Origin of the sequence: Streptomyces macrosporus, assembly GCF_039533145.1 — a bacterium.
Lineage (GTDB): Bacteria > Actinomycetota > Actinomycetes > Streptomycetales > Streptomycetaceae > Streptomyces > Streptomyces macrosporus.
Genome location: NZ_BAAASZ010000051.1, coordinates 1 through 57,671, shown reverse-complemented (window position 1 = coordinate 57,671; position 57,671 = coordinate 1). Strand labels below are relative to the sequence as shown.

Sequence of the window (57,671 nt, the reverse complement as noted above, 5' to 3'; positions counted from 1 at the left end):
CGTGACGATCCAGGCGCAGATCCTGGAGCTGCTCAAGGAACTGGTCGACGAGGAGGGCACCGCCCTGCTGATGATCACCCACGACCTGGGGGTGGTCGCCGGCCTGTGCGATCAGGTCAACGTGCTGTACGCGGGCAAGGTGGTGGAGTCCGCCGCGCGCCGCGAGCTGTTCGAGGCCCCCACCCACCCGTACGCCCACGGGCTGCTGGGCTCCATCCCCCGGCTCGACGCGCCGCGCGGCGAGCCCCTGAAGCCGATCCGGGGCTCCATCAACGACACGATCGCCTGGGCGGACGGCTGCGCCTTCGCGCCCCGCTGCGACCACTACACCCTGGAGTGCCTGCAGGGCGCTCCCGAGCTGAGCGAACCGCGCACGCCGGGCCACCGGGTGCGGTGCGTGAACCCGGTGTTCTCCGGGGGAGTGGACGAGCTGCGCAAGGCGGCGCTGGAGAGCGACGCGGCCGAGACGGCCGACGTGGCCGAGACGGTCGAGACGGCCGGTGCGACCGGTGCGGCCGACAAGGAGGCTGGAGCATGAGCCTGCTCGAACTGAACGGTGTGAAGGTCCACTTCCCGGTCAAGAAGGGCGTCCTCTTCGACCGTACGGTCGGCCACGTCTACGCCGTCGACGGGGTCTCGCTCTCCGTCGAGGCCGGCCAGACCTACGGCCTGGTGGGCGAGTCCGGCTGCGGCAAGACCACGCTCGGCCGGGCGATCCTGCGGCTGGTGGACATCACCGACGGCGAGGTCGTCTTCGACGGCACCGACCTGGCGAAGCTGCCGGGCGAGGAGATGCGCCGCTTCCGCCGCCGGCTCCAGATGGTCTTCCAGGACCCGCTGGGCAGCCTCAACCCCCGGCAGAACATCGAGTCGATCCTCTCCGAGGGGATGGCGGCGCACGGCATCGGCGCGAACCAGGAGGAACGCCGCGAGCGCATCCGCGAGATCCTGGCGAAGGTCGGACTCCCCGCCAACGCGCTCTCCCGCTACCCGCACGAGTTCTCCGGCGGACAGCGGCAGCGCATCGGGATCGCCCGCGCGCTGGTGCTCGAACCGGACGTGATCATCTGCGACGAGCCGGTCTCCGCCCTCGACGTCTCCATCCAGGCGCAGGTGATCAACCTGCTGGAGGAGCTCCAGGAGGCCCTGGGCCTGACGTACGTGGTCATCGCCCACGACCTGGCCGTGGTGCGGCACATCTCCGACGTGGTCGGGGTGATGTACCTGGGGTCGCTGGTGGAGGAGGCACCCAGCGACACGCTGTACGCCGAGCCCCGGCACCCCTACACCAGGGCGCTGATGTCGGCCGTGCCGGTGCCCGACCCGGAGGTGGAGGACAACCGGGAGCGCATCCTGCTCACCGGCGACCTGCCCTCCCCGGCGAACCCGCCGGCCGGCTGCCGCTTCCACACCCGCTGCCCGTGGAAGCAGGACACGCTCTGCGCCACCGACCGCCCCGAGCTGCGGGACCTGGGCGGCGGACACCGGGTGGCCTGCCACTGGGCCGAGGAGATCGCCGAGGGCACGATCAAGCCCTCGGCGAACGCGGCCACGGTCGTCCCGGCCCCCGCCGCCGAGCGGGCGGACGAGCGGGAGGAGAAGGAGACCGCCGCGGCCACGTGAGCCGCGCCGCCGCACCGCCCGGCCCTCCGCGTCCGCGCCGCCCGCCCCGACCCCTGCCGTCGGGACGGGCGGTGCGGCCGTCGGCGGCTCCCACCGGACCTGTTACAACCGGGGGGTGGATCTGTTCACTCCCTCCGTCCAACACTGGCTCGACCTGGCCGGGATCTTCGTCTTCGCCATCTCGGGCGCGCTGCTCGCCGTCCGCAAGAACTTCGACATCGTCGGCATGGCGTCGCTCGCCGTGGTGACCGGGCTGGGCGGTGGGGTGATCCGGGACGTGCTGATCGGGGCCGTGCCCCCGGCGGCCCTCACCGACCTCGGCTACCTGCTGACCCCGCTGGCCGCCACGGCGCTGGTCTTCTTCCTCCACCCCCAGGTGGAGCGGATCAACCGGGCGGTGATGGTCTTCGACGCGGCGGGCCTGGGCCTGTTCTGCGTCACCGGCACCGTCAAGGCGCACGCGTACGGGCTCGGCCTGATCCCCTCGATCGTCATGGGCCTGGCCACGGCCGCGGGCGGCGGCGTCCTGCGCGACGTGCTGGCCAACGAGGTGCCCTCCATGCTGCGCTGGGACCGCGAGATCTACGCCGTCCCGGCCATCGTCGGGTCGACGGCGGTGGTGGTGCTGATCCACACCGACCGGCTCAGCGCGGTGACCAGTGCCCTGGCGGCCACCCTCGCCTTCGTGCTGAGGCTGCTGGCCCTGCGGTACAACCTGCGCGCGCCGCGGGCCTGGCGCCGCCACAGCGGGAGCGCCGACCAGGACGCCGCGGAGGCGTGACGGCCGAACCTCGGCTACCCGTCGGTAACAAAATCCCTGTAGGGTGCACTTCCATGACCGAGGCAACCATCGGTGCCGGCGCGTTCGACCGCGACACGGCCATCACCCCGCGGGGCGAGGGCGTCTACGACGCCGACCTCTCCGCCGACTGGACCATCGGGCACGCCGTCAACGGCGGCTACCTCCTCGCTCTGATCGGCCGGGCCCTCGGCGACGCGCTGCCGCACCCCGACCCCTTCACCATCACCGCGCACTACCTCACCGCCTCGCGCCCCGGCCCCGCGACCGTGCGCACCTCCACCGTCCGCACCGGCCGCACCCTGTCCACCGGCACCGCCTCCCTCGTCCAGATCGACGAGGAGGGCCGGGAGGTCGAGCGCATCCGCGTCCTGGCGAGCTACGGCGACCTGACCGCGCTGCCCGACGACGTCCGCACCAGCGCCGAGCCGCCGCGGATCCCGCCGTACGAGCGCTGCCTCGGGGCTCGGGACGGCATGGACCCCTCGGCGATCCCGCCCATGACCCACCAGATCGACCTGCGCATGGACCCGGCCACCGTCGGCTGGGCGGTGGGCGCGCCCAGCGGGCGCGGCGAGATGCGCGCCTGGTTCGGTCTGGCCGACGGCCGCGACCCCGACCCGATCTCCCTGCTGATGACCGTGGACGCCCTGCCGCCCACCGCCTTCGACCTGGGCCTGTCGGGCTGGGTGCCGACCGTGGAGCTCACCGTCCACGTCCGCCGGCGTCCGGCCCCCGGCCCGCTGCGGGTCTCGATCACCACCCGCAACCTGGCCGGCGGCTTCCTGGAGGAGGACGCCGAGGTCTGGGACAGCGAGGACCGGCTGGTCGCCCAGTCCCGCCAGCTCGCCCGCGCCCTGTCGGCCTGATCCCGCGCCCCGGCCGGGCCGAAGCACCGGCACCGCCGAAGCGCTGCCGAAGCACCGTCGAAGGCCGTCCCCGGAGTCCGTCCGGGGGCGGCCTTCGACGTGCCGCGGGCCACCGCGACGTTCCGCCGACGCGGGCGCTGTGTGAGGCGTACGGATGAGAGTGACGGAGCTTGTCGTGGGTAGCCGGAGGAAGGACGAAAACTAATCAAATAAGACAGGCGTCGTGAGAGAAGCGAAGGTGGTCAAGGGATGTACGCCGTGAAGAGCACGCTGCCCGATCAGGACCTCAAGGTCGTCGGCGAGGCGCTCCAGGGCGCGCTGGTCGATCTGATCGACCTCTCCCTGGTGGCCAAGCAGGTCCACTGGACCGTGATCGGCCCCCGCTTCCGCTCCATCCACCTCCAGCTCGACGAGGTCGTGGAGACCGCGCGCAGCTACTCCGACACCGTCGCCGAGCGCGCCGCGGCCCTGGGCCTGGCCCCCGACGGCCGTGCCGCCAGCGTCGCCGCCGGCACGGGCATCACCGGTGTGGACAGCGGCTGGCACAAGGACGACAAGGCCGTGGAGGTCATGGTCGGCGCCCTGGCCGCCGTCGTGAACCGGATGCGCGAGCGCATGGCCGCCACCGAGCAGCCGGACCCGGTGACCCAGGACATCTTCATCGAGCTCATCGCCGAGCTGGAGAAGCACCACTGGATGTTCCAGGCCGAGCACAAGATCGCCTGAGAACGCCCGAGCACACCGACCACCGCCCCGCCGCGTGATGGCGAGACACGCGGCGAGGCGGTCCCCCGGGAGCGAGGACCGGCCGGTTCCGGCCGGTCCTCGCTCCCGCATCCTCCCGGGCGGCTCGTAGAATCGGGGAACCATGGCCTACCTCGACCACGCCGCCACCACCCCCATGCTCCCGGAGGCGGTGCAGGCGATGACCGCCCAGCTCGGCCTCACCGGCAACGCCTCCTCCCTCCACGCGGCGGGGCGGCGGGCCCGGCGCACCGTGGAGGAGGCCCGCGAGACGCTCGCCGCGGCCCTGGGAGCGCGGCCGAGCGAGGTCGTCTTCACCTCCGGCGGCACCGAGGCCGACAACCTCGCCGTCAAGGGCCTGTACTGGGCGCGGCGCGCCGCCGACCCCGCCCGCGAGCGCGTCCTGGCCAGCCCCGTCGAACACCACGCGGTGCTCGACGCCGTCCACTGGCTCGCCGACCAGGAGGGCGCCCGCGTCGAGTGGCTGCCGGTCGACTCCCTGGGACGGGTGCACCCCGACGCGCTCCGCGAGGCGATCGAACGGAACCCCGACGACGTGGCGCTGGCCACCGTGATGTGGGCGAACAACGAGATCGGCACCGTCCAGCCCGTCTCCGAACTCGCCGCCGTGGCGCGGGAGTTCGGTGTCCCGATGCACGCGGACGCGGTCCAGGCCGTCGGCCAGGTCCCGGTGGACTTCGCGGCCTCGGGACTGGCCGCGATGACCGTCAGCGGCCACAAGATCGGCGGCCCGTACGGCATCGGGGCGCTGCTGCTGGGCCGCGAGTGGGCCCCCACCCCGCTGCTGCACGGCGGCGGCCAGGAGCGCGACGTGCGCTCCGGCACCCTCGACGTCCCCGCCGTCGCCGCCTTCGCGGTCGCCGCGCGGATCGCCGTCGAACGCCGGGAGGAGTTCGCCCGGGAGATCGGCGCACTGCGCGACGCGCTGATCGAGGCCGTGCGCGAGGCGGTGCCCGACGCGGTCCTCGGCGGCGACCCCGACCCGGAGGGGCGGCTGCCGGCCAACGCGCACTTCGCCTTCCCCGGCTGCGAGGGCGACTCCCTGCTCCTCCTCCTCGACGCCCAGGGCATCGAGTGCTCCACGGGCTCGGCCTGCACCGCCGGGGTCGCCCAGCCCAGCCACGTGGTCCTGGCCACGGGCACCGACCCGGACCTGGCCCGCGGCACCCTGCGCTTCTCCTTCGGCCACACCTCCACCAAGGCCGACGTGGACGCGGTGGCCGCCGCCATCGGCCCGGCCGTGGAGCGGGCCCGCGGCGCCGGACTGAGCTGAGCCGGCGGCCGCCGGCCGCGTCACGGCGTGCGCGTCGTCCGCCGTCGCGCCCGGCGCGGGGAACGGAACCTCACGCCCCGCGCACCGGGACGTCCCGGACCATCCGCAGATAGCGGTCCCAGTCCCAGTGCGGGCCGGGATCGGTGTGGTCGGTGCCGGGGACCTCGACGTGGCCGACGATGTGCTCGCGGTCCCGGGGCAGCCCGTACCGGTCGCATATCCCGGCGACCAGCTCGGCCGACGCGCGGTAGGTGGCGTCGGTGATGGTCTCGGCGCGGTCCACGAAGCCCTCGTGCTCGATGCCGATGCTGCGCTCGTTGTACGCGCGGTCGCCCGCGTGGTAGGCCACGTCCAACTCCCGCACCATCTGCGCCACGTGCCCGTCGGAGGTCCGCACCACGTAGTGGGTGGCGGCACCGTGGGAGGGGTCCTGGAAGACCTTCACGGCCACGTCGTAGCCGCCCTGGATGACGTGGATCACCACCCGGTCGACGGTGTAGTCGTACGGCCGGTCGGCCCGCCGCCAGTTCGCGTCGGACGCCGGTATCCACTCCGCGCCCGGATGGTCCACCTCGCCCTCGGCGCGCGGCCGGTCCACCCCCGGCACCCGCCACCACAGGCGGGACGCGTCGTCGCGGGCCGCGTAGCCGATGGCGCCCAGGCCCACCGCGGCACCTCCGATCAACAGGGCACGGCGGCCGACCGACCGCCCCTTCCGGGCCTTCCGCGCCGCCGCTCGCGGGCCGAGGGCTTCTCTCTCGCTCACGGCCCGCACAACGCTCGGGATCACCCGTTCGGTTCCACGGCTCCGCGCGTGGCCCCGTACCCTGGGGAGCGCTATGACTGACACGCCGCACGCGCCGAACCCCGCGCCCCGCCTCCGCGTCCTCGCCGCCATGTCCGGCGGCGTCGACTCCGCCGTCGCCGCCGCCCGCGCGGTGGAAGCGGGCCACGACGTCACCGGCGTCCACCTCGCCCTGTCGGCGAACCCGCAGTCCTTCCGCACCGGCGCCCGCGGCTGCTGCACCATCGAGGACTCCCGCGACGCCCGCCGCGCCGCCGACGTCATCGGCATCCCCTTCTACGTGTGGGACCTCGCCGAGCGCTTCCGCCAAGACGTGGTGGAGGACTTCATCGCCGAGTACGAGGCCGGCCGCACCCCCAACCCCTGCCTGCGCTGCAACGAGAAGATCAAGTTCGCGGCGCTGCTGGACAAGGCCCTGGCGCTGGGCTTCGACGCGGTGTGCACCGGCCACTACGCCACCATCGTGGTCCGCGAGGACGGCACCCGCGAGCTGCACCGCGCCGCCGACGCCGCCAAGGACCAGAGCTACGTCCTCGGCGTGCTCGACGAGCGGCAGCTCGCCCACGCCATGTTCCCCCTCGGCGACACCCCCACCACCAAGGAGGAGATCCGCGCCGAGGCCGAGCGCCGCGGCCTGGCCGTCGCCCGCAAGCCCGACAGCCACGACATCTGCTTCATCGCCGACGGCGACACCCAGGGCTTCCTCGCCAAGCACCTGGGCACCGCCGAGGGCGACATCGTCGACGAGGACGGGAACAAGCTCGGCACCCACTCCGGCGCGTACGGCTTCACCGTCGGCCAGCGCAAGGGGCTGCGCATCGGCCACCCCGCCCCCGACGGCAAGCCGCGCTACGTCCTGGACATCTCCCCGGTGGACAACACGGTCACCGTCGGTCCGGCCTCCGCCCTGGACGTGGTCGCCCTGACCGCCGTCCGCCCCCGCTGGTGCGGCACCCCGCCCACCGGCCCCGGCACCTACACCGCCCAGCTCCGCGCGCACGGCGGCGAGACCGAGGTGACGGCGGAGATGGTGGACGGCGAGCTGCGGGTGACCTTCACCGAGCCGGTCCGCGGCGTCGCCCCGGGCCAGGCGATCGTCCTCTACGACGGCACCCGCGTCGTCGGCTCGGCCACCATCGCCGCCACCGAGCGCCGGGGAGCGGCGGCCACGAGGAGCTGACGCTCCGCACCCGCGCCGGGCCGGACGGGCGGCCCCGACGACGTGAACGGCCTCGCCGGTCGCGGCGGGACAATCCCGTTGCCGGGCGGGCGGCGCCCGGATAGCGTCCGCGCGTGACCACGCTGCCCCCGCCCCTGCGCACCGAACGCCTGCTCCTGGAGCCGTACGTCCCGGCGGACGAGGAGGACTTCGTCGCCCTGTTCCGGGACGCGAGGGTCGCCCGCTGGATGGGCGACGGGCCCCTGTCCGAGGCCGAGGCCCGGGCCCTGTTCGGGCGGGTCTTCACCACGGTCCACGCCCAGGGGCTGTTCGACGTCTGGGCGGTGCGCGAGGACGGCCGCCACGTCGGGCACGCCGAGATCAAGCGCACCGACGAGACCGGCGGCCACGAGATCGTCTACGCCCTGGCCCCCGCCGCGTGGGGACGCGGGCTGGGCACCGAGGTCGCCGAGGCGCTCGTCGCCCACGGCTTCGACACCCTCGGCCTGGCCGAGGTCCACGCCACCGTGGCCGCGCCCAACGCCGCCTCGCTCCGCCTGTTGGGCAGGATCGGTTTCACGCACGTCCGCGACATCACCGAGGACGACGGCACCGTCACCCGCGTCCTGACCCGTCGGGCCGGCTGAGGTCGGACCCGCTCCAGGGGCCGGTGCGGTCCGTCCGGCAGTTCGACCTCGATCGCGTCGCCGGGGCGCACCACGCCGCCGGTCCTGACGACGCTCATCACCCCGGCCTTGCGGACGACGTGGCCGTCCTCGTCGCGGCCGACGACCTGCTTCGGCAGGCCCGGCCGGAAGTTCTCGATCCGGAGGCAGGGGTTGCGCAGTCCGGTGAGCTCCACGACCGCCTCGCCGCCGAGGCGCAGCAGCGTGCCCGTGGGCGGGCCGAGCAGGTCGACGCCGCGGGTGGTGATGTTCTCGCCGAGCTGCCCCGGCCGCACGTCGAACCCCGCCCCGCCGACCTCGTCGAACAACTCCTCGTGGATCAGGTGCACTTGGCGCAGGTTCGGCTGGGTGGGGTCCTGGGCGACGCGCGAGCGGTGCTTGACCGTCACCCCCGCGTGGACGTCCCCCTCCACCCCGAGCCCGGCGAGCAGCGTGATGCCGTCCCGGTTCGGCTTGGTGAACGAGTACGTGCCGTTGCCGCCGACCGCCGTGACCGTCCCGCCCATCGAGCGGCCCCCCTTCGTCCGTGGCACCGATGCCGTCCGGTGCCGCCGGCGCCGTCCTGCCGGGAGCCCAGCCCCGCCTCCCGCCGCCGCGAAGGGGGCTGGACGGCGGGGCGGGCGGGGGCGCGGGGCTCGGTACGGGCTCAGTACAGGGGGAACGCCCAGCCGCCGGGGTAGAAGGACTCCCGGTCGCCGCGGAAGGCGCGCGTGGCGCGGGCCAGCGCGCCCGGCCGCAGCTCCCGGACCAGACCCGCGGCCGCCAGCGACGCCAGCGTCGTACCGCCCAGGAAGGCCGCGCCCAGCTCGGCCGGGGTCAGCCGCAGATCGGCGGGTGCCGTGGTGCGTTCGCAGGTCACCGCGTCGCCGTCGGCCTGGAGGCGGTGGCGCCCGGTGTTCCACGGGCAGAAGTCGTCCTCGACGTCCAGGACCAGGTCCAGCGGAGCCGAGTAGCGGCGTCCCGCCAGGGCCCGGCCGACGTCGACCGGCCGCACCCACAGCCGGTCGACCACGGTCGAGCGCACCGCCCGCGCCTCCACCAGCAGGTGCGGCAGCGGCTCGTCCACCGCCCCCTCGTACTCGATCCACGGCATCAGGTCGATCCCCGCCAGGAAGCGCCACAGCGCGGCGTACGCCGGGAGCGAGAGCGCCGCCAGCTCCTCGACCCGCACGACGCCGGCGCTGCCGCTCGCGGCGTCCCATGCCGTCTTGTGCCGGTAGAGGGCGTATCCGGTGACCCGGCCGTCCGGCTCCCGGTGCACGGCGAAACGCAGCGAGGTCGCGCCGTCGCGCGCGTACGGCTCGTCGAACAGGCGGACGGTCCAGTGGCTGTCGTCCCGGTCGGGCCAGCCGACCGAGCCGCCGCGGACCCGGTCGTAGACCTCCTCGATCAGGGGACGGGCCCGGGCGCGGTCCACCAAGTGGACGGTCCCGTCGCCGAAGTCCGTTCCGGGACGGAAGCGCAGGGAGCGCCTCTCGCAGCGGAGCAGGCTCCCCCGCGTGGCGGGACCGTAGCCGAAGCGGCCGTAGATCGCGGCCTCGGTGGGACGCAGCGCGGCGATCGGCTCGTCGCCGCGCTCGTACACGTCGGTCAGCAGCCGGCGCATCATCGAGGTGAGGATGCCGCGGCGCCGGTGGGTGGGGGCCACCCCGACCGAGGCGACGCCCGCGACCGGCATGACGGCTCCCGGGACCGTCAGCAGGCGGGCGTAGACGGACGCGCCGCCCACGGGCGTGTCCCCGTCGAAGGCGGCGACGGTGCGGTCCAGCGCGGTGGCGGCACGTTGGTTCGCGAGTTCTTCATCGGTCCGGTCGGCGCCGTAGGTGTCGGCGATCATGCGGGCCCAGGCGTCGAACTCGGCGTCGGTGACGGTGCGGAGCGGATGGGGATCGGTCATCGCGCCCGTTCTAGCCGACGCGCGGCGACCGCGCGAGCGGTTTTCGGGGCACCACGGGAACCACCGTGCGCGGGGCCGGGGATCGGGAGGACGGTCGGCGAGGAACCGAGGAGAGACCGGCCATGGCCCCCGCGACCGTCGGGCGGCGGCCGCGGGGACGGGGAGGCCCGGAAGCCGCCGTCCGCCGCGATCCGCGACCGCGTGCGGCCCCCTGCCGGGGAGCGGTTCACATCCGGCGGCGCAGGAGGAAGTCCAGCGGCGTCCGCAGGTCGTCGAGCGGTCGCGGCGCCGGCGGCACCGACTCCGGACAGGCGTGCACCGCGGCGATGTGGCGGCGCGCCTCGGCCGGCGCGGCCGAGCGGCCACCCGCCTCCTCGATCAGCGAGGCCGCCCGGCGGGCGCCGTCGCGGTCGAGGGCGTCCGCGGCCTCCAGGAGGTCGACGAGCCGTCGGGCGGCCGGGCCGTCCGCGCTCAGGGCGGCCGGCACCGGCAGGGTCGTCGTGGACGAGCGAGAAGGTGTGCGCCGGCTCCACCGCGACCGCGCCCGCCGCGCCCGGGGCGCCGACGGCCTCGGCGCCCCNNNACGGCCTCGGCGCCCCGGGCGCGGCGGGCGTCTGGCGCAGTCCCTTGCCCGTCGCGCCGGAGGCGGGCGCGCCGCCCACCTCGCACCAGCCCAGGGAGTACGCGGCCATCTCGGCGGGCCAGGTCGGCGGCCGTCCCGGCGCGGTCGCGGCCCAGCCGGGCCAGGTCGGCGGCCGTCCCGGCGCGGTCGCGGCCCAGCCGGGCCAGGGACTTGACCGACCCCAGCCGCGCGAGGGCCTCGCCCCGCGGCTCGCCCGTGTCCCGGAACTCCGCGAGGGCCTGTGCGTACATCCCGCGGGCCTCGGCGTACCGGGCGGCGCGGTACAGGACGTTGCCCCGCATCTTGTGGTTGTGGGCCGGCGCGCCGGCCGGGTGCATCTCCCGGCAGGTCGCCTCCGCCTCGCTCAGCGGCTCCAGGGCGCGGTCGGTGTCCCCGTCGCGGGCGGAGAGGATGTCGGCCGTGCCGCGCAGGGCCCAGGCGTGGCCCCGCCGGTCGTCGGCCCGCGCGGCTGTCTCGGCCGCCTCGGCGAACGGCGCGTACGCCGAGTCGTGGGAGCCGTGGTTGCGGTGCATCTGCGCGATGCCCTCCAGCGCCCACACCGTGTGCCGTGCCTCGCCCCTTCTGCGCGTCTCGGCCAGGAGCTGTTCGTGCAGCGCTCCCACGGCCTCGTGGTCGCCCTGGACGCGGCCGGTCTCCGCCGGACCCGCGAGCGAGTACCCGCGCGCCACGACGTCCCCGCCCCGCTCGCCGAGTTCGGCCGCGAGGAAGAGCAGCCGCCAGGAGAGGTCCAGGGCGCCGCGCTGCCGTGCCAGGGTGCCGCCGCTCCACAGCGCTCACGCCATGGCGGCGCGGTGTCCCCGGCCGTGCGGGCGGCGCGGTAGCTCGCCTTCCAGGCGCGGTCGGCCTCGGCCGCGTTGCCCAGCCTGCGGTGCGCCCCGGCGACCGCCGGTCCCGAGCGCGCCACCTCGCCGGCGGCTCCTTCCCGCTCCGCGGCCCTCAGCCGTTCGGGGCCCGCTTCGAGCGGCACGAGTATGAAGTGCGTGTATACACTGCGCGTATACGCGGAGTGTATAGCGGGGCGGACGGGACCGCCGAACCCCCCGGGGGATGCGGGCCGGTCCCGTCGAACGCCTCGCGGGGACCAGGACGTGTGCCGCGCGGAACGGGTTGTCTCCGGGGGAGGACGGTCCGTGCCCGGCAGACGGGGGAACGCACTCGTTCGGAGCAGTGGAGGGGTGCGGTGGGGGCGTCCCGCCCATACTGGCGCCACCGGCTCGTCACCCGAGCGAACACGGAGGTGCCCATGCGAACCGCGCTCCCCTCCCGACTCTCCCGGAACCGCGCCAGCCTCGCCCACAAGGCGCGCTACGCGCTCCACCACCCCGAGCGGATTCCCGCCCATCTGCGCCGGGCCGCCCGGGACGCCTGGCTGTGGGCGAGGCACCGCGACCACATCGCGTACTACCGGGCCGTGATGGCCTCCGACGCGGCCCGCAGCCCGGAGGCGGCGGTCGGCGGGAAGCCGTCCCCCGAACGCTGGCTGGCGATCGGGCGGATGCAGTTCGACTACCTGGTCGCGCACGGCCTGAGGCCCGAGGACCGGATGCTGGAGATCGGCTGTGGCAACCTGCGGGCGGGCCGGCTGTTCATCGAGCACCTGGAGCCGGGCCACTACTACGGCATCGACATATCGCCCGACATCCTCCTGGAGGCCAAGCGGACCCTCGTGCGCCACGGGCTCCAGGACAAGCTGCCGTACCTGGCGATCACCGACGACCTGACCTTCGACTTCCTGCCCGAGGGGTACTTCACGGTCGTCCACGCCCACAGCGTCTTCTCCCACTCGCCGCTGCACGTCGTCGACCAGTGCCTGGAGAACGTGGGACGGATCCTCGCGCCGGGCGGCTTCTTCGACTTCACCTTCGACCGCACCGAGGGCCGCGAGCACCACGTGCTGCGCGAGGACTTCTACTACCGCACCGAGACGCTGACCGACCTCGCCGCCAGCCACGGCCTCGAAGCGCGCTTCATGGACGACTGGGAACGGCTCCCGCACGGCCAGTCCAAGATCCGCGTCACCCACCCGACGCCGGCGCCGTCGGAGGACCGCGCTCCGGGCGACGGCGACGACGCGGGCGAGAGCGAGAGCGCGGGCGTGCCGGGCTGAGACGCGCGCCGGAGGACCGGTCGCGCGCCGGCGCACGGGGCCGGCGACGGCCGGTGACGCGGACGGGCCCGGTTCACGGCGCGGGCGCCGGGGCGTCCGCGTCCGCGCCGCGCGGGTCGCCGCCCGCCAGCAGGACGCCCAGGCCCTCGCGGGTGGCGGCCACCACCACGCGGTCGCCCGCCGTCATCACGTAGCCGTCGTGCAGCCGCCAGGCCAGGTCGCCGGTGAGGGTGTACGTCGGAGAGTCGGGCGAGAAGGTGCCCAGGTCGGCGCGGCGGCGGTCGGGCGGGGCGGTGTCCAGGGCCAGGATCCGCCAGGCGCCGGGGCGGAACGCCTCGCCGACGGTGCGTCCCTCCAGCAGCCGGTTGCCCGCCACCGACACCACGGCGAAGACCAGCACCCGACGGCCGACCGGTATGGCGCCCAGCACCTGACGCCCCATCATGGCCCCGGCGAAGGCCGGGGCCGCCAGCGCCGAGACGCTGCGGCTGTGGGTCTGGGCGGTGGGGTAGGTGTCGCGCAGGGTGCGGTAGACGGTGGCGGCGAACTCGTCGTCGAACAGGCGCATCACCACCCGCAGGCCGGGATTGACCTGGCGGGCGTAGAGCGTGGCCTCCAGATTGGTGCCGCTGTCGCTGGTGAGGGCCAGCAGCGCCCGGCTGCGGGCGATCCCGGCCTCCTCCAGCACGCCGCCCTCGGTGACGTCCGCGATCAGGGTCGGCACCCGCCGGGCGCGGGCCACGGCGATGCCCCGCGCCTCGGGATCGCGCTCGATGCACACCACCGGAATGCCCATCTCCAGCAGCCGGTCCAGCACACGGGTGCCGACCTTGCCCAGGCCGAGCAGGACGACGTGCCGCTCGATGCCGCGCGGCGGGGGCGGCAGGGTGGCCGCCTGGCGGAAGGTGCCGTAGCTCTCCAGCACCACGGCGAACAGCAGCGGCAGCAGCGCCGTTCCGGCGAGGGCGCCCAGCAGTTGCAGGACCTGCTCGCCGGTGGACTCCCCGACGGCCGGGTCGTTGATCGACAGGACGTTGAGCAGCGTGACGTACGCGGCGTGCAGGGGGAGTTCGCGGGTGACGTACCAGTTGGCCGCGGCCAGCAGCGCCACCACGGCGGTGAGGGCGATCAGGGAGGCGCGCAGCCGCCGGGAGAAGAAGGTGCCCACCGGCAGCCGGGGGACGCGGGCGGGGAGGCTCGGCCCGCCGGGGCGGCTGGTGATCGCCTCCAGCATGACCGTGCCGCGCTCGGGCGGCAGCCCCGCCAACTCGCGGGGGTTCGGGAGGAGGGTCGGGCCGTCGCGGTCTCCGGGGGCGGTGTAGACGTCGCCCTCGTCGGCGTCCGGGGTGTCGGGCAGCAGCGCGAGGGTGCACAGCGGGTCGCGGCGGTCGGCGGTGCCGATGGTGCGGTCCTTGGCCCGCAGCAGCAGCCCGTCCGCCTGGATGATCTTGTCGCTGCCGACCACCGCCGCCGCCACCAGGGAGGGGGCGGCGGTGTCGGCGTCGGAGAGGACGGTGGTGGAGGCGTCCACGGCCGTCTGGTCCAGGCCGGGGACGCGGGCGGTGATCGTCCGGTCGAGCAGGTCCTCCAGGTAACGGCCCAGGGTGCGGTTGAACATCCGGATGACCAGGCGCAGTTCGGGGTTGATGCGGCGGGCGCGCAGCGCGGTGTGGATGTTGAGCTGGTCGTCGCCCGAGGTCAGCGCCAGCGCGGCGGCGTGCTCGATGCCCGCCTCGCGCAGGGCGGCGTCGTCCGGCACCTGGGCCTCCACCGCCCGTACGTCCAGCAGCGGATCGCCGACCAGCGCGGCGATCTGCGGGCCCTGGTCGCCGCCGCGCAGCGAGGGCAGCACGACGGTGACCCGCTGCCGGTAGACGGAGGCGAGTTCCCGCACCAGCCGCTGGGCCAGGGAGTTGTCGCCGCAGACGACCATGTGGCCGGCCGGGGCGGGCGCGGGAGGACGGCCGGGGGAGGGGAGGCGGGGGGTCGGAGGGGTGGAGGCGGCCATGGTCCGCATTGGACCACGACGGACGGCGCCGTGCCCGGCACGGGTGACGACGGATGGGACGATGGAGTCCATGGGAACGCATGTGATCACCGGGGCGGGCTCCGGCATCGGGGCCGCGATCGCCGAGCGGCTGAGCGAGCGCGGCGACGAGTTGTGGCTGCTGGCGCGGGACGCGGGACGTGCCAGGGAACTCGCCGAACGCTTTCCCGGCGCCCGCACCCTCGTCGGGGATCTGGCCGAGCCCGAGCGCCTGTCGTGGGCGCTGTCCCACCAGGAACTGCCGCAGGAGGTGGACTCCCTGCTGCACGTCGCCGGGGTCGTGGAGCTGGGCGCGATCGGGGAGCTGACCCCGAAGATCTGGAACGCCACCCTGGCGGTCAATCTGGTCGGCCCGGCCGAGCTGACCCGGCTGCTGCTGCCCCAGCTCCGCCTGGCACGCGGCCACGTGGTCTTCGTCAACTCCGGCGCGGGCCTGAACGCCAACGCCGACTGGGGCGCGTACGCCGCCAGCAAGCACGGACTGAAGGCGCTCGCCGACTCGCTGCGCGCGGAGGAGAAGGAGAACGGGGTGCGCGTCACCTCCGTCTACCCGGGCCGCACCGCCACGCCGATGCAGGCCAAGGTGCACCGGCAGGAGGGGAGGGAGTACGACCCGGAGCGCTGGATCCCCGCGGAGGCGGTGGCGACGACGGTGCTGACGGCCCTCGACCTCCCCGCCGGCGCGGAGATCACCGACCTGAGGGTGAGGCCGTCGGCGTGAGCGAGCACGTGTGGGGCCGGGCCGCCGCCACCGGGATCGGGTCGATGCCCGGCACGGACGCCCGCGAGGCGGCGAGGATCGTCACCGGCGTCCTGGAGGAGTTCCCGTACCTGCCGGAGCTGCCCGCGCGCGGACCCGGCGCGGACCTGATCGGGCGGACGGCCGGGCTGCTGGTGGAGCTGTACGCCCGCCTGGAGCCCAGCGGCTGGCGGGTCGGCGACGCCCCCGGACGCGACACGCGGCGCGCCCGGTCCTGGCTGGGCGAGGACCTGGACGCGCTGGAGGAGTTCACCCAGGGCTACACCGGGGCGCTGAAGGTCTCGGCCGTCGGGCCGTGGACGATGGCGGCGTCGCTGGAGCGCCGGAACGGCGAGGCGATGCTCGGCGACGCCGGCGCCTGCCGCTACCTGGCCGAGTCCCTGGCCGAGGGGGTGCGGAACCACCTGGCCGAGGTGCGCCGCCGGGTGCCGGGCGCGACGGTGGTCCTCCAGCTGGACGAGCCGTCCCTGACCGCCGTGCTGACCGGGCGGGTGCCCACCGCCAGCGGGTACCGCACCCACCGGGCCGTGGACCGGGCCGTCGTGGAGCAGGCCCTGCGGCAGGTGGTCGAGGCGGCCGGGGAGGCGACCGGGGGCGGCCCCGTGGTGGTGCACTCCTGCGCGCCCGGGGTGCCCTTCGCGCTGCTGCGGCGGGCGGGCGCCACGGGCATCTCCTTCGACCTCTCGCTGCTCACGGAGCGTGACGACGAGGCGATCGGCGAGGCGGTCGAGGGCGGCACGGCGCTGTTCGCCGGGGCCGTGCCCGCGACGGAGACGGCCTCGGGGGGATTGTCGGACCCGGCCGGTAGCGTCATGGGTGTCAGAACGCTGTGGCGCAGGTTGGGGCTGGGACCGGAGCTGCTCGCGCGGTCGGTGGTGGTCACGCCCGCCTGTGGGCTGGCGGGCGCCTCCCCCGCGTACGCGCGGGCCGCGCTCGAACACTGCGTCCGGGCCGCACGGTCGCTCGCAAACGACCCTGAGTGACGGGAGACTGGTTTCGTGGAGATGAAGAGCCCGGACAGCGCGGCGCGCGAGAGGCACGCGAGGCTGGCTCAGGAGATCGATGAGCACCGCTTCCGGTACTACGTGACCTCGCCCGTCATCAGCGATGCCGAGTTCGACGCCCTGATGCGCGAGCTCCAGGCGCTGGAGGAGGAGTACCCGGAGCTGGCCGGCCCCGACTCGCCGACCCAGAAGGTGGCGGGCGCGTACGAGACGGAGTTCACCTCCGTCCGGCACCGCGAGCGGATGCTGTCGCTGGACAACGTCTTCGCCGACGCCGAGCTGGACGGCTGGGCCGACCGGATCGCGCGCGAACTGGGCGACGTCCCGCACCACTTCCTGTGCGAGCTGAAGGTGGACGGGCTCGCCGTCAACCTGACGTACGAGCACGGCAGGCTGACCCGGGCCGCGACGCGGGGCGACGGGCGCACCGGCGAGGACATCACGCCCAACATCCGCACCATCCCGGACGTCCCCGAGCGGCTGCGCGGCGAGCGGATCCCCGAACTGGTGGAGATCCGCGGCGAGGTGTTCATCCCCATGGAGCACTTCGAGCGGTTGAACGCGCGGCTGGTCGAGGGGGGCAAGCCGGCGTTCGCCAACCCGCGCAACGCGGCGGCCGGCTCGCTGCGCCAGAAGGACCCCAGGGTCACCGCGGAGCGCCCGCTCCACATGGTGGTGCACGGCATCGGCGCCCGCGAGGGCTTCGACATCGACCGGCTGTCGCACGCCTACGAGCTGTTGCGCGAGTGGGGGCTGCCGACCTCCCCGCACGCCAGGGTGGTCGACTCCATCGAGGGCGTGCGGGAGTTCATCGCCCACTACGGCGAGCACCGCCACTCGGTGGAGCACGAGATCGACGGGGTCGTCGTCAAGCTGGACGAGATCCCCCTCCAGGGGCGGCTGGGCTCCACCTCGCGGGCGCCGCGCTGGGCCGTGGCCTGGAAGTACCCGCCGGAGGAGGTCAACACCAAGCTGCTGGACATCAAGGTGAGCATCGGCCGCACCGGGCGGGCCACGCCGTTCGCCGTGGTGGAGCCGGTGACGGTGGCGGGCTCCGAGGTGGAGTTCGCCACCCTCCACAACCAGGACGTGGTGAAGGCCAAGGGCGTGCTGATCGGGGACACGGTCGCGCTGCGCAAGGCGGGCGACGTCATCCCCGAGATCCTGGGTCCGGTGGCCGACCTGCGGGACGGCAGCGAGCGGGAGTTCGTGATGCCCGCCGACTGCCCCGAGTGCGGCACCCCGCTCAAGCCCGCCAAGGAGGGGGACGTCGACCTGCGCTGCCCCAACGCCCGTTCCTGTCCGGGGCAGTTGCGCGAGCGGCTGTTCTACCTCGCGGGCCGCAAGTGCCTGGACATCGAGCACTTCGGGTACGTGGTGGCCACCGCGCTCACCCAGCCGCTGGAGCCGGCCGAGCCGCCGCTGCGGGACGAGGGCGACCTGTTCGACCTGACCCTCGAACAGTTGCTGCCCATCAAGACCCACGTCCTGGACCCGGACAGCGGCCTGCCCAAGCGGGACCCGAAGACGGGCGAGGAGAAGGTCGTCACCCTCTTCGCCAACCTCAAGGGCGAGCCGAAGAAGAACACCCTGGCCATGCTGGAGAACATCGAGGCGGCCAAGCGGCGTCCACTGGCCCGGATCATCACCGGCCTGTCGATCCGTCACGTCGGCCCGGTGGCGGCCGAGGCGCTGGCCCGGGAGTTCCGCTCGCTGGACCGGATCGCCGCGGCGTCCGAGGAGGAGTTGGCGGCCACCGAGGGGGTCGGCCCGACCATCGCCGCCTCGCTCAAGGCGTGGTTCGCCGAGGACTGGCACCGCGAGATCGTCGAGAAGTGGCGGGCCGCCGGGGTCCGGATGGAGGAGGAGGGCGGCGAGGCGGAGGGGCCGCGTCCGCTGGAGGGCGTCACCGTCGTCGTCACCGGAACCCTCCGGTCGTACACGCGAGATGGCGCGAAAGAGGCCCTCCAGAGCCGGGGGGCGAAAGTGACTGGTTCTGTTTCAAAAAAGACCGGATTTGTTGTGGCGGGCGACAGTCCTGGATCGAAATATGACAAGGCCCTGCAGTTGAAGGTGCCGATCCTGGACGACGACGGATTCGCCGTCCTCCTGGAGCGGGGACCCGAAGCGGCACGGGAGGTCGCCGTCGTTCCCGCGGAAACCGCGGCGGAGTAGGCGGCAGTCCCACGCACCGTCAACCCCTTTGGAACGAAGTGCCGTTGACGAGTGATGGCACGGAACCGCGCGGCGCTTATCAGACGGACGCGATCGACCGGTCGGCATTCGGGCAACCCCGATCGATCACTGCCCCTGACGGCCGTCCGCGCCCTAGTGTTGAGGGGTGCGCCTGCCGTGGCGTGGGCACCGACGGCTGTGAGAGGGACGCGCATGCAGCAGAAACCCCGGGACCGGGGACGGCAGTGGCTCCGCCACGGGCACCCGCGGACCCCGCCGGGCGACGGCTCCGACGTCGCGCCCTGGCTGCAGCGTGCCATCTCCCTGGAGGTCCCCGGACTGGCCCACGCCGTCGTCGCGGTGGCCGGCGCCGCGCTGGGCATCGGCGTCTGGCGGGTGGTGTCCGGGGGGTACGCGCTCTTCCCCAACGGCGTGGTGGGCTGGTCCTTCGCCCTCCTCACCGGCCTCATCGTCGGGCACCTGGTGGCGCTCGGCCGCGACCGCTGGTGGGGCGGCACCGGTTCCGGTGCCGCCCTCACCATGGCCATCCTGCTGCTGTACGGCTGGACGCCCGCCACCCTGGTCAGCCTCGCCGTCGTGGTGCTGGTCGGCGCGGCCCGGCGGCACAGCTGGCGGCAGGCCCTGCGGCACGGGGCGGTGGACATCCTCGGCATCGGCTCCTCCGCCCTCTGCCTCGCCGCCTTCGGCACCCGCCCCTCGGTGGAGCACCCCTGGACACCGGCCGAGTGGAGCCCGAGCACGCTCCCCGAGGTCCTCCTCGCCGCCTTCGCCTACCTGCTGGTCACCCGCGGACTGCTGTGGTACCTCACGGCCCCGCGGCAGGAGGGGCTCCCCACCGTCGCCCGCACCGCCCTGCTGCGGCAGGGACTGATCGCGGTCGCCCTGCTGGGCATCTCCCCGCTGATCGTCGTGGTCGCCGCCCACACGCCGCTGCTGCTGCCGCTGTTCGCCGTGCCGCTGGTCGCGCTCGACTCCGCCCTGTGGATCGCCCGCGCCCGCGCCGAGGAACAACTCCGCGACCCGCTCACCGGCCTCGCCAACCGCCAGTGGCTCCTGGAGCGCACCTGGTCCGCCCTGGACGAGGCCGACCGGCTGGGCGCGCGCTCGGCCCTGGTCCTGATAGACCTCGACCGGTTCCGCTCGGTCAACGACACGCTCGGCCACCTCGCGGGCGACCGGCTGCTGCTCCAGATCGCCGACCGGCTGCGGACGGCCCTGCCCCACGGCGCCGAGGTGGCCCGGCTCGGCGGCGACGAGTTCGCCGTCCTGCTCCCTCTGGCCGACTCGCCCACCAGCGCCCAGCGCGTCGCCCGCGCGCTCGTCTCCGCGCTCGGCTCGCCGCTCGACCTGGACGGGCTGACCCTCGAACTGGAGGCCAGCGCGGGGGTCGCGGTCTTCCCGGACCACGCCGGCGAGGCCGAGGGCCTGCTGCGCCGCGCCGACGTCGCGATGTACCAGGCCAAGCGCGACCGCAGCGGCGTCGAGGTCTACGAGGCCACCCGCGACGGCAACACCCCCGACCGGCTGGGCCTGCTGGGCGACCTGCGCCGGGCCCTGGACGCGGGCGAGGTGGAGCTGCACTACCAGCCCAAGGTCAACTTCGACGGCTCCGTCTCCGGCCTGGAGGCCCTGGTCCGCTGGGTGCACCCGGAGCGGGGCAGGGTGCCCCCGGACGAGTTCATCGCCATCGCCGAGACCTCCGGCCTGATGCCGCGCCTGACCGACTACGTGCTGGAGACCGCCCTCGCCCAGGTCGCCCGCTGGCGCTCCCAGGGCCTGAGCGTGCCGGTCGCCGTCAACGTCTCGCCTCGCGACGTCCACAGCCCCGGCTTCGCCGGGTCCGTCGCCGCCCGGCTGGCCCGCCACGGCGTCCCGGCCGCGGCGCTGCAACTGGAGATCACCGAGCACGTCCTCCTGGAGGACCCGCAGCGGGCCGCGGACACCCTGGCCGCGCTCACCGGCCACGGCGTGCGGATGTCCCTGGACGACTTCGGCACCGGCTACTCCTCGCTGGTGCACCTGCGGCGGCTGCCGGTGAGCGAGCTGAAGATCGACCGCTCCTTCGTGGCCCGGCTGGCCGTGGACGCCGAGGACGCCGAGATCGTGCGCTGCACGGTCGACCTCGCGCACTCCCTCGGCCTGTTCGTCGTCGCCGAGGGCGTGGAGGACGACGAGACCTGGGAACGCCTGCGCGACCTGGGCTGCGACGCCGTGCAGGGCTGGCTGGTCTCCGCCGCGATGCCCCCGGCCGAGACCACCTCCTGGCTGCGGACGCGCGACGGGGTCCCGCCGCCGGTGGAGAGGACGCCCCCCGTGCTGCGGGGCCCCGGCGGGAAGGGCGGCACCCGACGCTCCCACGGACAACCCGCGCGGTAGCCCCTCGCCGGCCGGTGCGGAGGCTCGGCGCGGAGGCGCGAGCGGAGGCCCGGGAACGAGCGGTACGGCGGGAGGACGGGGAGCGGGCGTGGTGGCACCGGACGACCCCGTGTGGTAGTGCTGTGCGCCCACGGCGCCGAGCGCCATAGGATTGGGGCGGACCGCAGGAAGAGTCCGAGAAGCCCCGAAAGATCCACCACTCACCCCGAGGAATCGCTGCATGCCTGGCATCACGCGCGAGGAGGTCGCCCACCTCGCCCGGCTGGCGCGTCTGGAGCTGAAGGACGAAGAGCTCGACCACTTCGCCGGACAGCTCGACGACATCATCGGCGCGGTCGCCCGCGTCTCCGATGTCGCCGACGAGGACGTACCGCCGACCTCCCACCCGCTGCCGCTGACCAACGTCATGCGCCCGGACGAGGTCCGTCCGTCGCTGACCCCCGAGCAGGCGCTCTCCGGCGCCCCGGCCCAGGAGCAGCAGCGTTTCAAGGTGCCGCAGATCCTGGGGGAGGAGTGACCGACGTGACCAACAACAGTGACCTGATCAGGCTCACCGCGGCCGAGATCGCCGAGCGGATCGCCTCCGGCGAGACCAGCGCCGTGGAGGTGGCCGAGGCCCACCTCGCCCGGATCGAGGCCGTGGACGAGAAGGTGCGCGCCTTCCTCCACGTGGACCGCGAGGGCGCGCTGGCCCGCGCCCGCGCCGTGGACGCCAAGCGCTCGCGCGGCGAGAAGCTCGGCCCGCTGGCCGGCGTCCCGCTCGCGCTCAAGGACATCTTCACCACCGAGGGCGTTCCCACCACGGTCGGCTCCAGGATTCTCGAGGGCTGGATCCCGCCGTACGACGCCACGGTCACCAAGCGGCTCAAGGCCGCGGACGTGGTGGTCCTGGGCAAGACGAACATGGACGAGTTCGCCATGGGCTCCTCCACCGAGAACAGCGCCTACGGCCCCACCGGCAACCCGTGGGACCTCACCCGCATCCCCGGCGGCTCCGGCGGCGGCTCCTCCGCGGCCCTGGCCTCCTACCAGGCCCCGCTGGCCATCGGCACGGACACCGGCGGCTCCATCCGCCAGCCCGCGGCCGTCACCGGCACCGTCGGCGTCAAGCCGACCTACGGCGCCGTCTCCCGCTACGGCATGGTCGCCTTCTCCTCCTCCCTGGACCAGGGCGGTCCCTGCGCCCGCACGGTGCTGGACGCGGCCCTGCTGCACGAGGTGATCGCCGGGCACGACCCGATGGACTCCACCTCCATCGACGCCCCCGTCCCGCCGGTGGTCGAGGCCGCCCGCAACGGGAACGTGAAGGGGCTGCGCGTCGGCGTGGTCAGGGAGTTCTCCGGCGAGGGCTACCAGGCCGGGGTCGTGCAGCGCTTCACCGAGTCGGTGGAGCTGCTGCGCGAGCTGGGCGCCGAGATCGTCGAGCTGTCCTGCCCGTCCTTCGACAAGGCGCTCGCGGCGTACTACCTGATCGCCCCGAGCGAGGCGTCCTCCAACCTGGCCCGCTTCGACGCCATGCGCTACGGCCTGCGGGTCGGCGACGACGGCAACCACTCCGCCGAGGAGGTCACCTCCCTCACCCGCGAGGCCGGCTTCGGGCCCGAGGTCAAGCGCCGCATCATGCTCGGCACGTACGCGCTCTCCTCCGGCTACTACGACGCCTACTACGGCTCCGCCCAGAAGGTGCGCACGCTCATCAAGCGCGACTTCGACGCGGCCTTCGAGAAGGTGGACGTGGTGGTCTCGCCGACCACCCCCACCACCGCGTTCCCCATCGGCGAGCGCGTCGACGACCCGATGGCCATGTACCTGGCGGACCTGTGCACCATCCCGGTCAACCTGGCCGGCAACGCGGCCATGTCGCTGCCGTGCGGCCTGGCGCCCGAGGACGGGCTGCCGGTGGGCCTGCAGATCATCGCCCCCGCCATGGCCGACGACCGGCTGTACCGTGTCGGTGCCGCGGTCGAGGCCGCCTTCCAGGCACGGTGGGGCCACCCGCTGCTGGAGGAGGCACCCGCGCTGTGAGCACGCTGAAGAAGGCCAAGGGGTTCAAGAAGAGCAAGCCCGGCCTGTACCTGTCCATCGGCACCTCGCTCTTCGGCGCCTTCGGCGTCGTCAAGCAGGTGCAGCTCGCCCGCCGGGAGAGCGACAAGCTGCAACTCCTGGACGCGGTCGTCTCCGGCGCCGCGATCCTCACCAGCGTCGCCATCCTCGTCCGCGAACTGCGCCGCCTGGACATCGACGACGTCCTCGCCGACGACTGACCGCAGCGCCTGAAAGGTTTGCTTTCCGTGACTGTCACTGAACTGGTGTCGTACGAGGACGCGCTGGCCTCCTACGACCCCGTCATGGGCCTGGAGGTCCATGTCGAACTGGGCACCAGGACCAAGATGTTCTGCGGCTGCTCCACAGCGCTGGGCGCCGAGCCCAACACGCAGACCTGCCCCGTCTGCCTGGGTCTGCCCGGCTCCCTGCCGGTGGTCAACGCGACCGCGGTGGAGTCCACCATCAGGATCGGTCTCGCGCTGAACTGCGAGATCGCCGAGTGGTGCCGGTTCGCCCGGAAGAACTACTTCTATCCGGACATGCCGAAGAACTTCCAGATCTCCCAGTACGACGAGCCGATCGCCTTCAACGGCCACCTGGACGTCCAGCTGGAGGACGGCGAGGTCTTCCGCGTGGAGATCGAGCGCGCCCACATGGAGGAGGACACCGGCAAGTCCACGCACATCGGCGGTGCCACGGGCCGCATCCACGGCGCCTCGCACTCGCTGCTGGACTACAACCGGGCCGGCATCCCCCTGGTCGAGATCGTCACCAAGCCCATCGTCGGCGCCGGGGAGCGCGCGCCCGAGGTGGCCCGGGCGTACGTCGCCGAGCTGCGCGAGCTCATCCGGGCCCTGGGGGTCTCCGAGGCCCGGATGGAAATGGGGCAGATGCGCTGCGACGTCAACCTGTCGCTGCGTCCGAAGGGCACCGAGACGTTCGGCACCCGCTCGGAGACCAAGAACGTCAACTCGCTGCGCAGCGTCGAGCGGGCCACCCGCTTCGAGATCCAGCGCCACGCCGCCGTGCTGGACGCGGGCGAGAAGATCGTCCAGGAGACCCGCCACTTCCACGAGGACACCGGCACCACCACCTCCGGCCGCGTCAAGGAGGAGGCGGAGGACTACCGCTACTTCCCCGAGCCGGACCTCGTGCCCGTCGCCCCCGCGCGCGAGTGGGTGGAGAAGCTGCGCGCCGAGCTGCCCGAGCTGCCGCGCGTGCGCCGCAACCGGCTGCGCGAGGAGTGGGGCATCTCCCAGCACGAGATGCAGTCCGTGCTCAACGCGGGCGCCATCGACCTGATCACCGCCACCATCGACGCCGGCGCCCCGGCCGACCAGGCCCGCAAGTGGTGGATGGGCGAGCTGGCCCGCCGGGCGAACGAGCAGGGCACCGAGCTGTCCGCCCTGCCCATCACCCCGGCCCAGGTCGCCCGGGTGTGCGCCCTGGTCGCCGAGGGCTCCCTCAACGACAAGCTCGCCCGTCAGGTCATCGAGGGCGTCCTCGCGGGCGAGGGCGAGCCGGACGAGGTCGTGGAGAAGCGCGGTCTGAAGGTCGTCTCGGACACCGGCGCCCTGAGCAAGGCCGTGGACGAGGCGATCGCCGCCAACGAGGCGATCGCCGAGAAGATCCGCGGCGGCAAGGTGCAGGCGGCGGGCGCGCTCGTCGGCGCCGTGATGAAGGCCACCCGCGGCCAGGCGGACGCCGCCCGCGTGCGCGAACTCATCCTGGAGAAGCTGGGCGTCCAGGGCTGACGCCCGCCCGCTTCCCCCGCTTCCCCCGCGGCCCCCGCGCCCCGTCCGGGCGCGGGGGCCGCGCCGTGTCCGCGCCGTGTCCGCGCCGTGTCTGGGCCGTGTACGCGCCGCCTCCGAGCCGTCTTCGAGCCGTCTCCGAGCAGGGCCTAAGGCACCTCAGACCCGCGCGGGCGGGAGAGGGGCGACCGTACCGGTCCCCCGGCGGAACGGGCCTCCTCGTCCTTGCGATCTAAGGCTTCCGGCACCGCGAACATCGGGCATGCTCCCGATGTGGCCGCCTCACCTGGGAGACGAAGGTGGAGTCGTCCGCGGACAGCGGACGAGGAATCCACCGCCGAGACCCCGGAGGGCCGGAGTGTTCGACCACCAGATACACGGACTGCGCGCCGCCGAACTCCGCCGCGAGGCCGAGCGGGAACGCCTCGCGCGCGAGGCCGTCGCCGCCCGCCGCCGGCAGCGCGGCAAGGAACGGGACGGCAGGCGACAGGGAGAGGACCGCGGAAGGCCGGCGGGGGCGCGCGAGGGGCGCACCGGCAGGGGCCCGGGGCGAGGGAGCCGGACCGTCTGACCCCGTGCCCCCGTCGGGAGGACGGTGCCGGTGGAATGCCGGTGAAACACGGTGCCGCGCCGCCCGACACCTGTGCGATGCTCGGCGCCGTGGACAGTGCCAGAGTGAGCCCGGTGTTCGTCGGCCGCGGGGACGAGTTGACCGCCCTCGTCGTCGCGCTCGCCCGTGCCGCCACGGGCGAGCCGCAGGCGGTCGTGGTGGCGGGCGAGGCCGGGGTCGGCAAGACGCGGCTGCTGGAGGAGTTCCTGACCGCCGCCCGCGCCGCCGGCGCGGTCGCGGCCGTCGGCGGATGCGTCGAGATCGGCGCCGACGGCCTGCCGTTCGCACCGGTCTCCACCGTGCTGCGCTCCCTCCACCGCCGGCTCGGGGAGGAGCTGACGGCCGCCGCCGCGGGGCAGGAGGGCGAACTGGCCCGCCTCCTGCCCGAACTGGGCGAGACCACCCGCGAGTGGCACGAGGAGGACGGCCGGGCCCGGCTGTTCGAGCTGACCGCCCGGCTGCTGGAGTCGCTCTCCCGGGAGCGGACGCTCGTCCTCGCCGTCGAGGACCTGCACTGGGCCGACCGCTCCACCCGCGAACTCCTGGCGTACCTGTTCCGCTCCCTGGACCGCGCCCGGCTGGTCATCGTCGCCACCTACCGGTCCGACGACATCCACCGCCGCCACCCGCTGCGCCCCTTCCTCGCCGAACTCGACCGGCTGCGCACCGTCCGCCGGATCGAGCTGCCCCGGCTCAGCCGGGAGGAGGTGCGGGCGCAGATGGCCGGCATCCAGGGCGTCGAGACCCCCGAGCACGGCCTGGTGGAGCAGGTCTTCGAACGCTCCGAGGGAAACCCCTTCTTCGTGGAGGAGTTGACGGTCGGCGGCACCGCCTGCGGCATCAGCGACTCGCTCCGCGACCTGCTGCTGGTACGGGTCGAAGCGCTGCCGGAGACCGCCCAGCAGGTGGCCCGGATCGCCGCCGAGGGCGGCTCCGAGATCGAGCACGCCCTGCTCGCCGCGGTGGCGCGGCTGCCCGAGGACGAGCTGATCGAGGCGCTGCGGGCCGCGGTGGGCGCCAACATCCTCGCCCCCACCCAGGACGGCGACGGCTACCGCTTCCGGCACGCGCTGGTGCGCGAGGCCGTCTCGGAGGACCTGCTGCCCGGCGAACGCGTCCGCCTCAACCGCCGCTACGCCGAGGCGCTGGAGGAGGACCCCTCCCTCGTCCGCACCGACGAGCGCGCCGCGCGCCTGGCCAGCTACTGGTACGCGGCGCGCGACGTGCCCAGGGCGCTGCCCGCCGTGCTGGACGCGGCGGTCGCCGCCCGGCGGCGCTACGCCTACGCCGAGCAACTGCGGCTGCTGGACCGGGCGTTGGAGCTGTGGGAGGAGGCGGACCCCGAGACCCGCCGCGCCCTGCGGTCCTTCGCGCACACCGACGTGTACCCGGCCTGCGACCGCGAGGACGAGACGCTGCGCTACCTCGACCTGCTGGCCGAGACGGTGAGCGCCGCCCAGCTCTCGGGGGAGCGCAAGCGGGCGCTGGCCGTCGTCAAGCGCGCCCTGCGGATGCTGGACGAGAACAGGGAGCCGCTGCGGGCGGCCTGGTTCTGGACACAGCGCTCCAAGCTCGCGCAGAGCACCGGGCAGGGCGACGGCTGGGAGGAGCTGGGCCGGGCGCAGGAGTTGGTGCGCGGCCTGCCGCCCTCCCCGGTGCACGCCGAGGTCCTGGCCAACGCCGCCGCCTGGGGCTCCACCCACGAACCCGGGCCGGAGATCTTCACCACCGCCCAGCGCGCGGTGGAACTGGCCTCCCTGGTGGGCGCCGAGAGCATCGAGCTGCACGCCCGGCTCACCCTGGGCAGCCTGCGGGTCTTCTCGGGCGACGTGGACGGCGGGCTCGTCGAGATGGCGGAGGTCGCCCGGTGCGTCGTCGAGCGGGGCGAGGTCGGCGTCATGGGGCGCTGCCACGTCAACCTGTCCTCCGCGCTGGAGGGGGTGGGCCGCTCCGAGCAGGCCGTGGAGGTGGCCGAGGAGGGGCTGCGGGTCGCCCACCGCTTCGGGCTCCGGGACACCCGGGCGTGGCTCCGGAACAACATGGCCGAGTCGCTGGTCGCCCTGGGACGCTGGGAGGAGGCCGACGCCGCGCTGGCCGCCACGCGCAGACTGGAGAGCAGCGCCCGGCCGCGCGGTTCGGCCGCGCTCAAGAAGGCCCATCTCGCCCTCCGCCGGGGCGACGTCGACCAGGCCGCCCGGCAACTGGCCGAGGCGTGGAAGCACCACGGCACGCACGATCCACAGCCGCAGTACACGATCCCGCTCGCCCGTCTGGAGATGGAGATCGAGGCGGCGCGCGGCCGGCCGCTCCAGGCCCGGCGCGTGCTGGAGGAGGCACTGGACCGCGGCTTCCCGCTCTCCACCGAGCGGTACGCCTGGCCGCTGCTGTACTCCGCGCTGGCGGTCGAGGCGGACGCGCGCGGACTGCCCGCCGCGGAGCCGGGGAGGGCCGAGGTCCTGGAGCGGATCCGCCGGGCGGCCGGGGAACTGCCGCGGCTGGTGCCGGTGTGGGCCGCCCACGGGCTGATGGTGGACGCCGAACTGCTGCGGGCCCAAGGGCGCGACGACCCGGACCGCTGGGCCGAGGCGGTGGCCGCCTTCGAGAGGCTGTCGCGGCCCTTCCGACTGGCCCAGGCGCGGTACCGCCGGGCGGAGTCCCTGCTCGACACGGGCGGGGACCGCGAGGAGGCCGCCGACCTGCTGACGAGGGCGCACGCCACGGCCGTGCGGCTGGGCGCCGTGCCGCTGCGCGAGAGCGTCGAGCGGCTGGCGGGGCGGGCCCGGGTCGTCCTCGGTGCCGCCCGCGGCGGGACCGGCGCCCCGCAGGAGCCGCCGGCCGACCCGGTGGAGTCCTTCGGCCTCACCCCCCGCGAGCGGGACGTGCTGCGCCTGGTCGCGGCGGGGCGCAGCAACCGTCAGATCGCCGAGGCGCTGTTCATCTCGCCCAAGACGGCCAGCGTGCACGTCTCCAACATCCTGGCGAAGCTGGACGTCTCGGGGCGCGGCGAGGCGGCGGCGATGGCGCACCGGCTGCGGTTGGTGGAGCCGGCGGACGAGGCCGGCCGCGCGGCGGTGTGAGAGCGGCGGTGCGAGGGGCCGGGGCGCCCGACGCGGACGCCCGTGCCGTCAGGCGGATTCCGCGGCCGGCGCCGGCCGCGGGGGCCTGATCAGGACGTGACCCGAGGCGAGGTCGATCGGGCCGCGCCCCGGATCGTGGTTGCCCTCCTCCACCCGGGTGTGCTCCAGCCGCTTGCGCTCGTCGTCGGCGTGGCGGCGTCCGGGGGTGAACAGCTCCTCGATCAGGTTGAACATCAGCGGACCTCCAACTTCAGGATGCGGTCGTCGTCCTCGCCGGGCGTACCGCGCGAGTCCGTCTCGCTGGTCACCAGCCACAGCCCGTCGCCGCCGTCGGAGACGACCGTCCGCAACCGCCCGTACTCACCTTCCAGGAACGCCTGCGGCTCCGCCACCGTTTTCTCGCCATCGAGGGGAATCCGCCACAGCCTCTCCCCGCGCAGGCCCGCCACCCACACCGAACCCCTCGCCACGGCGATGCCGCTCGGGGAGGCGTCCGCGGGCTTCCACTGGGCCACGGGATCGACGAAGCCCTCCTCGCCGGCCTCGCCCTCCACCTCGGGCCAGCCGTAGTTCCCGCCGGGGCGGATCAGGTTGACCTCGTCCCAGGTGTTCTGGCCGAACTCCGAGGCCCACAGCCGCTTCTCGGCGTCCCAGGCCAACCCCTGGACGTTGCGGTGGCCCCAGGAGTAGACGACCGAGTCCGCCTCGGGGTTGCCGTGGCCCGGGGGCTCGCCGTCCGGCGTCATGCGCAGGATCTTGCCGCCGAGGGAGTCCCGGTCCTGGGCGAGGCTCGCGTCGCCGGAGTCGCCCGTCCCCACGTAGAGCATCCGGTCCGGGCCGAAGGCGATCCGGCCGCCGTTGTGGACGACTCCCTTGGGGATGCCCCGGAAGACCGTGCTGGGCGCGCCCAGCCGGTTGCCCTCCTCCCCGTCCTCCTCGTAGAGCATCCGCACGATCCGGTTGTCGGAGGCGCTGGTGAAGTAGGCGTAGACGTAGCGGTCCTCGGCGAAGTCGGGCGAGACGGCGATGCCCAGCAGGCCGCCCTCGCCGCCCGGGTCGACCCCGGGCACCGACCCCAGCTCGGTCGTCTTCCCGCTCTCCCCGTCGACCCGCAGGATCGTGCCCTCGTCCCGGGAGGAGACCAGCAGGTCGCCGTCCGGCAGGGGCGCGAGCCCCCAGGGGGACTCCAGCCCCGTCGCGACCGTGTCCACGACCTTCACCGAGCCCTTGGCGGGGGCGGGCGAGGCGCCGGGGGAGCGGTCGGGGTCCTTCGAGGGGGAGGCGGATCGGCCGGCCGTGGCGCTCCCACGGTCCGAGGGCTCCCCGTCGCCGCCGGAGGAACACCCCGCGGCGAACAGGGCGAGCCCGGTGAGGGAGACGACGGCCGCTCGCAGGGACAGGGAAGGGCTTCGCACCATCGGGGCGCCTTTCGACGGCTCTCGGTCCGGCTCGGTCTGGCGGTGTGTCGGTGTGTCGGGTTCCGGTGCGGGGCGCCCGGCGGCACCCCACACCCGACCGTACGTCGGGGAGGCGCGGAGGGTTCCCGTCCTCAGTCCCACGATCCCAGAGCGGGGGGCAGCGCGGCGATCTCCGCCAGGTCCTCCTCGGTGAGCCTCAGCCGGGCCGCCGCCGCGTTCTCCACCGCCCAGCGCTCCTTCTTCGTGCCCGGCACCGGCACCACGTGCCGTCCCTGCGCCAGCAGCCAGGCCAGTGCCACCTGGGCCGGGGTGGCGTCGCCGTGCCGCGCGGCGACGCGCCGCAGACCGACGACGATGGGCTGGTTGGCGGCCATCATCTCGGCCGTGAAGCGGGGGTGCCGGGCCCGTATGTCGTCGGGTTCGAAGCCGACGCCGGGCGTCAGCGTGCCGGTCAGGAAGCCGTTGCCCAGCGGCATCGCGGCCAGGAAGCCGATCCCCCGCGCCTCGCACCACGGCAGCAGCGACACCAGGGCCTCCGGGGACCACACCGACAGCTCGGCCTCCACGCAGCTCACCGGGAACACCTGCTGCACGCGCTCCAACTGCCGGATCGTCTCCGCGTACAGGGGCTCGGCGGCCGTCCGCCGCTGCGCCCGTGCGCCCACGGCGCACAACCCCAGCGCACGCACCTTTCCCGCGGCGACCAAGTCGGCCATCGCGCCCCAGGTCTCCTCGATGGGCACCTCGGGGTCGACGCGGTGGAGCTGGTAGAGGTCGATCTCGTCGATCTGCAGCCGCCGCAGCGAGGCGTCGCAGGCCCGTCTCACATAGGAGGGACGGCCGTTGGCCACGATGTGCTGCTCGCCGACCAGCAGCCCGCACTTGGTCGAGACGAACGCCTCCGCGCGGCGCCGTCCGAGCACCCGGCCGAGGAGCAGTTCGTTGGTGAACGGCCCGTACATGTCGGCGGTGTCGAGCAGCGTCACCCCGTGGTCGAGCGCGGCGTGCACCGTGCGCAGCGAGGACTCGCCGTCCTGTTCGGACGTGGTGTAGGCCCAGGTCATCGGCATGCAGCCGAGCCCGATCGCGCCCACCTCCAGCGTCGCCGCACCGATAGTCCTGCGCTCCACCTGGACGTGCTCCCTCCTCGCCCCCCGCAGGGCGCTCCCAACCTAACGGGTGCCTTCCGACGGGCCTCGAACAGCCTCCGGATAGCCTGTCGACCATGGCTTCCGCAGACGTCTGGCTGCCCTTTCCGCCCGCCGAGGTGGGCGATCTGCCGGAATCGCTCCGCTACGTCCACTGGGACGGCGAGGGGGAGTTCCCGGCGGACCCCGCGCACTGCGTCTTCTACGCCGTTCCCTATCTGAAGGGTCAGGCCGTCGCCGTACGTCCCCTGGCGCACATGGCCAACGTGCGGGTGGTGCAGACGCTCACCGCCGGCGTCGACCACATGGAGCCCGCCCTACCGCAACTGCCCCGGGGCGCCCTGCTGTGCAACGCCCGCGGCGTCCACGAGACGAGCACGGCCGAACTCGCGCTCACCCTCGCCCTGGCCGCGCTGCGCGACATCCCCGGCTTCGTCCGCGCCCAGGACGCGGGGGAGTGGCGGCAGGGCTTCCGTCCGGCCCTCGCCGACCGGACCGCCCTGATCGTCGGCTACGGCTCCATAGGCGGCGCCATCGAGGAGCGGCTCGTCCCCTTCGAGCCGGGGGCCGTCCTCCGCGTGGCGCGCACCGCCCGCACCGCGCCGCGCGGCCCGGTGCACGCCCTCGCCGACCTGCCCCGGCTGCTGCCCGAGGCCGACGTGGTGTTCCTGGTCACCCCCCTCACCGAGGCCACCCGCGGGCTGGTGGACGCCTCCTTCCTGGCCCGGATGAAGGACGGCGCGCTGCTGGTGAACGTCGCCCGCGGCGCCGTCGTGGACACCGACGCGCTCCTGGCCGAACTGGAGGCGGGGCGGCTGCGGGCCGCGCTCGACGTCACCGACCCCGAGCCGCTGCCGCCGGGGCATCCGCTGTGGCGGGCGCCGGGCGTGCTGATCACGCCCCACGTCGGCGGCCCCAGCTCCGCGTTCGCGCCGAGGGCCAGGCGCCTGCTCCGCGCCCAGGTGCGGCGCTTCGCGGCCGGGGAGCCCCTGGAGAACGTGGTCGCCGTGGCGGGGCGGGACCGCGGGGGCGACGGATAGCCCGGGCGGAGGGGCCACCGGGCGGATCATCTGGCTGCCCTATACACGCTCCGAATACGAGCAAATGCGCATTGTATCGGCAATCTCTCCGTCCGTCACGCTGTGTAGAGAGCCTATGCCCCTGAGTGACTGACCTGGTGTATCGTCCGGTCCGGGGGTGTACCAGACCACGAGGGGGGACGGGCGACATGCACGGCCACCGGACGAACCACCGGACACACGACCGGTGCTGGAGAGGACGCCGACCCGTGGGGTCCGGGGCGCGGGCGGGCCGTCCGCCGCGCCCGGGGGTGGCGCGATGACCGCCCGGGGGACCGAGCTCTCCCGCCCGGCCCGCACGGCGTACCGGCGCGACGGCACCGCGGCGGACGGCCGGGGCGGAGTGCTTCCCCGGCTCGCCCTGGCCGCCGTGTGCGGCGCGTACGCGCTGGGCGCGGTCCTGGGCTGGGGATCGCCCGCGGTGGCGCTGTTCATGGGCGACTTCGGGCTGAGCGCCGCGGCGTTCGTGGCCGCGGGCTCCTGCTTCCACTACGCCCGCACCCACCCCGGCAACCCGTTCCGTCCCGCGTGGGTCCTCTTCTCCCTCTCCTCGGCGATGGCCGGACTCGGCAACGGAGTGTGGGGGTGGTACGAGGTCGTGCTGAGCCGGCCCGTGCCCAGCCCCTCGGCCGCCGACTTCTGCTTCCTGCTCTTCGCGCCGCCGGCCATCATCGGACTGCTGGTGCTCGCCAAACGCCCCGTCACCCGGGCGGGTTGGATCTGTCTGGCCCTCGACGCCTGGCTGATCGGCGGCTCGCTGCTCACCCTCTCCTGGAGCCTGGCGCTCGACCACCCCTCGTACTGGCAGGGCGAGTCCGTCTCCCTGGTGGCCCTCTCCCTGGCCTACCCCCTGATGGACATCGTGCTGATCAGCATGGTCCTCGCCCTGCACTTCCGCCGTTCCGCCGCCCACCGATCCGCCGTCAACACCGTCATCGGCGCCCTCGCTCTCACCGTGCTCTGCGACGCTCTGTTCACCTCACCCCTGCTGCGGGAGAACTACTCCTCCGGCCAGATCCTCGACGCGGGCTGGTTCGCCGGCTCGCTGCTGCTCGCGTACGCCCCCTGGGTCGGCAACCGGGAGGGGGCGGAACGGCAGCGCGGTCCCGCCCGTCCGGGCGCCCGGCCGCCCGCGCCGACGAACGGCCCCATGGCCGGGTCGCTGGCCGCCCTCACGCCCTACCTGGCCGCCGCCGTGTGCACCCTGGGCATCCTCTACAACGTCCGCGACGGCGGGGCCATCGACCGGGTGGTGCTGCTGACCGGCTGCACCGTCGTGCTGGCCCTGGTGGTGCGGCAGGGCATCATGCTGCTGGACAACATCCACCTCACCCACGAACTGGCCCAGAAGGAGAACCACTTCCGGTCCCTGGTCCAGGGGTCCAGCGACGTCATCATGATCGCCTCCCCGGCCGGGATGCTGCGGTACGTCTCCCCGGCCGCCGCGGGCGTCTACGGCCGCGAGCCGGACAAGCTGGTCGGCTCCGAACTCGCCTCCCTCATCCACCCCGAGGACCTCGGCCGGGTCCTGCACGAGGTGCGCCGTTTCCTCGCCACCCCGTCCGACGAGGAACCCTCCACCCGGATCGAGTGCCGCATCCGACACGCCTCGGGGCGCTGGCTCAACGTCGAGTCCACCGTCAACCGTTACCAGGGCGGCCTGATCTTCAACAGCCGCGACGTGACCGAACGGGTGCGCCTCCAGGCGCAGCTCCAGCACAACGCCTCGCACGACCCGCTCACCGACCTGCCCAACCGGGCGCTGTTCACCGAGCGCGTGCGCCAGGCGCTCGGCGGCCGGCGCCGGGGCGACGCCGAGGCGGGCCACACGGCGGTGCTCTACATCGACCTCGACGGGTTCAAGGCGGTGAACGACACCGTCGGCCACCAGGCGGGCGACGAACTCCTGATCCACGCGGCCCGCCGACTGAGGGAGGCCGTACGGGCCGGCGACACCGCCGCCCGGCTCGGCGGCGACGAGTTCGCCGCGCTCATCCTGGGCGACGGCCGGTGCGACCGCGCCGAACGCGAGTACCGCGTACTGGAGATCGCCGAGCGGCTGCGCACGACCCTCTCCCGGCCCTACCGTGTCGAGGGCGGCGAGGTACGGGTCGCCGCCTCCATCGGCGTGGCCTTCGCCGAGCCCGGCGTGACCCCGGCGGTCCTGATGCGCCACGCCGACCTGGCGATGTACCGGGCCAAGCAGGCCGGCAAGAACCGGGTCGAGCTGTACGCGCCGCAGCCGCAGGCCGAGGCCGTCCGCCGCGCCGAACTGACCACCGACCGACTGCGCGGCGCGCTGGCCGAGAGCGAGTTCGCGCTGCTCCACCAACCCGTGGTCGAGCTCGCCGGCGGCCGGATCACCTCGGTCGTCGCCCAGGCCCGCAGGCGCTCCGCCCGGGGCGTCCTCTTCCCGCCCGCCGACTCCTCGCGCGGGGCCTCCGCGAACGCGGCCGGGGACGAGACCGCCCAGGCGGGCGACTGGCTGCTGCGCAGGGCCGTCGAACAGGCCGCCGAACGCCACCGCGCGGGTTTCCGCGTGCCCGTGTGCGTACGGATCGACGCGCGTCGCCTCACCGACCGCTCCACGACCCCGGCCACCGTCGAGGCGCTGCTGTCCCGGCACGGGCTGCCTCCCGAGGCCCTCGTCGTCGAGTTGTCCGACAGTGCCCCGAGCGTCTCCCTGAACGAACTGGAGCTGTGGGTCACCGCGTTGCGGCGGCTCGGTGTCGGCGTCGCCCTGGACGGCTTCGGCGCCGGCCACGGCGCCCTCGCCGCCCTGCGCAGGCTCCCCGTCGACGTGCTGCGGCTGGACCGCTCCCTGATCGAGGGCGTCGCGGAGTCCGCCAGGGTGCGCAAAATCACCTCCGGGCTGCTGAGGATCGCCGAGGACCTCGGCGTGGCCTCCGTGGCGGAGGGCGTGGACCTCCCCGAACAGGCCGCCGTCCTGCGCTCGATGGGCTGCACGCACGCCCAGGGGGCGGCCTTCTCCAAGCCTCTGGACGAGCACCGGCTGCGCCGCGCCCTGACCCGGGGCGGCTACCCCGTGGCCGGAGGAGAGCAGCACGGTCCGGGCACCGGTCGTTCGGTGGTGGTCGCCGGTTCGTTGCCCGTACGCAGGGGCGGAACGGCGGGCCCCGATCCGGTGACGCATCCTCCATTGCGCTCAAATAGTGAGACGTCCGTCCCACCGGCTTGACACCTCACATGTCACGGGAGGATGGTCGGTGCCATGCGCACCCGAATTCTCGTACTTGGACAGCGCGTCGACTGACCCGGGGCATGGCCGCCCCGCGGACGACCAGCGACGCGCTCCCCTCGCTTGCCTTACGGCACGAGGGGTTTTTTGTTGCACGAGCACCGAGCGCGACCCACGCACAGCCACCCACAGTCACTCACAGCCACCCACAACGAGCGTCAAACCCTCACTCTTCGAGAAGAGATTGCGATGACCGAGCAGGCCACCGGGGCCCCTCGCCCGCAGCCGCGGGCCCGTACCGGCGGAGCGCAGCCCCAGCCCGTCACCGTCGAGCACGTCACTGGGGCCCAGTCCCTCATCCGTTCTCTCGAGGAAGTCGGCGCCGACACGGTATTCGGCATTCCGGGCGGCGCCATCCTGCCCGCCTACGACCCGATGATGGACTCCTCCCGGGTGCGCCACGTCCTGGTCCGCCACGAGCAGGGAGCGGGCCACGCCGCCACCGGCTACGCCCAGGCCACCGGCAAGGTGGGCGTCTGCATGGCCACCTCCGGCCCCGGGGCCACCAACCTCGTCACCCCGATCGCCGACGCCAACATGGACTCCGTCCCGCTGGTCGCGATCACCGGCCAGGTGGCCTCCGGCTCGATCGGCACCGACGCCTTCCAGGAAGCCGACATCTGCGGCATCACGATGCCGATCACCAAGCACAACTACCTGGTGACCGACCCGGCCGACATCCCGCGGGTGATCGCCGAGGCGTTCCACATCGCCTCCACCGGCCGCCCCGGCCCGGTCCTGGTGGACATCGCCAAGGACGCGCTCCAGGCCCGGACGACCTTCTCCTGGCCCCCGACCGCCGACCTGCCCGGCTACCGCCCGGTGACCAAGCCGCACGCCAAGCAGATCCGCGAGGCCGCCAGACTCATCACCGAGTCCTCCCGCCCGGTGCTGTACGTCGGCGGCGGCGTCCTCAAGGCCGGGGCCACCGCCGAGTTGAAGGTGCTCGCCGAGCTGACCGGGGCCCCCGTCACCACCACCCTGATGGCGCTCGGCGCGTTCCCCGACAGCCACCCGCAGCACCTGGGCATGCCCGGCATGCACGGCACGGTCGCCGCCGTCACCGCCCTGCAGAAGGCCGACCTGATCGTCGCGCTCGGCGCCCGCTTCGACGACCGCGTCACCGGCAAGCTGGACTCCTTCGCGCCGTACGCGAAGATCGTGCACGCCGACATCGACCCGGCCGAGATCGGCAAGAACCGCGCCGCCGACGTCCCGATCGTGGGCGACGCCCGCGAGGTCATCGCCGACCTGATCGTGGCCGTCCGCGCCGAGCACGAGGCGGGCCGCACCGGCGACTACGGCGAGTGGTGGCGGCAGCTGGACCGCTGGCGCGAGACCTACCCGCTCGGCTACGACCTGCCCGAGGACGGCTCCCTGTCCCCGCAACAGGTCATCGAGCGCATCGGCGCGCTGGCCCCCGAGGACACGATCTTCACCGCCGGCGTCGGCCAGCACCAGATGTGGGCCGCCCACTTCATCAACTACGAGAAGCCCGCCACCTGGCTCAACTCCGGCGGCCTGGGCACCATGGGCTACGCCGTCCCGGCCGCGCTCGGCGCCAAGGCCGGCGCCCCGGACCGCACCGTCTGGGCGATCGACGGCGACGGCTGCTTCCAGATGACCAACCAGGAGCTGGTCACCGCCGCGCTCAACGGCCTCCCGATCAAGGTCGCGATCATCAACAACGGCGCGCTGGGGATGGTCCGCCAGTGGCAGACCCTCTTCTACAACCAGCGCTACTCCAACACCGTGCTCCACTCCGGTCCCGCCGGCGCCAACGGCGGTTCCGCCGCGGGCGCGGTCGCCCCGGACACGAAGGGCACCCGTGTCCCGGACTTCGTGAAGCTGGCGGAGGCCATGGGCTGCGTCGGCCTCCGCTGCGAGGACCCCGCCCAGCTCGACGCGGTGATCGAGAAGGCCAACTCCATCAACGACCGTCCCGTCGTCGTCGACTTCATCGTCCACGAGGACGCGATGGTCTGGCCGATGGTCGCGGCCGGCACCTCCAACGACGAGGTCATGGCGGCGCGCGGTGTCCGTCCCGACTTCGGCGACGGCGACGACTGACGACCGAGGAAACACTGAGGAACGGAACACCACGCCGATGTCCAAGCACACGCTCTCCGTCCTGGTGGAGAACACCCCCGGCATCCTCGCCCGGATCGCCGCGCTCTTCTCCCGCCGCGGCTTCAACATCGACTCCCTCGCCGTCGGTGTCACCGAGCACCCCGAGATCTCCCGCATCACCATCGTGGTGAACGTGGAGGACCTTCCGCTGGAGCAGGTCACCAAGCAGCTCAACAAGCTCGTCAACGTGCTGAAGATCGTCGAGTTGGAGCCGTCGTCCTCCGTCCAGCGCGAACTCGTTCTGGTGAAGGTCCGGGCCGACAACGAGACCCGCTCGCAGATCGTCGAGATCGTCCAGCTCTTCCGTGCCAAGACCGTCGACGTCTCCCCGGAGGCCGTCACCATCGAGGCCACCGGCAGCAGCGACAAGCTGGAGGCCATGCTCAAGATGCTGGAGCCCTACGGGATCAAGGAACTGGTCCAGTCCGGCACGATCGCGATCGGCCGCGGTGCCCGCTCGATCACCGACCGCTCGCTGCGTGCCCTGGACCGGACCGCATAGCGAGACCGCGGCCCGTTTCCGCCCGCACCGGCATACGGTGGGCCCTGGCGAGGGCCCACCGCCCCCTCCCGTACGGCAAGACCCCCGTACAGCAAGAACAAGGAGATATCCGAAGTGGCCGAGCTGTTCTACGACGACGACGCCGACCTGTCCATCATCCAGGGCCGCAAGGTCGCGGTCCTGGGGTACGGCAGCCAGGGCCACGCCCACGCCCTGTCGCTGCGCGACTCGGGCGTCGACGTCCGGGTCGGCCTCCCCGAGGGTTCCAAGTCCCGCGTCAAGGCCGAGGAGCAGGGGCTGCGCGTGGTCACCCCGGCCGAGGCCGCCGCCGAGGCCGACGTGATCATGGTCCTGGTCCCGGACCCGATCCAGGCCAAGGTCTACGAGGAGTCCATCGCCCCCAACCTCAAGGACGGCGACGCCCTCTTCTTCGGCCACGGCTTCAACATCCGGTTCGGCTTCATCAAGCCCCCGGCCGGCGTGGACGTCTGCATGGTCGCCCCCAAGGGCCCGGGCCACCTGGTCCGCCGTCAGTTCGAGGAGGGCCGCGGCGTGCCGTGCATCGCGGCCGTCGAGCAGGACGCCACGGGCGGCGCCTTCCAGCTCGCCCTGTCCTACGCCAAGGGCATCGGCGGCACCCGGGCCGGCGTCATCAAGACCACCTTCACCGAGGAGACCGAGACCGACCTGTTCGGCGAGCAGGCCGTGCTGTGCGGCGGTACCGCGGCGCTGGTGAAGGCGGGCTTCGAGACCCTGGTCGAGGCCGGCTACCAGCCGGAGATCGCGTACTTCGAGTGCCTCCACGAGCTGAAGCTGATCGTGGACCTGATGTACGAGGGCGGCCTGGAGAAGATGCGCTGGTCGATCTCCGAGACCGCGGAGTGGGGCGACTACGTCACCGGCCCGCGGATCATCAACGAGAACACCAAGGCCGAGATGAAGAAGGTCCTCGCCGAGATCCAGGACGGCACCTTCGCCAGGAACTGGATGGCCGAGTACGACGCCGGCCTGCCCAAGTACAACGAGTACAAGAAGGCCGACTCCGACCACCTGCTGGAGACCACCGGCCGTGAGCTGCGCAAGCTCATGAGCTGGGTCAGCGACGAGGACTGAGCAGGAGATCCCGCCCGACTCCCGCCGACCCGTCCGCAGGTGGATGGACGGCTCGCCGGCGAGGCGACGCGGCCCCGGCGCTCTGGCACCGGGGCCGCCGCTTCGCCGATAGACTGACAGCACAAGCGCGTCACAGGCTCACAGCGTCGTGCGTCTCCACGCGGCTGCCCACCTCCACCGCCCTCGGCCGTCGGGACGCGGCCGTGCTCCTCCGTGGCCCCCGGGCACGGGAGGGGCCCCCAGGACCAGTGAGGACTGAAGACCGAAGTGAGCAAACCCGTAGTACTCATCGCCGAAGAACTCTCGCCGGCCACGGTCGACGCACTTGGCCCGGACTTCGAGATCCGGCACTGCAACGGAGCCGACCGCGCTGAGCTGATCCCCGCCATCGCCGACGTCGACGCCATCCTGGTGCGCAGCGCCACCAAGGTCGACGCCGAGGCCATCGCCGCCGCCAAGCGGCTGAAGGTCGTCGCGCGCGCGGGCGTCGGCCTGGACAACGTCGACGTCCCCGCCGCCACCAAGGCCGGTGTGATGGTCGTCAACGCGCCGACCTCCAACATCGTCACCGCCGCCGAACTCGCCTGCGGCCTGCTGATCTCCACGGCGCGCAACATCCCGCAGGCCAACGCCGCCCTGAAGAACGGCGAGTGGAAGCGGAGCAAGTACACCGGCGTCGAGCTCGCGGAGAAGACCCTCGGCGTCGTCGGCCTCGGCCGCATCGGCGTCCTGGTGGCCCAGCGCATGTCCGCCTTCGGCATGAGGATCGTCGCGTACGACCCGTACGTGCAGCCCGCGCGGGCCGCGCAGATGGGCGTCAAGCTGCTCTCCCTGGACGAGCTGCTGGAGGTGTCGGACTTCATCACCGTCCACCTTCCCAAGACCCCCGAGACGCTGGGCCTGATCGGCGACGAGGCGCTCCACAAGGTCAAGCCGACCGTGCGGATCGTCAACGCCGCGCGCGGCGGCATCGTCGACGAGGAGGCGCTGCTGTCGGCCCTGAAGGAGGGCCGGGTCGCGGGCGCGGGCCTGGACGTGTTCTCCAGCGAGCCGTGCACCGACTCCCCGCTGTTCGCCTTCGACAACGTCGTGGTCACCCCGCACCTGGGCGCCTCCACCGGGGAGGCCCAGGAGAAGGCGGGCATCGCGGTCGCCAAGTCCGTGCGGCTGGCGCTCGCCGGCGAGCTGGTCCCGGACGCGGTCAACGTCCAGGGCGGTGTGATCGCCGAGGAGGTGCGGCCCGGACTGCCGCTGGCCGAGCGGCTGGGCCGGATCTTCACCGCGCTGGCGGGCGAGGTCGCCGTCCGGCTGGACGTCGAGGTCTACGGCGAGATCACCCAGCACGACGTCAAGGTGCTGGAGCTCTCCGCGCTCAAGGGCGTCTTCGAGGACGTGGTGGACGAGACGGTCAGCTACGTCAACGCGCCGCTGTTCGCCCAGGAGCGCGGTGTGGAGGTCCGCCTGACCACCAGCTCGGAGTCCCCCGAGCACCGCAACGTGGTCACGGTGCGCGGCACCCTCGCGGACGGCGAGGAGGTCTCGGTCTCCGGCACCCTGTCCGGCCCGAAGTACCTCCAGAAGATCGTCGCCGTCGGCGAGTACGACGTCGACCTGGCGCTCGCCGAGCACATGGCCTTCCTGCGCTACACCGACCGCCCCGGTGTGGTCGGCACCGTCGGCCGCATCCTCGGCGAGGCCGGCATCAACATCGCCGGCATGCAGGTCTCGCGCGCCGAGGAGGGCGGTGAGGCGCTGGTCGCCCTCACCGTGGACGACACCATCCCGGCCGCGGTGCTCAACGAGATCGCGACCGAGATCGGCGCCACCTCGGCCCGCAGCGTCAACCTGGAGGACTGACCCTCCGGAGGCACGACCGACAACAGTGCGGCGGCCCGGGCACGGACCTCCTCCGTGTCGGGCCGCCGTCGGCGTCCGCGGCCCGTCCGTGGCGTTTCCGGAGGACGTCGGGACCGGGGCCGTCCTCCTCCGGGTCAGCTCCGGAGCAGCCGGGCGGTCTTGAGCGCCATGTGCAGCAACAGCCGGTCCTCGCCGTCGTCCAGGTCGAGCCCGGTGAGCTGCTCCACCCGCGCCAGCCGGTAGTACAGGGTCTGCCGGTGGATGCCGAGCGCGGTCGCCGTACGGCCGGCCTGCCCCGCGCAGTCGAGGAAGACCTCGGCCGTCCGGGCCAGCTCCCGGCGGCCGGGCTCCAGCAGCGCCCGCACCGACGCGTCCGGCAGGGCCGCGGCGGAGCCGCCGGGGGTGTCGTCGGAAAGACCCCCGGGCGAGGTCGTCAACGAGGTCAGCATCCGGTACGGCCCGATCCGGTCCCACCGCGCCACCGGCCCGAGCCTCCGCTCCGCCCGGGCGGCCCGTGCCGCGGACAGCGCCTGCCGCCAGGCCCCGGGCACCCCCGACAGCCCCTCGCAGGGCGCGCCGATCCCCGCCGCGGCGCCGGCGCCGGCCTCCCGTCCACCGCCCCGGCCGTCGGCGTGCGGTGACCGCAGCAGCCGCTCGGCGGCGGCGCGCGCCGGGTCGAGGCCGCCGAGGGAGAGCAGCCGGACGAGGACGGCCAGCGCTCCCCCCGACTTCGGCGGGGACGCCCCCGCCCCGGGCACCATGCAGGCGGCGACCGCGCCGGAGATCCCCCGGCCGAAGGCGGGGGGAGACCCGGCGGCGTCCCCGTCCTCCTCGCCCCAGGGCACCACGGCCACCACCGTCAGCGGTCCGGTCGCCAGGGCGCCCAGCTCCCCGGCCAGCTCGACCTCCGCCGCCCGGCGTCCGGGCGCCGCGGTGATCAGGGTGTACAGCAGTTCGCCCCGGCGCGCGCCCGCGCGGGCCTCGGCGGCCAGGAGCGCGCCGATGCGGTCGGCGGCGGCCCGGACGTCCGCCAACCGGGGGTCGGTCAGTTCCAGGGCGCCGTCGTCCAGCAGCCAGATGTAGCCGAGGAGCGCGCCGCCGTGCCGGACCGGCACGCAGATCCGCCCCCGCAGCACCCCGGCCGAGGGGTCCGGCGGAATCCGTACGGGCGCCACCGCACGGGTGATGCCGAAGCTCTCGAACCAGGCCCGCACCCGCGCGGTCGAGCGGCGCTGGAGGATCGAGCGGGCGCGGACCGGGTCCGTCAGGAAGACGGGATCCTCCCCGCCGTCGTCGCCGTCCCCGCCGTGGGCGCCGAACGCGATCAGTCCGAAGTCGCGGTTCTCCAGTGTCGCGGGCGTGCCGAGGAGGGCGGTCACCTCGTCGATCAGTTCCTGGTACTCCTCGCGCATCGTCCGCTCCGTCTTCCGTCCCCGTGGCCGCCGGCGCCTCCGCGACCCCCCTCATTGTCATACAGGTGTCTGAGATCCGGGCCACGGATGCGTGACAGCTGTCGATGGCGGGCCCGCGGAGCGATCCTTAGGTTCGACGGTGGCTTTCCTGGCCGCTTGTCCACCGTCGAAGAACCATCCGTGGAGGTGCCCCGTGCTGGGTTCCGTGCTCCTCGCGGCCTCGCGCAGCGACAGCATCCGCCGCGTCGTCTCGGCCGCGCCGGTCACCCGTCCCGTGGTGGACCGGTACATCGCCGGAGAGCGCCTCGACCAGGCCCTGACCACCGTCCGCTCCCTGACCGACCAGGGGCTGGAGGTCACCATCGACCACCTGGGCGAGGACGTCACCGACCGCACCGAGGCCCTGCGCGCCCGCGACGCCTACCTGGCGCTGGCCGAGGCCCTCGGCCGCGAGGGGCTCGGGAAGCGCGCCGAGATGTCGGTGAAGCTCTCCGCCTTCGGGCAGGCCCTGCCGGGCGGCGACGACATCGCGTACGCCAACGTCCTGCCGGTCGTCGAGGCCGCCGCCGAGGCCGGCACGACCGTCACCCTGGACATGGAGGACCACACCACGGTCGACTCCACGCTGGCGATCCTGGCGAAGCTGCGCGAGCGGTTCCCCGCCACGGGCGCCGTGCTGCAGTCGTGCCTGTACCGCACCGAGGACGACTGCCGGGCCCTGGCCGGCGAGGGCTCCCGGGTGCGTCTGGTGAAGGGCGCCTACAAGGAGCCGGCGAGCGTCGCCCACCAGGACAAGCGCGAGGTGGACCGGGCGTACGTCCGCTGTCTTCGAATCCTGATGGCGGGGAAGGGCTATCCCATGGTGGCCTCGCACGACCCGCGGATGGTGGCCATCGCCCAGGAACTGGCACGGCGCTCCGGCCGCAAGCCGGACGAGTACGAGTTCCAGATGCTGTACGGCATCCGCGGGGCCGAGCAGAGGCGGCTGACCGCCGAGGGGCACCGGATGCGCGTGTACGTCCCGTACGGCACCGACTGGTACGGGTACTTCATGCGGCGCCTCGCCGAGCGCCCCGCCAACCTGCTGTTCTTCCTGCGCTCGCTGACCACCCGGAACTGAGCGTCGGCGGCCGCGACCGGCCGGACCCACGACACGATCGACCTTCGAAGGAGACACGGCTCATGGACGCTGTGACCCAGGTCCCCACGCCGGTGAACGAGCCGGTGCACACCTACGCACCCGGATCGCCGGAGCGCGCCCGTCTCGAGGCCAGGCTCAAGGAGCTGGCCGGGAACCCCACCGACCTGCCGATGACCATCGGGGGCAAGAAGCGGATGGGCGGCGGCGAGCGCTTCGACGTCGTACAGCCCCACAACCACCGGGCGGTGCTCGGCACCGCCGCCCACGCCACCCGGCAGGACGCGCAGGACGCCATCGACGCCGCGCTCGAGGCCGCCCCCGCGTGGCGCTCGATGTCCTTCGACGACCGCGCCGCGATCTTCCTGCGGGCCGCCGAGCTGCTCGCCGGCCCCTGGCGCGAGACGGTGGCCGCCGCCACCATGCTCGGCCAGTCCAAGACCGCGCAGCAGGCGGAGATCGACACCCCCTGCGAACTGGTGGACTTCTGGCGCTTCAACGTCCACTACGCCCGCCAGATCCTGGCCGAGCAGCCGGTCGCCAACTCCCCGGGCGTGTGGAACCGGCTGGACCACCGTCCGCTGGAGGGCTTCGTCTACGCGATCACGCCCTTCAACTTCACCGCCATCGCGGGCAACCTGCCCACCGCCCCGGCCCTGATGGGGAACGTGGTCCTCTGGAAGCCGTCCCCGACCCAGACCTTCGCGGCCGTGACGGTGATGAGGCTGCTGGAGGAGGCCGGTCTGCCGGCGGGCGTGATCAACCTGCTGACCGGTGACGGCAAGGAGGTCTCCGAGGTGGCGCTGGCCCACCCCGACCTCGCGGGCATCCACTTCACCGGCTCGACCAAGACCTTCCAGTACCTGTGGAAGACGGTCGGCAACAACATCGAGAACTACAAGACGTACCCGAGGCTGGTCGGCGAGACCGGCGGCAAGGACTTCGTCGTCGCCCACCCCTCGGCCGACCCCGCGGTGCTGAGGACCGCGCTGACCCGCGGCGCCTTCGAGTACCAGGGCCAGAAGTGCTCGGCCGCCTCGCGCGCCTACATCCCGCGCTCGATCTGGGAGAACGGCTTCCGGGACGAGTTCGTCGCCGAGGTCGAGGGCCTGACCATGGGCGACGTCACCGACCTGTCGAACTTCATGGGTGCCGTCATCGACGAGCGCGCCTTCGCCAAGAACAAGGCCGCCATCGAGCGGGCGAAGTCCGACCCGGCCTGCGAGATCATCGCCGGCGGCGGCTACGACGACAGCGTCGGCTACTTCGTCCGCCCGACCGTGGTGACCTGCACCGACCCGGGCAGCGAGGTCTTCTGGCAGGAGTACTTCGGCCCGATCCTGGCCGTGCACGTCTACGACGACGGCGAGTACGGGACGGTGCTGGAGCAGATGGAGTCGGTCGCCCCGTACGGGCTGACCGGCAGCATCATCGCCCAGGACCGCGCCGCGGCGGCCCACGCCTGTGAGGTGCTGCGCTTCGCCGCGGGCAACTTCTACATCAACGACAAGCCCACCGGCGCCGTCGTCGGCCAGCAGCCCTTCGGCGGAGGCCGCGCCTCGGGCACCAACGACAAGGCGGGCTCCAAGCAGAACCTGATGCGCTGGACCTCCACCCGCTCCATCAAGGAGACGCTGGTCCCGCCGACCGACTACCGCTACCCGCACATGGGCTGATCCTCCCCTCCGTCGGCCCGTGCCCGCCGCCCCCGTCCGGACCCCCGCGGACGGGGGCGGCGCCGTCTCCACGGTCGGGGATCGCGACCGCGGTGCCGTACGGGCGGCTCCGGGACCGCCGGGAGGCGGGTTCGACGGCGGAACGACGCTTCGGGCGCCGTCTCCTCCGGACGGGCGGAGTGCTCCGGGTCACAGTGCCGAAAGCCCAGGTCAGGGAGGTTGCCGTCTCAGATAGTAGGAAGGCCAACTATTAGGCGGGACATCACAGCTTTCAACCCTTACTTTGGTAGGAGCCGAACGTCTCGCTCCATCAGCGACTGGCGGACGAGGCGCGGTGCCCCGTCGCAGGCGACCCCTGCCGCACCGCACGCCCCCGCCGCTTACGGCACGTCGGGATCCCCCTTTCCCCACCTTTCCGGTTTCCGTCTCCACAGGGAGTTCGATCATGGACGAGACCGCACGCCGCCGTGCCCGTCACACCATCCGCACCCACGACGACGACGCTCGCAAGAACGCCGCCGCCGCCCTCCAGCGGGCGCTGGACCGGCGCGACAACGGTGGCGCCACGGGCCACTGAACGCCCGGAAGGCGCCCGTCCGGCGGGGCTCCGGTCCGCATCGTGGACGGCTCGTGTCATCTCCTGGGACGAACGGTAAGGTCCTCCCCATGTCTCGCAGCATCAACCTCGCAGTGATCCCCGGTGACGGCATCGGCCAGGAGGTCGTGGCCCAGGGCCTGAAGGTCCTGTCCGCCGTCCTGCCGGAGGACGTGAAGCTGCAGACACAGGAGTACGACCTCGGCGCGAAGCGCTGGCACGCCACGGGGGAGACCCTGCCGGACGCGGAGCTGGAGCGGCTGAAGGGTCACGACGCGATCCTGCTCGGCGCGATCGGCGCCCCGTCCGTGCCCTCCGGCGTGCTGGAGCGCGGGCTGCTGCTCAAGCTGCGCTTCGCCTTCGACCACTACGTCAACCTGCGGCCGTCGAAGCTCTTCCCCGGCACGGCGACCCCGCTCGCGGGCCGCCCGGAGATCGACTTCGTCGTCGTCCGCGAGGGCACCGAGGGTCCGTACACGGGCAACGGCGGCTCCCTGCGCACCGGCACCCCGGCCGAGGTGGCCACCGAGGTCAGCGTGAACACCGCCTACGGCGTCGAGCGCGTGGTGCGGTACGCGTACGAGCAGGCCAAGGCCCGGCCGCGCAGGAAGCTCACGCTGGTCCACAAGAACAACGTCCTCGTGCACGCCGGTCACCTGTGGAAGAACATCTTCGACAGGGTCGGCGAGGAGTACCCCGAGGTCACCACCGACTACCTCCACGTGGACGCCGCGACGATCTTCTTCGTCACCCAGCCCGAGCGCTTCGACGTGATCGTCACCGACAACCTCTTCGGCGACATCCTGACCGACCTGGCCGCCGCCGTCTCCGGTGGCATCGGGCTGGCCGCCTCCGGGAACATCAACCCCACCGGGGCCTTCCCGTCGATGTTCGAGCCGGTCCACGGTTCCGCGCCCGACATCGCCGGCACCGGCAAGGCCGACCCCACCGCGACGATCCTCTCCGTCGCGCTGATGCTGCGACACCTCGGCTTCGAGTCCGAGGCCGCGCGGATCGAGGAGGCGGTCTCCGCCGACCTCGCGGAGCGCTCCGGCGCCCGAACCACCGACGAGATCGGCGACGCGCTCGCGGTACGAGTAGCCGACTAGCGAGCCCCGCCGCACGCTCGGCCGGGCCCGCGGGCGCCCGGCCGCTGTGCTACTCGGCGGTTGGGTGCGACCATCTACCCCAGGACCGCCCACCCGTGCTCGCCGTACGGTCCACCGCCCGATAATCGGACGCGGGCTTCCGTATGCGGGGAAGCTCGGACGTCCTACTACCGTCGGGACGACGGGAGCGCGGTCCGCCACGACACACAGTGAAGGACGCGCTCACATGACGACGCCCCGTATCGACTTCGATCTCAAGCCCTCCGCGCAGCCGCTGTCCGACGCGGAGCGCGAGGCGATCCTCGCCGACCCCGGATTCGGCCGGTACTTCACCGACCACATGGTCACCATCCGGTGGACCGAGGGCCGGGGATGGCACGACGCGCAGTTGCAGCCCTACGCACCGCTCCAGATGGACCCGGCGAACATGACGCTGCACTACGCCCAGACGATCTTCGAGGGCCTCAAGGCGTACCGTCAGCCCGACGGTTCGGTCGCCGTCTTCCGTCCGGAGGCCAACGCCGCGCGCTTCCAGCGCTCGGCGCGTCGGCTGGCCATGCCCGAACTGCCGGTGGAGACCTTCGTCGAGGCGTGCGACCTGCTGGTGCGCCAGGACAAGGCGTGGGTGCCCCACCAGGCCGAGCAGTCGCTCTACCTGCGGCCCTTCATGTTCGCCTCGGAGGTCGGCCTCGGGGTCCGGCCCGCGAACGAGTACCTGTTCATGGTGATCGCCTCGCCCGCCGGCGCGTACTTCCCCAGGGGGGTCAAGCCGGTCTCGGTGTGGATCTCGCGGGAGTACGTGCGCGCCGCTCCCGGCGGCACCGGCGAGGCGAAGACGGGCGGCAACTACGCGGCCTCCCTCCTCCCCCAGGCCGAGGCGGCCGAGCACGGCTGCGAGCAGGTGGCGTACCTGGACGCCGGCGAGCGCCGCTGGGTCGAGGAAATGGGCGGCATGAACATGTACTTCGTGGTGGGATCGGGCGCCGACGCCACCATCGTCACCCCCAAGCTGACCGGCACCCTGCTGCCGGGCATCACCCGGGACTCGCTGCTGACCATCGCCGCGGACATGGGCTACCGCACCGAGGAGCGCCTCATCTCCGTCGAGGAGTGGCGCGAGGGCAACATCGACGGAACGATCACCGAGGTGTTCGCCTGCGGCACCGCTGCCGTCATCACCCCGGTCGGCACGGTGAAGTCGACCGCCGCGCAGTGGACCGTCGGCGACGGCGAGCCGGGCGAGGTCACGATGAGGCTGCGCGAGAGGCTCCTCGCCATCCAGACCGGTCGCGCGGAGGACCGTTACGGCTGGATGCACAAGCTGGCCTGATCCGATGCCCGCCGACGCCGTCGGCGCACCCGTCCGCGCGTCCTGGTCCCGGCGCGACCGGCAGCCCCGCTCGCCGGTCGCGCCGCCCGGCCACGGCGGCACGGGCCGTGGGGGAGCCGGCCGGACGCTCCCACATCGTGAGACCGTTTTCCCACCGCCGGGGCGTCCGTGTCAGACTGCACCCGTGCCTTCGTACGCCATGATTATCGGCAGCAGGCGCGCCGGTCCGCAGTGACCGCCTCCGTGCACATCCGGTGCGGTGGTGGACACCGTGTCCCAGACCCGCGCGCAGACCTCTCGCACCCGCGAGAGGTTTTTTCGTTTTCCGACCCCAACCGGGCGGGACGAGGGCGTGCGGGATGATGGGGACAAGTGGGGCCAAGCCTTCCGGACCTTCACTCATCCGACAGGAGCCAGACCAGCATGACCGACGCCGCGGACTCCCAGCAGCCGGGGGACGCGTCCCACGTCAGTGACGCGTTTCACGTCTTCGACACCACCCTCCGTGACGGAGCCCAGCGCGAGGGGATCAACCTCTCCGTCACGGACAAGCTGACCATCGCCCGCCACCTGGACGACTTCGGTGTCGGCTTCATCGAAGGCGGCTGGCCGGGGGCCAACCCCCGGGACACCGAGTTCTTCCGGCGCGCCCGTGAGGAGATCGACTTCCGGCACGCGCGGCTCGTCGCCTTCGGCGCCACCCGCAAGGCGGGCGTCGCCGCGGCCGACGACCCCCAGGTGCAGGCCCTGATCGACTCCGAGGCGCCGGTGGTGACCCTCGTCGCCAAGGCCCACGACCGCCACGTGGAACTGGCGCTGCGCACCACGCTGGAGGAGAACCTGGCGATGGTCCGCGACACCGTGGAGCACCTGCGGGCCGCGGGCCGCCGTGTCTTCGTCGACTGCGAGCACTTCTTCGACGGCTACCACGCCAATCCCGAGTACGCCAAGCAGGTGGTGCGCACCGCCCACGAGGCCGGTGCCGACGTGGTGGTCCTGTGCGACACCAACGGCGGCATGCTCCCGGCCCAGGTGCAGGCCGTGGTGCGGACCGTCCGCGCCGACACCGGCGCCCGTCTGGGCATCCACGCCCAGGACGACACCGGCTGCGCCGTCGCCAACACCCTCGCCGCCGTGGACGCGGGCGCCACGCACGTGCAGTGCACCGCCAACGGCTACGGCGAGCGCGTGGGCAACGCCAACCTCTTCTCCGTCGTCGCCGCGCTGGAACTGAAGTACGACATGCGGGTCCTGCCCGAGGGCGCGCTGCGCGAGGCGACCCGGATCTCCCACGCCATCGCCGAGGTCGTCAACATCGCGCCCTCCACCCACCAGCCGTACGTCGGCGTCTCGGCCTTCGCGCACAAGGCCGGACTGCACGCCTCCGCCATCAAGGTGGACCCCGACCTGTACCAGCACATCGACCCCGAGCTGGTCGGCAACCGGCTGCGGATGCTCGTCTCCGACATGGCCGGCCGCGCCTCGGTCGAGCTCAAGGGCAAGGAACTGGGGATCGACCTCGGCGGCGACCGGGAGCTGGTCGGCCGGATCGTGGAGAGGGTCAAGGAGCGCGAGCTCAAGGGCTACAGCTACGAGGCCGCCGACGCCTCCTTCGAACTCCTGCTGCGCGAGGAGGTGGAGGGCCGCCCGCTGCGCTTCTTCACCACCGAGTCCTGGCGCACCATCGTGGAGACCCGGCCCGACGGCTCCCACGCCAACGAGGCGACCGTGAAGCTGTGGGCCAAGGGCGAGCGCATCGTCTCCACGGCCGAGGGGAACGGCCCCGTCAACGCCCTGGACCGGGCGCTGCGGCTGGCGCTGGAGCGGATCTACCCCCAGCTCGCCCAGATGGGTCTGGTGGACTACAAGGTCCGCATCCTGGCGGGCACGCAGGGGACCGAGTCCACCACCCGGGTGCTGGTCTCCACCGGCGACGGCGCCGGCGAGTGGTCCACCGTCGGGGTCGCCGACAACGTCATCGCCGCCTCCTGGCAGGCCCTCGTCGACGCCTACGCGTACGGGTTGCTGCGCGCCGGTGTCGAGCCCCGGGGCTGACCGTCCGTCACGGGACGTTCGTCGCATACCTCTGACGTTCGCCGCCGCGCATTGTGGGAACCCCACAGTGCGCGGCGGCAAAACCAGGAGCCTCTCGCAGGTGTACGCCCTTTCGGGTGCACGGTTCTGTCCAGCGTGACCATGAATCGCGGGTGGAGACTGTACGAATCCAACGACGGTCTACGGCGGAGTTGTTTCGTAGGGTTCGTACATGACCGATCTGTCCCAGGCGCCGTCAGCGGCGAGCGACACCCGTGGCCGTGTGGCGGAGTTGCAGGCCATTCGCGAGCAGGTGCGGCGCGGCCCGAGCGAGAAGGCGACCGAGGCACAGCACGCCAAGGGCAAGCTGACGGCCCGTGAGCGGATCGAGCTGCTGCTGGATCCGGGTTCGTTCCACGAGGTGGGGCCGTTGCGGCGGCACCGGGCCACCGGGTTCGGCCTGGAGGCCAAGCGGCCGTACACCGACGGGGTGATCACCGGCTGGGGCACGGTCGAGGGCCGGACGGTGTTCGTCTACGCCCACGACTTCCGGATCTTCGGCGGGGCGCTGGGCGAGGCCCACGCGCAGAAGATCCACAAGATCATGGACATGGCCATCGCGGCGGGCGCGCCGCTGGTCTCGCTCAACGACGGGGCCGGGGCCCGCATCCAGGAGGGTGTGGTGGCGCTCGCCGGCTACGGCGGGATCTTCCAGCGCAACACCAAGGCGAGCGGGGTGATCCCGCAGATCTCGGTGATGCTGGGCCCGTGCGCGGGCGGCGCGGCCTACTCCCCGGCGCTGACCGACTTCGTCTTCATGGTCCGCGAGACCTCGCAGATGTTCATCACCGGGCCCGACGTGGTCCAGGCGGTGACCGGCGAGGAGATCACCCAGAACGGGCTGGGCGGCGCGGACGTGCACGCCACCACCTCCGGCGTGGCGCACTTCGTCTACGACGACGAGGCCACCTGTCTGGAGGAGGTCCGCTACCTGCTGTCGATGCTGCCGTCCAACAACCGGGAGAACCCGCCGCGGACCGAGTGCGCCGATCCGGTGGACCGGCGGTGTGAGACGCTGGTGGACCTGGTGCCGGCCGACGGGAACCGCCCCTACGACATGCGCGCGGTGATCGAGGAGATCGTCGACGACGGCGAGGTGCTGGAGGTCCACGAGCGCTGGGCCAACAACATCATCTGCGCGCTGGCCCGGATCGACGGGCAGGTGGTGGGGCTCGTGGCCAACCAGCCCAACGTGCTGGCCGGGGTGCTGGACATCCACGCCTCGGAGAAGGCCGCCCGCTTCGTGCAGATGTGCGACGCGTTCAACATCCCCATCATCACGCTGCTGGACGTGCCCGGCTTCCTGCCGGGGGTGGACCAGGAGCACGGCGGGATCATCCGGCACGGCGCGAAGCTGCTGTACGCGTACTGCAACGCCACCGTGCCGCGGATCTCGCTGATCCTGCGGAAGGCCTACGGCGGGGCGTACATCGTGATGGACTCCCAGTCCATCGGCGCGGACGTCACCTACGCGTGGCCGACCAACGAGATCGCGGTGATGGGCGCCGAGGGCGCCGCGAACGTCATCTTCCGCCGGCAGATCGCCGCGGCCGACGACCCCGAGGCCGTCCGGGAGAAGCTCGTCAAGGAGTACAAGGCCGAGCTGATGCACCCCTACTACGCGGCCGAGCGCGGTCTGGTGGACGACGTCATCGACCCGGCCGACACCCGTGCCACCCTCGCCCACGCCCTGGCGATGCTGCGCACCAAGCACGCGGACCTGCCCGCCCGCAAGCACGGCAACCCGCCCCAGTGACATCCAGTGATCCAGTGAGGGAGAGTCTCATGCCCAGCCCCGCCACCGACGTGGTCCGGGTCGAGAAGGGGCAGGCCAGCGAGGAGGAACTCGCCGCGGTCACCGCCCTGCTCCTGGCCCGTGCCGCCACCCACACCCGCCCCGCGGCGTCCGCGCGGCCCCGCCGCACCCCCGCCCCCTGGCGCCGCCCGGAGCGGATCCCCACCTACCACGCCCCCCACAGCTGGCAGCACTGAGCCCTGCCGGGAGGACCGGCACGGCGGAAACGCTTCGGCCCCGCACACGCACGGTGTGCGGGGCCGAAGCGTTCCGTCGCCACGGACGCGGATACGGTCAGTCGACGGGGGAGTCCATCAGGACGGTTCGCCGCGGATTGGCGGTCCGGGAGGGCAGAGCGGTGGCCTTCGCCGTCTCTCCGCCGGCGCGCTCGGACGCGGGAACCGCGATCAGCTCGTCGGCGCTCTTGAGGTGGGCCAGGGTCGTGCGTCGCGGGTTGGCGACGCTCCGCGCGGTCATCGTCGTCTTCACCAAGTCTGCCTCGTTCGCCTTCTTGTCGTTCACGGCGGTTCTGCCAAGCTGAGCGTAAGGGTCCCCGTTCCCCACCAGGCATGACTCGGATAACGATCCGCCTGTGATTTTACTCACGAATCGTCAGGCAAAAGCCGCATAAGGGACCGTCTCGCCTGGGATGACAAACGGACATACATGCTGTAATTCGGATATTCGGCTCTCCGGTGCCGCTACCGGGGCAGTGAGCACTCTCGGTCGCCGAGAGGGAAGCTAGCTGCCAAAAGTCCGTAATGGGCGTTATCCGTCTGCACCCTCCGCGACGCATCGTCTGCGCAGCGTCACTCGCGTCACGGCCTTGTCCACGGCCCTTGTTGGAGTTCCGGCACTGTGCTGGAATTCCACGGACCGCCGCAGAGAAAGCCGGCGCGCAAGGGGGCGCACAGCAGCGCCGCGCGGCGGCGACTCGGGGGCGCGCCGGTCACTCACGACCGTCAGGGGGGTCCTCGCGGGCCTTCCCGACTCGATACCGTTCCGCCGTTCGCGGGGGGACGCCTGGTCCAGAGGTTGCGACGCTAGTGCAGGGACGTTTCAAGAGGGATGGCAGCGCTGTGGGGGACCCGGAGCTGCGCGGTGCGACCGACCGCGGCTCCTCGCCCCAGCGTGCCCAGGAGAGCGGTGGCCGGGAGCAGGCCCTCGACGCCGACGGGGGCAAGCGCGCGAACGCGCAGCCGGACGGCGAACCGGAGGCCGGCCCGAAACCCAAGGAGCCCAGCACGACGGGCTCGCGTCTCGCTCTGCGCAACTGGCGCATCAGTACCCGTCTGGTCTCGCTGCTGGCCCTTCCGGTCGTGGCGGCCACCTCGCTGGGCGCGTTGCGCATCCAGAGCTCGCTGGACGAGGTCGACCAGCTCGACAACATGAAGCTCCTCACGGAGATGACCGAGCACGCCACCGAGTTGGCGGCGGCCCTCCAGGAGGAACGGGACCGTTCGGCCGGTCCGCTGACCGGCACCGGCAACCCCAAGGACGACACGGTCGTCGGACCGCGTGAGAAGACCGACCGGGTCAAGGCGGCGTTCTTCGACGCCACCAGCGGCATCGAGGGCGCCGACGACAAGGTGCTCTCCGGTGTCCGGGCGACGATCACCGACATCTCCCGGCAGCTCAACACGCTGAAGAACATCCGGGATCGGGCGTACGACAGCCCCCAGAACATCTCCCAGACGGTCAACGACTACAACCAGTTGATCGAGTCGCTGCTGAGCCTGTCGCAGGACATGGCGCAGGCCACCAGCAACCCGGACATGATCCAGAGCACCCGCGCCCTGGCCGCGTTCTCCTCCGCCAAGGAGTACGCCTCCATGCAGCGCGCGATCATCAGCGCCGGCCTGGCCCGCAAGGACGGCCCGAAGCTCTCGGACAGCGACCACCTCTACATCAGGACCGCCTGGGAGAGCGAGCGCGCCGCCCGCAAGCGCTTCGCCGACATCTACGGGACCAGCCGCGCGGCCGAGCTCACCAAGCCGCTCGACGAGGGCATCGTCAACATCACCTCGGCCGACCAGTATGCCGAGCGCGTGGTGAAGGACCCCGAGGGCATCTCGCGCGAGAACCGCTCCTACCTGGACTGGTTCGACCAGGACCGGGTCAAGATCGAGCAGATGGGCCGGATCGAGGCCTCCCTCCTCACGGAGATGGACGACCAGGCCCGCCGGCTGCGCTCCGAGGCCCAGCAGGACGCCTTCTTCAACGGCGTCCTGGTCCTGCTGGTGCTCGGCATCTCGCTGGTCGGCGCGTTCGTCGTGGCCCGCTCCATGGTCCGCTCGCTGCGCCGGCTGCAGGACACCGCGCAGGACGTGGCCCGCCGCCGTCTGCCCGAGCTGGTCAAGCAGCTCTCCGAGGCGGACCCGCAGGACGTCGACACCTCCGTGGAGTCCGTCGGTGTCCACAGCCGTGACGAGATCGGCCGGGTGGCCGCGGCGTTCGACGACGTCCACCGCGAGGCGGTCCGGCTCGCCGCCGAGCAGGCGCTGCTGCGGGGCAACGTCAACGCGATGTTCACCAACCTCTCGCGCCGCAGCCAGGGTCTGATCCAGCGCCAGCTGTCGATCATCTCGGAGCTGGAGTCCCGCGAGGCCGACCCGGACCAGCTCTCCTCGCTGTTCAAGCTGGACCACCTGGCGACCCGTATGCGCCGCAACGGCGAGAACCTCCTCGTCCTCGCGGGCGAGGAGCCCGGCCGCCGCTGGACGCGTCCGGTGCCGCTGGTGGACGTGCTCCGCGCCGCCGCGTCCGAGGTGGAGCAGTACGAGCGCATCGAGCTGAACGCCGTTCCCACCACCCAGGTCGCGGGCCGGGTCGTCAACGACCTGGTGCACCTGCTGGCCGAGCTGTTGGAGAACGCCACCTCGTTCTCCTCGCCGCAGACCAAGGTCAAGGTCACCGGTCACGCGCTGCCCGACGGCCGCGTGCTGATCGAGATCCACGACACCGGCATCGGTCTGTCGCCCGAGGACCTGGCGGCGATCAACGAGCGGCTCGCCAACCCGCCGACGGTCGACGTCTCGGTCTCCCGCCGCATGGGTCTGTTCGTGGTCGGCCGGCTCTCCCTGCGCCACGGCATCCGCATCCAGCTCAGGCCCTCCGACTCCGGTGGCACGACCGCGCTGGTCATGCTCCCGGTCGACGTCACCCAGCGTGGCGGGCAGCAGCAGAAGAAGCCCGGCGAGGGCGGCCAGGGCCCCGGCCCGTCCGCCACGCTCCGGCGCGAGCCGCAGGGCGGCGGGGCACCGGCCGGCACCAGCCGGCTCGGCGCGCTGCCCACCCGCGGCCAGGTCCAGGGCGGCTCCTCGCGCGCCGCGCTGCCGGGCGCCGGCCCCGTCGGCGGTGGTGGCCCCGCCGGAGGCGGCTTCGGCGCTCCGCCCTCCCGCCCCGGTCCGGGCACCGGGCAGCCCGCCCGTCCGGGCGCGGGCGCCCCGATGGGGGCCAGCGCGACGAACGCGACCTCCTTCGGCGCCGACGCGCGTCCCGAGCCCCGGGCCGACCGGCCCGCGCGGCGCGACGACGTCTCCGCGGGCGAGCTGCCCGCGGGGCCGGGCGAACGGCGTCCGAGCTGGGCCGACGGCCGTGGCGACCGGGCGTCCGGCCCGCGCGAGGTGCCCGACGCGCCGCGCGGGCACGAGGAGGTCGAGTCCACCGCGCAGTTCCCCCGTGTCGGCGCGTACCAGCAGCCTTCCGGGCCCGGCGACACCGCCGAGTTCCCGCGCCTCGAGCCGGGCGGCGGCCAGGGCGGTCCCCAGGGGCCGCAGGAGACGGGCCGGTTCCCGCGTCCGCAGGCTCCGCAGGACACGGGGCAGTACCCGCGTCCGCAGGCTCCCCAGGAGACGGGCGAGTTCCCGCGCTCGCAGGTTCCCGCTCCCCAGGAGACGGGCGAGTTCCCGCGTCCGCAGGCTCCCGCTCCCCAGGAGACGGGCCAGTACCCGATCCCCCAGCAGAACGTCCCCGCCGTCCGCGACAACACCGGTTTCGAGCTGCCCGGCAGCTCCTCCACCGCCAGCGCGGACGAGCGCACCCCGATCTTCGAGTCGGTCGAGTCGAGCTGGTTCAGCGCCCGGCGCGCCGGCCGGCGGGGCTCGGACGACTCCCCGTCCGCGGGGGCGTCCCGGCCGGGGGCCGGGGGGCCCTCGGCCCCCGCGGCCGCCACCGCGGCGGCTCCGCCGAAGTCCCAGGGACGGTCCGCCGCCGGCGCGTCCGGCGACACCTGGGAGGAGACCCCGAACGACGAGCGCTGGCGCCGGGCCGAACAGCTCCGCCAGCCCGCTTCGGGCGGGGTCACCACGTCCGGCCTGCCCCGCCGCGTACCGCGCGCCAACCTGGTCGCGGGCACCGCGCAGCAGCGGCCGTCCGCGCCGACCGGTCCGCAGGTCTCGCGCGCCCCCGACGACGTCCGCGGCCGGCTGACCAATCTCCGCCGGGGCATCCAGCAGGGCCGGCAGGCCGGAAGCGGCCGGGCCGGCGGCAGCCGCGGCATAGGCCCCACCTACCAGCAGGAGCGTTAGTTGAGTCCGATGAGCCAGGCGGCGCAGAATCTGAACTGGTTGATCACCAACTTCGTGGAGAACACCCCGGGGGTGTCGCACACGGTGGTGGTCTCCGCCGACGGCCTCCTTCTGGCCATGTCCGAGGGGTTCCCGCGGGACCGTGCCGATCAGTTGGCGGCGGTCGCGTCGGGTCTGACCTCGCTGACCGCTGGTGCGTCGCGCATCTTCGAGGGGGGTGCGGTGAATCAGACGGTGGTGGAGATGGAGCGGGGGTTCCTCTTCATCATGTCGATCTCCGACGGTTCCTCGTTGGCGGTGCTGGCCCATCCGGAGGCGGACATCGGTCTGGTGGGGTACGAGATGGCCCTGTTGGTGGACCGGGCCGGTACGGTGCTGACCCCGGATCTCCGTGCCGAACTCCAGGGAAGCCTTCTCAACTAGGCACCGCTCCCCCCACACGAGCACCACAGTCCGCATCGCCGACCTCATGCCTCGCTCGGAGGAGCCATGACCCCGCCGCCCGCCTCACCCGGTTCGTACGGTGGCCTGAACGATCACGTGCCGTACGGCGGCGAAGGCGACCAGCCGCTGGTGCGGCCGTACGCCATGACCGGGGGGCGTACCCGCCCGCGCTACCAGCTCGCCATAGAGGCGCTGGTGAGCACCACCGCCGACCCGGCGCAGCTCATGGGGCTGCTCCCGGAGCACCAGCGGATCTGCCACCTGTGCCAGGAGGTCAAGTCGGTCGCGGAGATCTCGGCACTGCTCGCTATACCTCTGGGGGTGGCGCGAATTCTCGTCGCCGACCTGGCCGAGGCCGGGATGGTGGCGATCCACCAGCCGGGCAGCAGCAGCGAGCCCGGCGGTGCACCGGATGTGACACTGCTCGAAAGGGTGCTCAGTGGACTTCGCAAGCTCTAGCCCGCAGGCCGCCTACGGGACTTCCGCATCGCGGGCCACCACCTCCGCGAAGATCGTGGTGGCGGGCGGGTTCGGCGTGGGCAAGACGACC

Annotated in this window: 45 protein-coding genes and 3 pseudogenes (1 of these 48 running past the window's edge); 37 read left to right on the top strand and 11 right to left on the bottom strand. The window is 73.1% G+C overall.

All coding sequences use genetic code 11. From position 1 onward, the window contains the following. The 6 genes from ABD335_RS27885 to ABD335_RS27860 form a co-directional block, all read left to right on the top strand. A protein-coding gene (locus ABD335_RS27885; protein WP_344328453.1) for an ABC transporter ATP-binding protein crosses the window boundary here: on the top strand, positions 1-538 show its end. It extends 557 nt beyond the left edge of the window; 538 of the gene's 1,095 nt are visible here — the last part of the coding sequence; its start codon lies beyond the left edge, outside the window; its stop codon occupies positions 536-538. After that, complete coding sequence (locus ABD335_RS27880) at positions 535-1,623, top strand: ABC transporter ATP-binding protein (protein WP_344328451.1); 1,089 nt, start codon at positions 535-537, stop codon at positions 1,621-1,623. The genes ABD335_RS27885 and ABD335_RS27880 overlap by 4 nt, the downstream gene beginning before the upstream one ends. A gap of 115 nt (positions 1,624-1,738) precedes the next feature. Further along, positions 1,739-2,404: a trimeric intracellular cation channel family protein gene (locus tag ABD335_RS27875; RefSeq protein ID WP_344328449.1), complete on the top strand. Its 666-nt coding sequence runs from the start codon at positions 1,739-1,741 to the stop codon at positions 2,402-2,404. Positions 2,405-2,457: 53 nt separating this feature from the next. Continuing rightward, complete coding sequence (locus ABD335_RS27870; protein ID WP_344328448.1) at positions 2,458-3,291, top strand: thioesterase family protein; 834 nt, start codon at positions 2,458-2,460, stop codon at positions 3,289-3,291. A gap of 249 nt (positions 3,292-3,540) precedes the next feature. Then, positions 3,541-4,017 (top strand): Dps family protein, encoded by a 477-nt coding sequence (locus ABD335_RS27865; RefSeq protein ID WP_344328446.1) that lies wholly within the window; start codon positions 3,541-3,543, stop codon positions 4,015-4,017. 142 nt (positions 4,018-4,159) lie between these two features. Next, complete coding sequence (locus ABD335_RS27860) at positions 4,160-5,329, top strand: cysteine desulfurase family protein (protein WP_344328445.1); 1,170 nt, start codon at positions 4,160-4,162, stop codon at positions 5,327-5,329. Positions 5,330-5,399: 70 nt separating this feature from the next. Here the strand turns inward: ABD335_RS27860 and ABD335_RS27855 are convergent, their stop codons facing one another. After that, positions 5,400-6,095: an N-acetylmuramoyl-L-alanine amidase gene (locus ABD335_RS27855; protein ID WP_344328444.1), complete on the bottom strand. Its 696-nt coding sequence runs from the start codon at positions 6,093-6,095 to the stop codon at positions 5,400-5,402. A gap of 73 nt (positions 6,096-6,168) precedes the next feature. Here ABD335_RS27855 and mnmA point away from each other — a divergent pair, with 73 nt between their 5' ends. Both mnmA and ABD335_RS27845 read left to right on the top strand, forming a co-directional pair. Continuing rightward, on the top strand, positions 6,169-7,314 hold the full coding sequence (gene mnmA, locus ABD335_RS27850) for a tRNA 2-thiouridine(34) synthase MnmA (RefSeq protein WP_344328441.1): 1,146 nt from the start codon (positions 6,169-6,171) through the stop codon (positions 7,312-7,314). Positions 7,315-7,436: 122 nt separating this feature from the next. After that, complete coding sequence (locus tag ABD335_RS27845; RefSeq protein ID WP_344328925.1) at positions 7,437-7,940, top strand: GNAT family N-acetyltransferase; 504 nt, start codon at positions 7,437-7,439, stop codon at positions 7,938-7,940. Between the two features lie 5 nt (positions 7,941-7,945). Here ABD335_RS27845 and ABD335_RS27840 read toward each other — a convergent pair. The 4 genes and pseudogenes from ABD335_RS27840 to ABD335_RS27825 all read right to left on the bottom strand — a co-directional run. Continuing rightward, positions 7,946-8,485: pseudogene (locus ABD335_RS27840) on the bottom strand (MOSC domain-containing protein); the annotation flags it as partial. Positions 8,486-8,625: 140 nt separating this feature from the next. Continuing rightward, a complete protein-coding gene (locus ABD335_RS27835) occupies positions 8,626-9,876 on the bottom strand; it encodes a GNAT family N-acetyltransferase (RefSeq protein ID WP_344328439.1) in 1,251 nt (416 codons plus the stop codon). Positions 9,877-10,102: 226 nt separating this feature from the next. Next, positions 10,103-10,363 (bottom strand): hypothetical protein, encoded by a 261-nt coding sequence (locus ABD335_RS27830; protein WP_344328438.1) that lies wholly within the window; start codon positions 10,361-10,363, stop codon positions 10,103-10,105. Continuing rightward, a pseudogene (locus tag ABD335_RS27825) lies at positions 10,348-11,531 on the bottom strand (tetratricopeptide repeat protein). Before ABD335_RS27825 ends, ABD335_RS27830 begins: the two are co-directional and overlap by 16 nt. A gap of 231 nt (positions 11,532-11,762) precedes the next feature. Between ABD335_RS27825 and ABD335_RS27820 the strand changes: the two are divergent. After that, positions 11,763-12,626, top strand: a complete 864-nt coding sequence (locus ABD335_RS27820; protein WP_344328437.1) for a class I SAM-dependent methyltransferase — start codon at positions 11,763-11,765, stop codon at positions 12,624-12,626. 73 nt (positions 12,627-12,699) lie between these two features. On the opposite strand, the gene ABD335_RS27815 is transcribed toward ABD335_RS27820, so the two are convergent. Then, entirely contained in the window at positions 12,700-14,634 is a 1,935-nt protein-coding gene (locus ABD335_RS27815; RefSeq protein WP_344328435.1) for an NAD-binding protein, read from the bottom strand. A gap of 70 nt (positions 14,635-14,704) precedes the next feature. On the opposite strand from ABD335_RS27815, the gene ABD335_RS27810 reads away from it, so the two are divergent. The 10 genes from ABD335_RS27810 (at position 14,705) to ABD335_RS27765 (ending at position 28,493) form a co-directional block, all read left to right on the top strand. Then, positions 14,705-15,394 carry an SDR family oxidoreductase gene (locus tag ABD335_RS27810; protein WP_344328434.1) on the top strand — a complete coding sequence of 230 codons (690 nt, stop codon included), beginning with the start codon at positions 14,705-14,707 and terminating at the stop codon, positions 15,392-15,394. Then, the gene (locus ABD335_RS27805) at positions 15,391-16,416 is read left to right on the top strand and encodes a methionine synthase (RefSeq protein ID WP_344328432.1); all 1,026 of its coding nucleotides are present in this window, start codon (positions 15,391-15,393) and stop codon (positions 16,414-16,416) included. Before ABD335_RS27810 ends, ABD335_RS27805 begins: the two co-directional genes overlap by 4 nt. A 21-nt stretch (positions 16,417-16,437) precedes the next feature. Further along, complete coding sequence (gene ligA / locus ABD335_RS27800; RefSeq protein WP_344328923.1) at positions 16,438-18,612, top strand: NAD-dependent DNA ligase LigA; 2,175 nt, start codon at positions 16,438-16,440, stop codon at positions 18,610-18,612. Between the two features lie 213 nt (positions 18,613-18,825). Continuing rightward, entirely contained in the window at positions 18,826-21,009 is a 2,184-nt protein-coding gene (locus ABD335_RS27795; RefSeq protein WP_344328430.1) for a putative bifunctional diguanylate cyclase/phosphodiesterase, read from the top strand. 220 nt (positions 21,010-21,229) lie between these two features. After that, positions 21,230-21,526, top strand: a complete 297-nt coding sequence (gatC, locus tag ABD335_RS27790) for an Asp-tRNA(Asn)/Glu-tRNA(Gln) amidotransferase subunit GatC (protein ID WP_031505700.1) — start codon at positions 21,230-21,232, stop codon at positions 21,524-21,526. A 5-nt stretch (positions 21,527-21,531) separates the two neighbouring features. Continuing rightward, entirely contained in the window at positions 21,532-23,034 is a 1,503-nt protein-coding gene (gene gatA, locus ABD335_RS27785) for an Asp-tRNA(Asn)/Glu-tRNA(Gln) amidotransferase subunit GatA (RefSeq protein ID WP_344328428.1), read from the top strand. Next, a complete protein-coding gene (locus ABD335_RS27780) occupies positions 23,031-23,273 on the top strand; it encodes a hypothetical protein (protein WP_344328427.1) in 243 nt (80 codons plus the stop codon). Before gatA ends, ABD335_RS27780 begins: the two co-directional genes overlap by 4 nt. A gap of 27 nt (positions 23,274-23,300) precedes the next feature. Then, a complete protein-coding gene (gene gatB, locus ABD335_RS27775) occupies positions 23,301-24,809 on the top strand; it encodes an Asp-tRNA(Asn)/Glu-tRNA(Gln) amidotransferase subunit GatB (protein WP_344328425.1) in 1,509 nt (502 codons plus the stop codon). Positions 24,810-25,164: 355 nt separating this feature from the next. Further along, entirely contained in the window at positions 25,165-25,377 is a 213-nt protein-coding gene (locus ABD335_RS27770; RefSeq protein ID WP_344328423.1) for a hypothetical protein, read from the top strand. Between the two features lie 77 nt (positions 25,378-25,454). After that, positions 25,455-28,493: a helix-turn-helix transcriptional regulator gene (locus ABD335_RS27765; protein WP_344328922.1), complete on the top strand. Its 3,039-nt coding sequence runs from the start codon at positions 25,455-25,457 to the stop codon at positions 28,491-28,493. A gap of 48 nt (positions 28,494-28,541) precedes the next feature. Here ABD335_RS27765 and ABD335_RS27760 read toward each other — a convergent pair whose 3' ends face one another. From ABD335_RS27760 to ABD335_RS27750, 3 genes are all read right to left on the bottom strand, one after another. After that, positions 28,542-28,727, bottom strand: a complete 186-nt coding sequence (locus tag ABD335_RS27760; protein WP_344328422.1) for a DUF6191 domain-containing protein — start codon at positions 28,725-28,727, stop codon at positions 28,542-28,544. Further along, the gene (locus ABD335_RS27755) at positions 28,727-29,911 is read right to left on the bottom strand and encodes a PQQ-dependent sugar dehydrogenase (RefSeq protein WP_344328421.1); all 1,185 of its coding nucleotides are present in this window, start codon (positions 29,909-29,911) and stop codon (positions 28,727-28,729) included. Before ABD335_RS27755 ends, ABD335_RS27760 begins: the two co-directional genes overlap by 1 nt. Positions 29,912-30,042: 131 nt before the next feature. Continuing rightward, positions 30,043-31,041, bottom strand: coding sequence for an aldo/keto reductase (locus ABD335_RS27750; RefSeq protein WP_344328419.1), 999 nt, complete (start codon positions 31,039-31,041; stop codon positions 30,043-30,045). A gap of 95 nt (positions 31,042-31,136) precedes the next feature. Here ABD335_RS27750 and ABD335_RS27745 point away from each other — a divergent pair, with 95 nt between their 5' ends. From ABD335_RS27745 to serA, 6 genes are all read left to right on the top strand, one after another. Then, positions 31,137-32,099 (top strand): 2-hydroxyacid dehydrogenase, encoded by a 963-nt coding sequence (locus tag ABD335_RS27745; protein WP_344328417.1) that lies wholly within the window; start codon positions 31,137-31,139, stop codon positions 32,097-32,099. A gap of 298 nt (positions 32,100-32,397) precedes the next feature. After that, a complete protein-coding gene (locus ABD335_RS27740; RefSeq protein ID WP_344328415.1) occupies positions 32,398-35,337 on the top strand; it encodes a putative bifunctional diguanylate cyclase/phosphodiesterase in 2,940 nt (979 codons plus the stop codon). A gap of 249 nt (positions 35,338-35,586) precedes the next feature. Then, on the top strand, positions 35,587-37,467 hold the full coding sequence (locus ABD335_RS27735) for an acetolactate synthase large subunit (RefSeq protein ID WP_344328414.1): 1,881 nt from the start codon (positions 35,587-35,589) through the stop codon (positions 37,465-37,467). A gap of 37 nt (positions 37,468-37,504) precedes the next feature. After that, positions 37,505-38,029: an acetolactate synthase small subunit gene (gene ilvN / locus ABD335_RS27730; protein WP_344328412.1), complete on the top strand. Its 525-nt coding sequence runs from the start codon at positions 37,505-37,507 to the stop codon at positions 38,027-38,029. A gap of 114 nt (positions 38,030-38,143) precedes the next feature. Further along, complete coding sequence (gene ilvC / locus ABD335_RS27725; protein ID WP_344328411.1) at positions 38,144-39,142, top strand: ketol-acid reductoisomerase; 999 nt, start codon at positions 38,144-38,146, stop codon at positions 39,140-39,142. 267 nt (positions 39,143-39,409) lie between these two features. Continuing rightward, the gene (gene serA, locus ABD335_RS27720) at positions 39,410-40,999 is read left to right on the top strand and encodes a phosphoglycerate dehydrogenase (protein ID WP_344328409.1); all 1,590 of its coding nucleotides are present in this window, start codon (positions 39,410-39,412) and stop codon (positions 40,997-40,999) included. 134 nt (positions 41,000-41,133) lie between these two features. Here the strand turns inward: serA and ABD335_RS27715 are convergent, their stop codons facing one another. After that, positions 41,134-42,411: a PucR family transcriptional regulator gene (locus ABD335_RS27715; protein WP_344328406.1), complete on the bottom strand. Its 1,278-nt coding sequence runs from the start codon at positions 42,409-42,411 to the stop codon at positions 41,134-41,136. A gap of 193 nt (positions 42,412-42,604) precedes the next feature. Between ABD335_RS27715 and ABD335_RS27710 the strand changes: the two genes are divergently transcribed. From ABD335_RS27710 to ABD335_RS27675, 8 genes are all read left to right on the top strand, one after another. Further along, complete coding sequence (locus ABD335_RS27710; RefSeq protein WP_344328405.1) at positions 42,605-43,531, top strand: proline dehydrogenase family protein; 927 nt, start codon at positions 42,605-42,607, stop codon at positions 43,529-43,531. Between the two features lie 62 nt (positions 43,532-43,593). After that, positions 43,594-45,225, top strand: a complete 1,632-nt coding sequence (gene pruA, locus ABD335_RS27705) for an L-glutamate gamma-semialdehyde dehydrogenase (protein WP_344328404.1) — start codon at positions 43,594-43,596, stop codon at positions 45,223-45,225. Positions 45,226-45,670: 445 nt separating this feature from the next. Further along, positions 45,671-45,802, top strand: coding sequence for a hypothetical protein (locus ABD335_RS27700; RefSeq protein ID WP_344328955.1), 132 nt, complete (start codon positions 45,671-45,673; stop codon positions 45,800-45,802). 89 nt (positions 45,803-45,891) lie between these two features. Continuing rightward, positions 45,892-46,929 (top strand): 3-isopropylmalate dehydrogenase, encoded by a 1,038-nt coding sequence (locus tag ABD335_RS27695; RefSeq protein ID WP_344328403.1) that lies wholly within the window; start codon positions 45,892-45,894, stop codon positions 46,927-46,929. A 226-nt stretch (positions 46,930-47,155) separates the two neighbouring features. Continuing rightward, on the top strand, positions 47,156-48,259 hold the full coding sequence (locus ABD335_RS27690; protein WP_344328401.1) for a branched-chain amino acid aminotransferase: 1,104 nt from the start codon (positions 47,156-47,158) through the stop codon (positions 48,257-48,259). Between the two features lie 423 nt (positions 48,260-48,682). Then, positions 48,683-50,314, top strand: coding sequence for a citramalate synthase (cimA, locus tag ABD335_RS27685; RefSeq protein WP_344328400.1), 1,632 nt, complete (start codon positions 48,683-48,685; stop codon positions 50,312-50,314). A 211-nt stretch (positions 50,315-50,525) separates the two neighbouring features. After that, complete coding sequence (locus ABD335_RS27680) at positions 50,526-52,109, top strand: acyl-CoA carboxylase subunit beta (protein WP_344328398.1); 1,584 nt, start codon at positions 50,526-50,528, stop codon at positions 52,107-52,109. Between the two features lie 29 nt (positions 52,110-52,138). After that, positions 52,139-52,345 carry an acyl-CoA carboxylase epsilon subunit gene (locus ABD335_RS27675; RefSeq protein WP_344328396.1) on the top strand — a complete coding sequence of 69 codons (207 nt, stop codon included), beginning with the start codon at positions 52,139-52,141 and terminating at the stop codon, positions 52,343-52,345. Positions 52,346-52,442: 97 nt separating this feature from the next. Here the strand turns inward: ABD335_RS27675 and ABD335_RS27670 are convergent, their stop codons facing one another. Next, positions 52,443-52,637, bottom strand: coding sequence for a hypothetical protein (locus ABD335_RS27670; protein WP_344328920.1), 195 nt, complete (start codon positions 52,635-52,637; stop codon positions 52,443-52,445). Positions 52,638-53,194: 557 nt separating this feature from the next. Between ABD335_RS27670 and ABD335_RS27665 the strand changes: the two genes are divergently transcribed. From ABD335_RS27665 to ABD335_RS27650, 4 genes and pseudogenes are all read left to right on the top strand, one after another. Continuing rightward, positions 53,195-56,677, top strand: coding sequence for a sensor histidine kinase (locus ABD335_RS27665; protein ID WP_344328393.1), 3,483 nt, complete (start codon positions 53,195-53,197; stop codon positions 56,675-56,677). A gap of 9 nt (positions 56,678-56,686) precedes the next feature. Continuing rightward, positions 56,687-57,100 (top strand): roadblock/LC7 domain-containing protein, encoded by a 414-nt coding sequence (locus tag ABD335_RS27660; RefSeq protein ID WP_155072008.1) that lies wholly within the window; start codon positions 56,687-56,689, stop codon positions 57,098-57,100. 66 nt (positions 57,101-57,166) lie between these two features. Next, a complete protein-coding gene (locus ABD335_RS27655) occupies positions 57,167-57,580 on the top strand; it encodes a DUF742 domain-containing protein (protein WP_344328390.1) in 414 nt (137 codons plus the stop codon). Further along, positions 57,561-57,671: pseudogene (locus ABD335_RS27650) on the top strand (ATP-binding protein); the annotation flags it as partial. The gene ABD335_RS27655 and the pseudogene ABD335_RS27650, both read left to right, overlap by 20 nt.

Excerpts from the sequence above, each read along its gene's own strand:
- ABD335_RS27745 (WP_344328417.1), top strand. The coding sequence starts at position 31,137 with ATGGCTTCCGCAGACGTCTGGCTGCCCTTTCCGCCCGCCGAGGTGGGC.
- gatC (WP_031505700.1), top strand. The coding sequence starts at position 21,230 with ATGCCTGGCATCACGCGCGAGGAGGTCGCCCACCTCGCCCGGCTGGCG.
- ABD335_RS27660 (WP_155072008.1), top strand. The coding sequence starts at position 56,687 with ATGAGCCAGGCGGCGCAGAATCTGAACTGGTTGATCACCAACTTCGTG.
- ABD335_RS27760 (WP_344328422.1), bottom strand. The coding sequence starts at position 28,727 with ATGTTCAACCTGATCGAGGAGCTGTTCACCCCCGGACGCCGCCACGCC.
- ABD335_RS27655 (WP_344328390.1), top strand. The coding sequence starts at position 57,167 with ATGACCCCGCCGCCCGCCTCACCCGGTTCGTACGGTGGCCTGAACGAT.
- ABD335_RS27700 (WP_344328955.1), top strand. The coding sequence starts at position 45,671 with ATGGACGAGACCGCACGCCGCCGTGCCCGTCACACCATCCGCACCCAC.
- ligA (WP_344328923.1), top strand. The coding sequence starts at position 16,438 with ATGAAGAGCCCGGACAGCGCGGCGCGCGAGAGGCACGCGAGGCTGGCT.
- ABD335_RS27880 (WP_344328451.1), top strand. The coding sequence starts at position 535 with ATGAGCCTGCTCGAACTGAACGGTGTGAAGGTCCACTTCCCGGTCAAG.
- ABD335_RS27870 (WP_344328448.1), top strand. The coding sequence starts at position 2,458 with ATGACCGAGGCAACCATCGGTGCCGGCGCGTTCGACCGCGACACGGCC.
- ABD335_RS27740 (WP_344328415.1), top strand. The coding sequence starts at position 32,398 with ATGACCGCCCGGGGGACCGAGCTCTCCCGCCCGGCCCGCACGGCGTAC.
- ABD335_RS27765 (WP_344328922.1), top strand. The coding sequence starts at position 25,455 with ATGCTCGGCGCCGTGGACAGTGCCAGAGTGAGCCCGGTGTTCGTCGGC.
- ABD335_RS27820 (WP_344328437.1), top strand. The coding sequence starts at position 11,763 with ATGCGAACCGCGCTCCCCTCCCGACTCTCCCGGAACCGCGCCAGCCTC.
- ABD335_RS27755 (WP_344328421.1), bottom strand. The coding sequence starts at position 29,911 with ATGGTGCGAAGCCCTTCCCTGTCCCTGCGAGCGGCCGTCGTCTCCCTC.
- pruA (WP_344328404.1), top strand. The coding sequence starts at position 43,594 with ATGGACGCTGTGACCCAGGTCCCCACGCCGGTGAACGAGCCGGTGCAC.
- ABD335_RS27735 (WP_344328414.1), top strand. The coding sequence starts at position 35,587 with ATGACCGAGCAGGCCACCGGGGCCCCTCGCCCGCAGCCGCGGGCCCGT.
- ABD335_RS27835 (WP_344328439.1), bottom strand. The coding sequence starts at position 9,876 with ATGACCGATCCCCATCCGCTCCGCACCGTCACCGACGCCGAGTTCGAC.
- ABD335_RS27680 (WP_344328398.1), top strand. The coding sequence starts at position 50,526 with ATGACCGATCTGTCCCAGGCGCCGTCAGCGGCGAGCGACACCCGTGGC.
- ABD335_RS27690 (WP_344328401.1), top strand. The coding sequence starts at position 47,156 with ATGACGACGCCCCGTATCGACTTCGATCTCAAGCCCTCCGCGCAGCCG.
- mnmA (WP_344328441.1), top strand. The coding sequence starts at position 6,169 with ATGACTGACACGCCGCACGCGCCGAACCCCGCGCCCCGCCTCCGCGTC.
- ABD335_RS27815 (WP_344328435.1), bottom strand. The coding sequence starts at position 14,634 with ATGGCCGCCTCCACCCCTCCGACCCCCCGCCTCCCCTCCCCCGGCCGT.
- cimA (WP_344328400.1), top strand. The coding sequence starts at position 48,683 with ATGACCGACGCCGCGGACTCCCAGCAGCCGGGGGACGCGTCCCACGTC.
- ABD335_RS27695 (WP_344328403.1), top strand. The coding sequence starts at position 45,892 with ATGTCTCGCAGCATCAACCTCGCAGTGATCCCCGGTGACGGCATCGGC.
- ABD335_RS27795 (WP_344328430.1), top strand. The coding sequence starts at position 18,826 with ATGCAGCAGAAACCCCGGGACCGGGGACGGCAGTGGCTCCGCCACGGG.
- ABD335_RS27865 (WP_344328446.1), top strand. The coding sequence starts at position 3,541 with ATGTACGCCGTGAAGAGCACGCTGCCCGATCAGGACCTCAAGGTCGTC.
- ilvN (WP_344328412.1), top strand. The coding sequence starts at position 37,505 with ATGTCCAAGCACACGCTCTCCGTCCTGGTGGAGAACACCCCCGGCATC.
- ABD335_RS27675 (WP_344328396.1), top strand. The coding sequence starts at position 52,139 with ATGCCCAGCCCCGCCACCGACGTGGTCCGGGTCGAGAAGGGGCAGGCC.
- ABD335_RS27810 (WP_344328434.1), top strand. The coding sequence starts at position 14,705 with ATGGGAACGCATGTGATCACCGGGGCGGGCTCCGGCATCGGGGCCGCG.
- ABD335_RS27715 (WP_344328406.1), bottom strand. The coding sequence starts at position 42,411 with ATGCGCGAGGAGTACCAGGAACTGATCGACGAGGTGACCGCCCTCCTC.
- ABD335_RS27860 (WP_344328445.1), top strand. The coding sequence starts at position 4,160 with ATGGCCTACCTCGACCACGCCGCCACCACCCCCATGCTCCCGGAGGCG.